The sequence below is a fragment of the Bradyrhizobium sp. URHD0069 genome (assembly GCF_000701345.1).
Classification (GTDB): Bacteria; Pseudomonadota; Alphaproteobacteria; order Rhizobiales; family Xanthobacteraceae; genus Bradyrhizobium.
Genome location: NZ_JNIJ01000011.1, coordinates 170284 through 216775 on the forward strand (window position 1 = coordinate 170284; position 46492 = coordinate 216775).

Below are 46492 nucleotides of genomic sequence, written 5' to 3' on the forward strand. Positions count from 1 at the left end.
GCAACGGCCAAGCTCGCCATGACGCAGGCGGAAGCAGATCTTTCCTGCCAGCGCCGGGTTTAGGGAACAAAAAATCGCGGCCGGAACGAGCGCTCATAGTCGTTGGCCGCCGCTCGCTTCGATGGTCTCGCCGGTGATCCAGCCGCCCTCGCGCGACGCCAGAAACGCGACGACCGGTGCGATGTCGTCAGGCTCGGCAATCCGGCCGAGCGCCACGGTGTCGCGGATCGCGCCGCTGCGCTGCGGATCGGCCGCGGCCGGGTTGAGATCCGTCGAGGTTGCACCCGGCAGCACCGCGTTCACGGTGATGCCGCGCGGCCCGAGATGCGCGGCGAGCACGCGGCTGAGCGTCGACAGCGCCGCCTTGGTCGGCGCATAGACCGGCATAGTCGGGAACGACAGCCGCGCCGCCATCGATGAGATGTTGATGATGCGGCCGCCGTCCGCCACAACCGGGAGCAACTTCTGAATCAGGAAGAACGGCGATCTGAAGTTGATCTGCAGCATGCGATCGAAGTCGGCTTCGGTCACCTGCTCGATGGTCTTGCGGTCGTCGATGCCCGCATTGTTGACGAGAATGTCCAGCGTCGGCGGATCGCGCCGCGTGCGGAGCTCGCCGATCACCGCGTCTGCAAGCTGGGTGGCGCCGGCCGGATCGGCGAGATCCGCCGCGACGAGGAAGCCGTCACCGCCTCGCACGCGGATCAGGTCGAGCATCTCCTTCGCTTTGTCGCCTTCAGCCCGGTAATGAACGCCGACGAGCGCGCCGTCTTGCGCCAGCCGGACAGCGATCGCTCGGCCAATGCCGCGGCTTGCGCCGGTGACGAGAGCGATCCTGTCGGCGAGTGGCTTCATCGCGGCACTACGCTTGCGGACGTTCTAGATCGCATAGGTTGCCCGCCCGATCGCGATCAGAGCGCCCTTCTCGTCATGGACGTCAATGTCGGCGACGCCGACTGTGCGGCCGAGCCGGCGCACCCGACCGGTGCTGATCAGCCCGGTGTCGATCGCTGCCCGGAAGAAATCGACGCGGAAGTTGATGGTCGGCAGGCCGCGGCCGACGAACATTACCAGCGCGTAGTCGCCCACGGTGTCGATGATCGACGCGATCGGACCGCCGTGCCACTGCTTGGTGCCGGGCTCGCGCTCGAACTCCGGCCGCATCGGCGATCGCATGACGACTTCCTGCTTGTCGGCGTCGAGCGCGATCACCGTCAGTCCGAGAAACGAGATGAACGGCGACTGCTTCAGCATCGCCTCGATATGGCCCTGATCAAGCGGCGTATTCATGGCGTCACCACTACCTTGCCGAACACGGTGCGGTCTTCCAGCATCCGCAGCGCTTCCGCCGCCTGCTCCAGCGGGAAGGACTTGTCGACCAGCGCGCTCAGCTTGCGGGCGGAGACCAGCGCGAACAGCTTCTCGAGGTCCTCTCGCTCCCAGCCGTTGGAGCCGCGGATCTGCAGTTCGAACGTCCAGATCACCCGGAGGTCTTCGGCAGGATCGTATCCCGCGGTCGCGCCGCAGGTGAGGATGCGGCCGCCGAGCTTCAGCGTGCGCAGCGACTTCACCCAAGTATCGCCGCCGGTGAAGTTGACGACAACATCGACGCCCCCGCTGGCCGACGAGCCGCCGCCGACGCGCTGCGGCCGCCCGTGACGCTGCCGCACCACCTGCATGAAGTCTTCCTGGGTGTAGAGGATGACTTCGTCGGCGCCGAGCTCCTTGAGCCGCCGCCCCTTCTCTTCCGAGCCCGCACAGGCGACGACATAAGCCCCGGCGATCTTGGCGAGCTGCACGCAGCACACGCCGACGCCGCCGCTGGCGCCGAGGATCAGTACCTTCTCGCCCGCCGTGACCTGACCGTTGGTGGTCATCATACGGTGCGCGGTTCCGTAAGCGACTGGCAGCGCCGCCGCCTGCTCGAAGCTCACATTGTCGGGAATCCGCATGAGCTGATGCGCGCGTGCCTTGCACAGCTCCGCAAGACCGCCGTTCATGGTCTCGCCCATCAGCCCGCCTTCGATGCGGTTAAGCGGATCGACCAGCACGCGGTCGCCGGCCTTCCAGCCTTCGACATCGGGACCGACCTTGACGATCTCGCCAGCGACGTCCAGGCCCATGATCACCGGCAGCGGGATCTTGATCCCCGGCATGCCGCGGCTGGTGAAGATGTCGTGATAGTTTAGGGACGTGGCCCGCACGCGCAGCAGAACGTCGGCGGGTCCGACGTCGGGATCAGGAAAGTTCGAATCGAAAGTGAGCTTGTCGAGCCCCCCGTGTTCCCGCAGTACCATCGCGCGCATTTAAACGTTCTCCCTTAGGCTGCGTCGGCGCGGCCGAGCGGCCCGTCGCCCAGTGCGAAATCGACCGCCGCATCGGCATGCAGCAGCGTCGAGTCGAACGCCGGTAAATCAATCTTTTCCGGCTGGATCAAGAGGCCGATTTCGGTGCAGCCGAGGATCACGCTGTCCGCGCCGGCGGACCGCCCGCGTCCAATGACGTCCGTGTAACGTTGCCGTGAGGACTCACGAGTGATGCCGCAGCACAATTCGGAGAAGATGATATCGTGCACCGCAGCGCGATCGTCGGCTTCCGGTACAATGGTCTCAAGCCCGTGCCGGCCGCTCATGCGCTTGCGATAGAAATCGTGCTCCATGGTGTAGCGGGTCGCGAGCAGCAGCGGCCGGCGGACGCCGGCCGCCTTCATCTCATGCGCGCAGATGTCGATGATATTCAGCAGCGGGATCCGGATCGCCGCCTGCACCGCGTCGGCGAGCTTGTGCATGGTGTTGGTGCAGATCAGCACGCAATCGGCGCCGGCGGCTTCGAGCTCGCGCGCGATCTTCTGCAGCACGCCGGCGGCGCCGTCCCAATCGTCCGAAGTCTGCATCGCGACGATTGACTCGAAGTCGACCGAGCGCATGACGATCTCGGCGGAATGCAGGCCGCCGCAGAGCTTCCGCACCTGCTCGTTGAGCCGGCGATAATACACCGCGGTGCTCTCCCAGCTCATTCCGCCAATCAAACCGATCGTCTTCATCATCAGTCCTCGCACTCCGGTTGCCGGTGCAACTCCATCATTGGTCGCAAGGGCGCAGACCGCTATGCCCGCTGCCCACTCGATCACCGATTGATAAGACGCTAACACTGGCAAGCGATCAGCGGCTTGCGTTGTTACAGCGCTCGGACGGCCTTTTTGGAAACTACTTCCAAGATGAAGCCAGCGATAGGTATTTGATTCCAATTCCGTTGGCATCTCCGCAGATTCCATCCAGAAATTGCCGTCAGACTGGCTCTGATTGCCTTGGCAACTGCTCTTCGCGCTCGCTTCAGCGACATCCGTGTCGGATTGCGGCCCCGCCGCGACTTGGCATAGCTTGCGCGGGCGTGAAGATTGGAGAGGCGCATGTCACTGCAATACCTTGTCGGCGTCGATCATGTCGTGGTCATGGTCGAGGACCTCGACGCGGCTGCGGACAATTGGAGGCGACTCGGCTTTACCGTCTCGCCGCGCGGGACGCACAGCGCCAAGCTGGGATCGGGCAACTACACGATCATGTTCGGCGATGATTACGTCGAGCTGCTCGGGATTCTGACGGCCACCGAACACAACGCGCCGAGCCGCGCTTTTCTCGCCGAGCGCGGCGGCGGCATCGAGCGGATCGCCTTCACCACGACCGATGCTGCCGCCGGCGCTGGAGAGTTGCGCGAGCTCGGCATGGAAGCGATCGGCCCGATTGATTTTGGACGTCCCATCCAATTGCCCGGCGGCGGCGAAGGCGAGGCTCGCTTCAGCATTTTCGAGTGGCCGCGCGAGGAAGCGCCTGCGAGCGTCCGCATCTTCGCGTGTCAGCATCACACGCGGGACAAGGTGTGGATCCCGGAATTGCAGCGCCACGCCAACACTGCGGGAGGGCTGCAGCGGGTGATCGTCACCTCACCGCGGCCAAAAAGTGACGCACGCCACATGCTGCGGCTGATCGACAGCCAGCAGTATTCCGAATCCGACGGCAGCATCGTGGTCCCGTCGGGATCGATGCGCGCCGAAATCATGTTTGTCGCCCGCGGCGCGCTGGCGCAGCAATATCCGGGCGTATCAGTGGACGGCTTGCCGGAGCGTGGTGGCGCAGGGCTCATCATCGCGGTCGACGATCTCGCCGCTGCGGCCCAGGCAATTGGCGCGGCCGGTGTGAAGGTTGGCGACCGTCTGGTCGTGCCGCCGAGCGCGGCCGGCGGCGTGCTAGTAGTCTTCGTCGAACGATGATTGCATAGTCACGCGCCGCGCGGCGCCGCGTTGCCCTGCCGGAGGAACTCCATCGGTTTGCTTCATCGGTTGCTTGGTGACCGGCAGTCAGTCCGCCCACCGGTCCATTCATGGAAGCCTGTCGAGGTCGCGGACGCTTGGCCGAGTATTTGGCCTTCCAGTTGTAAAGCGTCGCTCCCGTAGATGGTTTACGACAGGCAGAAATGGATCAGGCCTCGCCACCAGCAAAGATGTCCTTTTTGATGACGGCGTGGACGCCCCAGTTGCCGTCAACCACCTGGGTGATGCCGAAGTCGACGCCGACTGTGATCAGAGAGATTGCCTCATCCTCCGTCAGCTTCTTAGTCGTCATCAGGAACTTGCGCATCTTGCGGAACGCATCGCGCAAGGCGAGATCGACCGACGATTTCGAGTAGATATCGGATTGCGCCTTGGCTCCGAGCTCGTTGAGGTAATTGGCAAAGCTGAAGCCGTGCACCAGCCATTCGTTTTGAGTCTCTAGCATTGGATAATCAAGAGCTTCGAGCGCGGTGCCGGCCAGATCGGCCTTCTTGTGAAGGATGATCTGGAAGGTGCCATTCAGCGAGCATTCGATCGCGGTACCGCACAATTCGGAATCGCCTTGCGAGGCATGCGAGTCGCCAACGGACAGCAGGCCGCCTTCAACCGCGACTGGATAATACATGGTCGCGCCTTTGCCGATCCGCCAATTATCGATGTTGCCGCCGGTGTAGCTCGGCGGAATCGAATCGACCATGTCAGCCTCTTTGGGCGCCAGCCCGATCACGCCAAAATGCGGCCGTATCGGGATACGAACGTTCTTCAGGATGCCATGGTTTTCCTGAATAGTGCCGTGGTCGATCGGGACGCCCGGATAGTCGATGGTTTTATGCACCACACCGGATGGATCCGTCTGCGGCGTCCATCTGAAATTGTATACCGCTTTCGCCCAATTACGTTCTCCGGTGGCATCGACCTCGTAGATGGTAATGACTTCGCGGGGCTTGGGTTCGGTAAGCAGATCCTTGTAGTGGAAGCCCCACCATGCCGCCGCGTTGCTGCCGAACGCCTTGCCGGGATATTTTGGATTGGCGCAGGGCCGAGGTGCGACATCGATGATCCGCAGCTCAATCACATCACCCTCCTCGGCGCCGCGGACGTAGACCGGTCCAGTGAGGATATGGACGCCCAGGCCTTCGCCGGCACCGCGACCGAACAGCGAAGCATCCATCGGTCCTGCGCCACGCCGGTCCACACCCTTCTTCTCCTTGGTCCACAGGAATACGCTCTCGGCACCGACATCGCCCTTGACCATGCGCTCGGCGTCGTCATTGGCATGGTGGGTCAGCGCCTCGATGGTGATGAAGTCACCTGAATCGATCTCGACCTGCGGCTTCAGTTTTTTGCTGAAATAGCCCCAATGCACCGTGTCGGCGTTTGCGGGCAAATGATGATAGGCGCGCTTGGCCGGCTGATGCCTCTCGGCGGCGGCCGCCATCTCCGGCGTCACCAGCGAAATACCGCCGGCGCTGAGCGCCGCTGCGCCGCCGGCTGCGGCGAAGCTCGACTTCAGGAACGACCGTCGCTCACGATCAAGCGTTTCCTTGAATTTTCGGTGGTGCAGTTCAAATTCCGGACACGTCTTGTCGTCACCTGCGCACATCGCATCGCTCCTCGCGGTTTTGATCAACATGCCCCTGCCTCAGCGACGCTATCATCTGTTCGAGCTGTTCAGCAATGATCAACGGCGCGCAGTAAGCGTCTTGAATGTGCCGAAAACCTGAACCCGGAATGCCAAAACAATTGAGGTAGAAAGCGAAATCGACTGCCCGATGCGGCGCGCAGTACCGATCGAACCCGGTCTCCGGCCGCGGTCTCCCAAAAACGGGAATATTTCAAACATCCGCCGGAGACTATCAGCGATTTCGCTCTGAGATTGTGCGAATGGGGAGCGTGGAGACGAAGCTAAAACCTACAAAAGCCCGCAATTGGCGGGCATTTATAGGATTCTAGAGGCAACAATCTCCAGTTGCCGCACTGCCTGGCTGACCTGGGAGGATTCGAACTTGCATATTCCCATTTCAAAAAACGCCTTTGAAATGTCGAAAGAATTTCCGCGGTTTTGGCCGAAAATTCGACTTGGAGACTTTTGCAGCTGCAAGTTGTGGAAGTGAACAAACTCGGCAGCTGGTCAAACATCAGACTGAGTCCCTTGAACATCGGCTGGTCAACTTCCGCTTTGGGACGCGCATCCCAGACTCAGGTACAGTCCTCGCCCTAAGTCCGAAAAGTGGCCAAAAGCCCACACCGGGCCGCATCATTCTTAGCCCATCATTCGGCCGCAGCGGACATGACTTCCATCTGCTCGTGAAGAATAACGCCCGAAAGCGGATCGAACTCGCCGGTCCAGGGAGAATGATCGAGAACCGCCCTCGTATGGGCATAACCGGCTTCCCAACGCTGCCTGATGCCGGACGGACTGAAATCGATGTCCTTTGTGTGGTTCTCGCGATCGAGTTGCGGCGCCAGTAACCGCACCACATGCATCCGCGTCGGACAGCCGTAGCAGGCCAATTCACGAACGGTGTCGCTGTTGCGCTCGGCCTCCGGTATCCGGGCGGCGAGTTGGCTGATCACATGTCGCAGCCGATGCGCCTGCTGCTGTCGCGCGATCTGGCTCGCGATCCGGCTTGAATACTGGACATCCTTGTGCCGGTTGAGCACTTCCGCCATCGTGGTCGGCTCTGCGCCTGATGGATTCCACATATGAACGGCGAAGATCAGCGAATTTCTGCGCGGATTATCGTCGAACACCGCTTCGGTCGGCGTATTCGATAGAATCCCACCGTCCCAATATAGCTCGCCATCGATACGAATAGCAGGAAATGCCGGCGGTAGCGCCCCCGACGCCATGATGTGCTTCACACCCAGTTTGGAATCGCGGCTGTCAAAATACCGCATTTGGCTGGTTCGGACATGTGCGGCACCGACCGTGAGCCGTGGGTTACAGTTATTCACCAGATCGAAATCGACCAGTTCGGTAAGGGTCTGCTCAAGCGGCTCGGTGGAATAGTATCCAGCTCGGTCAGCACCAAGCGGATAGTCGTCGCCGGCATGGGCAAGCGGATTGGGTCTGAAGAACCCGGGAATTCCGTTTGTCAGCGTCGACCAGTAGGACAGTTTTTCGCTGAAGCCGGGAAACATGTTACTCCAGATCGGCTTCTGCTCCATCCGCTTCCAGAATTTCCGCAAGCGCGACAAACGGTTTTGAGGCGCATTGCCGGCAATGAGACTGGCATTGATGGCGCCGATGGACGTGCCGATAATCCAGTCTGGCTCGATTCCAGCTTCGTGCAGCGCTTGATAGACACCTGCTTGATAGGATCCAAGCGCGCCGCCCCCTTGGAGCACAAGGACGACCTGACCCGGAATAGACCTGCCCAGGGACCTGATATTCTGCGAAGATCTGTTATCCCGAACTTTATTCATGTCACGCTCCCGTTGGATGCCTGTCGCATTCTCTGATGTTCGCGAGCCATTCGATTTTGTTACGTCTACCCGTGCCGGATCGGTGAAAGATCGCCCCCTCACTGTTCAGTGCGCGGTCCAGCCGCCATCGACCGGTAAGGCGGTGCCAGTGATCGAAACAGCCGCATCGCTGGCGAGAAATACCGTGAGCGCACCCAGCTCTTCGACGGTTGCAAAGCGCTTGTTGGGTTGCTGCGCCAGCAGCGCATCACGGATGACCTGCTCGCGGGAAATTCCGTGAGCCTTGGCCTGACCGCCGATCTGCGCCTCGACCAGCGGGGTATAAACGTATCCCGGACAGATCGCATTGCAGGTGATGCCCTCTTCGGCCGTTTCCAGCGCCGCAACCTTGGTCAGGCCGACGATGCCGTGCTTCGCGGCGACATAAGCGGCCTTGAATGGTGATGCGACCAACCCATGCGCCGACGCGATGTTGATAATGCGGCCAAACTTGTTTTTGCGCATCGCGGGCAGCGCCAGCCGGGTTGTGTGAAGAAACGCCGATGACAGGTTGATCGACAGGATCGCATCCCATTTCTCGATCGGAAACTGATCGAGCGGCGCGACATACTGAATGCCCGCATTGTTGACGAGCACGTCGAGCCGGCCATGCCCGGTCAGCGTCGCTGCGATCATCTCGGCGATCGTCTCCGCTTTCGTCATGTCGGCCGGCGAATAGCTTACCCTGACGCCATAGTCCGCTGATATCCGGTCCTTCGTCCTGGCAATCTCGGAGACAACGCCGAAGCCGTTCAGCACCACGGCCGAGCCGGCTTCAGCCAGCGCGCGGGCAATGCCGAGCCCGATGCCGCTGGTCGAGCCGGTAACGAGCGAGACCTTGCCAGCGAGAGGCCGCGAGGCCGACGGTGCGCCCTGCGTTTTCAGCTGAATATTCATGACAAATCCCTTCCGCCCTTCTTGTGGTTTCGGCACCTTGCGGAGCCATTCATTCCGACGGAAATCTGCACGGCGGGCGGGACCAATGGAAATGCCCTTTCGCTTCCGAAACCATAGGCGGGCGCTATCGCAGTTCTGGTGTCCTTGGCGCCCGAAATCGGTTAACTTTGGCGGTGCGATCCGGTCGGGGTGCGATCATGGAGATGCATCAGGTTCGCTATTTCCTTGCCGTCGCGCGTGTGCTCAACTTCACCCGCGCCGCCGACGAGTGCAATGTGACCCAGCCGTCGCTGACGCGGGCGATCAAGCAGCTTGAGGCAGAGCTCGGTGGCGATCTGTTTCGCCGCGAGCGGCCCGCCGCGCAGCTGACCGAACTCGGTCTGCGCATGCATCCGCTGCTCAAGCAGTGCTACGAAGCCGCGACCGGCGCGCGCCAACTCGCGTCGTCCTTCAAGAGCGGTGAAGTCGGGGCGCTCCGGATCGCGCTCACGCATTCCGTCGACTTGGAGCTGTTGATTCCGCATCTCGACCAGATCAAGCGGCTATTCAACCGTTTGGAGTTCTGCTTCCTGCGCGGCAATAGCCGGGAAGTCGCGGAATTCCTCAAAAAGGGCGAGGCCGAACTCGGCATCGCCGCTGAAATCAGCGAAGAATGGGACCGGTTCGATACCTGGCCCCTGTTCACCGAAGGCTTTCAGCTTGTCGTCAATAAGTGCCATCCGTTGGCGGACCGCAAAGACATCACCTTTGAGGATCTCCAGAAGCAGCAATGGCTCTCGCGAAATTTTTGCGAGCACGCCGAACGGTTGAGCACGTTGTTTCGGAGCCATGGCATCGACGTGGAACGCAGCCATAGGATTTCATCGGAACGCGATCTGATCGAATTGCTCGAAGCCGATGTCGGGGTTGCCGTTATTCCGCGCAGCGTCTCGACGCCGGAGACTCTGAAGCGGACAAATGTTGACGGGCTCGACATGCGCCGTACGGTCCATCTCTATGGCGTCGCCGGGCGCGAGCGCACCGCCGTTGCCTCCGCGGTAATGCGAATGCTGCGCGGCGCCGATTGGTCGCAGTATCTCAATCAGGACGCCGGTTCGTAGGGGCAACACTTCGATGCGCCCGCTTCCTTTGATTGCGCCTTAGTGCTCCTGACGTGCACTCTTTAACGCGGCAATGAGGTCGTCGATAGCCATGCGCTTGCGGAAGTCGGGATCGACAAACCGCGCCTTCACCAAGCCGTCGCGGCCGATCACGAAGGTCGCGGGAATCGGCAGCATCCAGCCGTCATTGCCGTGAAAATTCGACAAGTCCTCATAGGACAACAGGTGCTGTATTTCGGTGCCGAGCCAGATCGCGAGGTTTAGTGATAGTGCATAGCCGTTATCGAGGTCGGTCAATACCGGGAACGGTGCACCGGAGTCGGATTTGAATTTCTCAGTAAATTCCTGAATTTCGGGCATGATCGCGACGACCTGGCCGCCCGACGCCCTGATTTGATCGTAGGCCTGGATCACCGCGCTGACGTTCAACCTGCAATAAGGGCACCAGTGGCCGCGATAAAACATCACCGCAATCGGTCCTTTTTGCAGAAACGAGTCCAGGCTGATCAGCCGGCCGGTCTCATCCGGCAAAATGAAGGGCGGCATCGGATCGCCAGGCCGTGGCGCGTTTTCTCCGCCGCTATTTTTGTGGATCCGCGCGACCAGGCGGTCAACCGCCTCGCCATAGGCCGGAAAGATCTCGCGCCCCGCAGCGCCATAAGCTTCCAACTGCTCTCTCAATGTCCCTTCCATGTTGCGACACTTGCGGAAAGCGAGCTTAAGGCGCTCGGCGTTGGCAGGCGATAGCGACATCATCTCTTGCTCCGGCGGATTGGGTTTTCCAAATTCACTGATTGATACTTGTGGCATCAGGCGGCATCGAAGTCGGATTTCTCGGAGCTAATTTTATTACCCCGTGCAGGCCGCCCGCAAGGGGCGGCCTCCTTGCTTGCAAAAAAAATGTCGATGCCCTTGGCTCCGATTCAGGGCCGATAGAAGTTGCCGGTCGACCCAGCGTTCCGGAGACCATGTACATCTGGCCGCCGTCCATGAAGAAGATGTTGTTGTTCGGCACCTTCTTGGCATCCTTCATCATCGCCTCGTGATTTTTGGCGCCTGATGCCATGGCCATCGTTGTCATTGTTCCCGGGCCGCTATACATGTAGGCCAAGCCCGGATTGAATTCCCAAGAGACCAGCGAGAACGCCGCGGTTGCCATCGCCGCGCGCGCAGCTGCCGCAATTAAGGTCTTGGACAAAGGGGACATTGGAAGCTCCTCCGAATTGACGTGGACGCCCGCCAATCGGGCGCTGACACATCAAAGCCTGAATGGTTCACCGTTAGAAATGCCGTTGCACAATCGGTTTGATAGCCGTGGTGCATCGCTCGGGCTGCAATAGCGCGCGGCTATCGACTTGAGAGCGAGCTTGTATTTCATATTGCCGGATGGCGCGTTCATTCTGTTCCCGAAGCCATGCTGCCGGCATGCGTCAAAGGAACAGGAGACGTCACATGAAGAATCGTATTGTAGATCTCTGCACATCGCTACTGTTGATACTGATTCTGGTGTCGGCCGTTTCCGTCGCAAGGGCCGATAGCGATGATGGGATCGTCCGGGTAAAGAGCGCAGTTTCGATGGGTGAGGCGATCACCCGCATAAAGACCGACATCGCCAGCAAAGGCATCAAGTTCTTCATCGAGATAGATCAATCGAAGCTGGCGGCCGACGCCGGAATCAAACTTCGCCCTTCAAGCCTCCTGATATTCGGAAATCCGCCGCTTGGGACCCAGTTTATCACGTCGAACCCGAACGCCGGGCTCGACTGGCCGGTCCGCTTGCTGCTGACGGAGGACGACAAGGGCGGGGTATGGGCGGTCTGGACCGATTTCGAGTGGATTGCCAAGCGTCACAACATCAGGGACCGCGTCGCGCAATTCAAGATGGCGACCATGGTCGTCGAGTCGATCACGTCGACAATCACGACCAAGTAACAGCGCAGAACGGCGCGCGGAAAAACCCTTCAGGCCGCGGCAATGAACGCGGCCTTTCCGGGCTCGCCTGTAATCACCAATGGACGAGGCAAATCGATGAGATCCGAAAAATTCGACGTGGTGATCCTTGGAGGCGGCAACGCCGATATTGCCGTTACCGGTCCTGTCAGACGCGCTGGAATGTCGGTCGCGATGATCAAATGGCACGATCTCGGCGGGACCTGCCCGAACCGCGGCTGCACGCCGAAGAAAGTTCTGGTTTCCTCCGATATCAAGCACATGCTGTGACACTGTTGAGAACAGATCTTTCGCATAGCGCTACGCTATCGATTCAAAAGCCAACCGGCATTTCCTCAAGCTGGTGATTTCAACGATGGTTGCTCTCATCGTCGGCCAGATCATTCGAGGCACGGCAGAACAGAGGAGACCACGACATGTTCAAGCACACGATAAATTCACGCGCGCTCTGGCACGGCCTCGCGCTTGCCTGCGTCATCGCCGGATCGACCGCCGCGACGTCGACGACATTCGCCGGCGAATGTCCCGGCGACAAGATGAAAGCCAACGCCCGCGAGAAGGTTGACTTCAAGCCGGTCGGCGTCACCGACATGACCCTGGGTTCGATCAATCTCGAGAAGCAACCGGCCCATCTCAAGGACCGCGAGCTGCGTTTCCGCAAGTTGACGATCGAGCCCGGCGGCATCGTGCCGTGGCACAGCCACGATGACCGGCCAGCCCTGATCTATGTGCAACAGGGCGAAATCGTCGAATATGCCAGCAACTGCGCCGAGCCTATTCTGCACAAGGCCGGCGATATCAGGCCCGAGGTATTCGGCACCTCGCACTGGTGGAAGAATCTCGGAACCCAAACTGTCATTCTGTATGTCGGCGATGTACGCAAGGATCCGCACGACCACAATATGTAACGAGCACGCCTCGTTGCCGGATGTGACGTTTTGGGGTCCCCCGTGTTGCCCCACACGCCCAGACGTCACATCCCCTTTAGTCCGGGCCTTGCGAGGAGCGGCGCGCCATGACCGACATATCAGCCGACATGAAATCCGATACCGTGGAAACACACGGTCATTCGCCGGGCGTGGTGCTGCGATCGTTCGTCATCGGCCTGACTGCGTTCTTGACTGTGGTCGATCTGTTTGCCACGCAGGCCATCCTGCCGTCACTGGCCAGGCATTATAACGTGACCCCGGCGGCAATGGGATTCGCGGTCAATGCCAGCACGATGGGAATGGCGGTTGCCGGACTTGTCGTCGGATTTTTGAGCCAACACATCGATCGCCGGCTCGGCATTCTCTTGAGTCTTGCCTTTCTCGCCGTTCCGACAACCCTGCTGGCGGTCGCGCCTAACCTCACGGTATTCACGATTCTCCGTATCACCCAGGGCCTGTGCATGGCATCGGCGTTCGCGCTGACGCTTGCCTATCTCGGCGAACAATGCAGTTCGATGGATGCCGGGGGCGCATTCGCGGCCTATATCACCGGCAACGTCGCGAGCAACCTGGTCGGCCGGCTGGTTTCCGCAGCGGTCGTAGACATGCTCGGGCTGGCATCGAATTTCTATTTTTTCCTGTTGAATCTCGCCGGCGCGGTTCTGGTGTATTTCACCATCCATCGCGTGCGCCCGATGCATTCGATGCCAATGTCGCAATCGCCGTTCGCGGCCATGATCGCTCACTGGCGCAATCCGGCGTTGCGCGCCGCGTTCGGCATCGGCTTCTGCATCCTGTTCGCCTTCATCGGTACATTCACTTTCGTGAACTTTGTACTGGTAAGTCCGCCGCTTTCCCTGGGACGAATGGAGTTGGGTTTTGTCTATTTTGTCTTCCTGCCCTCCATCGTGACGACGCTCTTTGCCGGAACAGCGGTGGCGCGCTTTGGAACGCGGCCGGCGATCTGGGGCGCGCTCGCGGTTGCGGCAATCGGCCTGCCGCTGATGCTGTCCTCGCATCTTCTCGAAGTGCTCACCGGCATGGTTCTGGTCGGGGTCGGAACGTTCTTCGCGCAGGCCGCTGCAACCGGTTTTGTCGGACGGGTAGCCACTGAAAACCGCGGCGTCGCAAGCGGGACCTATCTCGCCTGCTACTTCCTTGGTGGCCTTGTCGGCAGCGCGGTTCTCGGGCAGCTTTTCGACCGCTTGGGATGGACCGCCTGCGTCGCCGGTGTCGGCGCGTCCCTTGCCGTAGCCGCACGGCTTACGGCGCGTCTTAGGGCCTGACTCAGCTTTGTGTTATTCGCCGACATGGCGGTCCGTTCGCGACATGTCTGCTTTGTTTGCCGAAGATAGATCCCGCTTCCGGAGAAAAAAGTTGAGCTAAAAACTGCGTCCCACACCACGCAGTGCTGATAGCGCCCGGTCTCTGGCTCGCGTCTCCGAAAAACGGGAATATTTCAAATGTAGGCCGGAGACTATCGGCGATTTCGCTCCCAAGTTGTTCAAATTTGGAGTATAGAGACGGACATCAAATTCACAGAAAGCCACAATTGGCGGGCACTTATCGGATTTTAAGGCCCACAATCTCTAGCTGAGTGACTGGCTGGCTGGGGCGGGAGGATTCGAACCTCCGCATGGTGGAATCAAAATCAGCCAATCCTCTCAATGATATCAGCGGCCATTCTGAAAAAAGCGTGGAATTCAGCTTTAAAGATATCAATGGGTTAGCCGGCGGTTCAGAATGAGCATGGCTCGAAGATTCGTGACCCCGCGAGGCGATTCAGGTCCTTGCGTTAGAATGCTGCTGACCGTGTTTGGCGAAAATATGCACGACCAGCCCCCCTCCCGAACCGGCTGCCGCTTGTATCCCTTTGACCGAGACCGCCTCCCCTCCCGCCAACGGCGAGAACCCCACTTACTGAGAAGATTTCAACCGATTGCTTGGCGCGGGGGCACGAAACAAACCGGATCAGCCGGAGCGGGAGTAGCCGCCGTCCAGAAGCAATTGCCGCCATGAGGCCAACTTATCTTCTTGAGGCGAAGCGCGGCCGTGCATAGCGTCGTAGAAAAATAGATAATCCTCCCTTGTAAGATTGGATTTGAAATATCCCCTATGCTGCCAAAATTCATCCTTTAGGCGCTTCTCGGTGATGGTTGAATGATGGCCGAAAAATTGGTTGATGCGCTTTCCATGTATTGAACATTCGCCAAGAAAATTGCGCGCGCTAGCGATCATCCGCCCATCTTTCACGCCAACTAGGTTCTCTTCGTATTGAAACCCATGCTGCAACAGCGGCTGTCCGCACCAACAATGAGTCTGTTTCACTTTGATCATGGACTGTTACAGCTTGTAGCGGATGTCGATAAGTCTAATCATATTAGGCCGCTTTCGGCGGCCCCTTCTTTTTCGAAAGTCGGCGGGGCAGCTACGATCCCCTTAAGTACCGCTAGAGTGTCGATAAGTTCATCTGCAGCCTTTGAAAATTCATCAGGCGGTGAATCCGCCATTGCCACCCAAACGGATTTGTAGTGATCGGCATCGACCCAAATATGAAGTGCCCATGTGAATTGCGCGCCGAGATAAATATCTTCCTTAAGCCTACACCTTAAGAACGGGATAAACCCCATTGCGGCGTCGGTGCCAGCAAATTGGTCTTCTGGTGATTTCGCCGACTTAAGTTGCTCTATCATGAAGTCCAGCGAATCTAGCAGCCAAGGTCGCAGATCGCACAACATCAGACTGTCAATTCTTTATCTTTGTAAATCAGTGTAAAGCTGGTTTCGAGAAGCTGAAGCCATCTCAGCTATTTCTGCGCCATTTGAGAAGTATGAGGTAGGTCCGGGAATTGATTGCCCCCGAAAACTGAACCGGCATAAGCGCACGTCGCGACGACGACGACCCTAACGATGATGGACATTTTGCTGCCTCTTGCTTGTTGGAGACAGCCTAACAAGGATTCGTTTCAGGCCACTTAGGAAAAGTGGTTTTCAGGCCGTTCAAAGGCTTGGTAAACAGTTTGTTTGCGTCAATCACGCGATTGAACGGCATAAGTATCGGAATGCTGCGAATGATTGCCACCGATGATATACCATGTTGGTCCACAACATGAGGTCACGCCATGACACCAGAGGAAGCTCTACGAAATATTCTAAGTCTCGTAGATGGATCGGACGAAATGGAAGACGTTCACGCTCTGCAGATACTTTTGCAGACCGTCAAGACGTTAGCTGAGAAGGGCTTGGGGCGCTCGGAGTAGCTCCCAGAACGAAGAAGGTGCCGCACTGCTATTCCTCGCTGCCGGACCACATTTGAAGATCGTGTCGAGCGGGTTGATCTCGCAGATTTCGATGTCTCCGTGCCCAACCACTAAGCCAACTTAGTCGGCTTAGGCGGATGCGCCGTCCGTGGATGACGGTCATGAAGGAATACCGCTAACCTGTTTCGAATTGTAGGATCGGCAGGAACCGCTGTCTCGAACAGTAGTTCTTGAACATCTCGGGGCAGGTCGGGCCAAAGCTTAAGGGCTGCATGACCTAACAAGCGTTCAAACTCACTGGCAGTGTCGTTCATATCACGCCCTTCAGCGCGCGGTGCGGTGCCAAGATTCAATTCGTCTTCGATGGCGCGACTTGGGCATCCGAAGATTATCAGTCAAACCGACAGCCCTGCATCAATGCCCCGCGTCGATTGTTGAAATTAAGGCACTCATCGCGGTTAATGCGGCTACATCGGAACATACTTGCCTTCGGAGTGTTGGTTTCAGGAGGAACCGGTGACCACCTGATTCCAATCTCATGGAGAAGATCATGAAAAAGACAATTCTGTTTGTCGCCGCTGGTGTCATGTTTGCGACGGGCGCATCGGCAGCGCCGCTTCTCAATCAGGGAAGCGCAATCTCACAACCGACTACCTTGGAAAACGTCCGACTGGTGTGCAGAGAAGATGGCCGTTGTTATCGGAGTGGTGGGCGACGCTACGTTGAACGACGGTACTCCGGCGACTCTTCGTATGCTGGCCAACGCCGTACATATGTGGAACCCGGCTATGGCTACAGCGATCCGGGCTACTACAGCAGCGGTCCCGGTTATTACGATGGCGGCCCCAGCATCGGATTTAGCTTCGTGTCAGGCCGCTGGTAAACAAAAAGGAATACGACTTCCGAAAGGCCCGGCGCAAGTCGGGCCTTTTTGGGGTCGGTCTTAGCGGCAGCATTTCGGAGCGAATTAGAAGCGGTGGGCAAGGACCGTTCGCTATTACGTATGCCAATCCAGCCCAATTTTGCTTCCCAAATACAAACCCCTGCCGGTTTGAGCCGACAGGGGTAGCCGTCGAACTTGATTTCGCGAAGCCACTGCTCACCCTTGGGAGCTTTAGACCGAAGAGTAGCAAGTTGAGGCTTGATGAATCCCGGCATCTCCGAAGGCTTTGCACCTTCGATCGCAGCTCAACCGCGATGGCTGTCGTTCCTTGAGCGCTTAGGCTCAAGCCCCACAGACCAAGTTCGAGTTTATCCACGGCACAGCTCTCCTTAAAGAAAGGTTCAGAGCTGTTTTTCCGGGGGACTTAGATTCATCGCCGGTTTTGAGAGCGGCGTAAAGAGCAAAGTCTCTCCACGTAACCGCGTGACATCATTGGCCTATTCATACACTATTCAAGCCTGCCGCATCGGTGCGGCGAGTTTACGGAGAATAGCACAGACCTACCCGGAAAGCCTTCAGAATCCACTTCAGCCATGCCGCCCGCTTGGGGACTCATCCGTACCTCAGAATATCGGCTTGCTTATCGGACGGCATATTCCCGTACGGCGATACTTCATCCCACCCGTTTTCTTGCCTGAGGCGTTCCTGCCGGTGAAGGATGTTGTTTGCATGAAGAAGTTGTACTCGCCTGTCTCCCTGGAAATATAAGCCTTCACGTCCCGATGTTCGCTACCAGCATCGATGGTGCTCGGATAGATCGCCGTGCCGGTACAGGCGATAGTGCCACTCTTTAGTTCGCAGCCGTTGGTGGTCAAAAATATCGAGTCGATGTCCGAAAGTTCTCCGTCCTTAAGCCGGAGTGTGATTGCGAATTTGTTCTGCAGGACATCCGGCTTTGCGCCCTCCATGACGACTGTAAGCTGCCTTCGCATTTCAGGAGGAGATTTTTCGGTAGTTCATCAGCCGCGCAGGCCGTCCACAGGCTGACATAAGCAATCGCTACCTGCCAACTTCTCATCATTAGCCCCCCAAGACGCTGCAGAACGCGATTTAGCCATGCTGCCCGCTTAGGTGCCATACCCACTTCCATAAAGTCATCTGGCTCGAAGCCGATCGACTTCCAGAAAAGCTTTAAAAGTATTTCCTGGGTCGGTAAGTGCGCTGACTTGACTTGGAAACAGAGGCTCGCCCATCTCAATGATGGCTTGCCGCAGCTCCAGACGCAACTCACGAGCCGCGGCGTTTCCTTGGGGTAATGAACAGATCAATTTCATCTGCGATCTTTGCAGCGCACTTGGCCGGGTCATTTGAAATTTCGGCGCCGGTGAACCGCAAAAGCCGGTAACGGCCAGCGGTCAATGCTTTCTCAAACTGCTTTTCTTTAATGGCCTGTTCGGCAGACATCTCATGGAAGTCGTGCCCGTCACATTCAATTGCCAACTTGAGTATTCTATTTGCGGCCCTCTGACGCGGATTGCGAGGGCAATCGCGTACGGTCCCACTTTCCTCTTGGGCTGTATTTGCACAATCGGGCTATCAGCGGTCTCCTTCCAGGCAAAGACGACATCCTGATTGCCATCGAATTCCCAACCGTAACCGCAATTGATGGCACGAAGGGCGACCGCCATCGCATACTCAATTTCGCTGTGAAAACATTTTGCAGAATCGAACCACGAAAGGTCGAGCGCGGTCTCCGCACTACGTTGGCCGAAATCCTCGGCTGTTTCTTCCAAGAGGCGGTCGAGTTTTTTTGACATCCCAGCTCCCTAATCTACCGTCCATCCCTGTTATTCGGCAGGGCGGCTTCGGCTTGCCAGCAGCTATGGAGGGAGCTTTACGCCGCCATGGACTTCCGGGTGGCGTCGTTCTGCCGGGTTTACATATGCCTCGCATTTTCAACCGGTACATAACTGCGGATGATCATCGCGCCCCGTTCTTTTTCAGCCGCTGTCGTGTGACCGTCACCTCAATACTCTCCCGCGTCTTACGCTCGGGATCGTACATGGATTCGCTGCCGGCAAACATCGTGAGACCGTATCGGGCGCCAGACATGGCGTGGTTGGCGCACTTGGGATCCACTTCAAACGTATAAAGATGATGGTGGGGATCGCTGGGACGGTGGTGACGATGCCAAGATACGCGCAGGCTTCGCCGCCTTTTTCCCGGCGCCGCGCTTCCCTTCGATTGGCAGCAGCATCTCCTTCTGACCGGCAGAGACCGTGCGTGCTTCGGCATTTATAGACACGCCAATCCTTCAATTTACTCCCTCAAAGTCAAAATATGGCTCAACACAGCCACGGAATGACTTATGGGCCGCAGAACTTCTATTGTGCGACATATGGTGGCGCGGACATAGCCGACCTTAAACCCCTAGCTCAGCCAGAACGCTGATAGCACCGGTGCTCGCCGGGTCTTTTCGAACTCAGTTGACTGAGGAGCGTGGTAATAGCGCGGCATGAACACCCGCAGATAGCTCTGGCGCAGTTCGACACCCTCGCGTTTGGCCAGTTCGGCCAGCTTCTCGATTGCGCGGTGGGTGAGCCGGGCGTCGGTCGGATGCGCGATCGCTTTCTCCTGCACGGTGGTGTCCACCACGACCCGCTCGAGATCTTTGGTCTGGATCGCCCCGCTCCGGTGCGCCACCGCGAGGCTCTCTTGCAACAGCGCAGCGATCTGCTCCTCACCCAGCCGCTGGCGCCAGCGGGTCAGCGACGAGCGGTCAAACGGCAGCTCATGCCGGAACACCACTTCGCCGCAGAAATACTGGAAATACGGGTTCTCCACCCAGCGGTCGCACAGCGCCTCGTCAGAGAGATTGTGCATGTGTTTGAGGATGAACAGCCCGGCCACCAGCCGCGTTGGCAGCGGCGGCTGCCCCGGCCCTACGCGACAGACCGAACCGAAGCGCTTCGCCAGAAAATCCCAATTAATCTCCGCCGCGAGCCGCACCAGCGGATGGCGAAGGTTGATGATCGCCTCCAGCGACGAGCGAAACAAGTCGTCCTGGCGGTCGTCGCGCGGGTGGCTCATGGTTCCCCCACAGCGAATCTTGCCGCCATAAGGAATCACAAACCGCCCAAATCGGGAATCCCAAAACGCAAGGAAAGCGCAATGAACATGGGGCTTTCTTGCAAAATAGAATGCTTGTTCCGATCAAATCACAGCGATCAATAAATGCCTTCCGAATACTTCACGGGCGACGCCTTAAGAGTTACTGGCATTACGACCAATGCCGGTATGGCAAGGGCAAGGGCTCCTGCTCCGAGCCGGAGCATATCGGCGCCTGTCCCGTGCCCACCCACCGGCTCCGCAACGGCCGGTTGAACCAAACGGCCTATAGCTTTTATCTGTTCACCCGCGATATCGCCGAGAACGATCTCGTGGGCTGGATCGACCACCAGCTGTCCCGTGTCGCCACCAAAGCATCCGACCTGTCACGCGAGGTAGAGCTGCAGGAAGCTTTGATCGGACCGTTGCGCCACGTCTATGGCGTCTCCGACAAGACCCTGATCTTCTCCCATTCGGTAGGCGCTCTTTCAAATAATATCCTATGCAAACAGAAGCCCAATTAGCGTCGCGCAAACGCCAATCACCGTGCGCGAACTCGCAAGATGTGCTTTGATAGGGTACGTTGATCGCTTTGACTGTCGCTCCGCTTCGACATCATCTACATATCAGGCGATGCAATGATGTGCCGTTATCTGCGATGCCCGAGACTGATACCGAGGTTGCGTGCCTTCTGACGCAACGAACCTTCTGTTCTCTTGGTCAGCTTCATAATGTTGGCTAGTGGCGTTCTAGCTTTTGAATGTGCTCGTAGTTCCTTCACGTCAGCTTTGGTGTATTCTCGTCGAACAATTTTCTTTGCTTTCTTGGCCACTTCGATCTCCATTCGATTCACTACGGCCTTCTAGCACGATTGCTTCTATAGGCAACTTACGGTTCGCAGATCGGTTATTCCGGATGCAGAATCAATCATCCATTCGAATCGTTACCAGCTTGTAGGTCGCAGTAACTAATTAAAGCATCTCAAACGCCGATCAGGTTTCTGACGTCCTGACTCATCGCACCGCGAAAAGCAGTGAAAGAACCGTCTTACCTCAACGTCATCCGTTGGCTTGGTCGACTTGACCACGAACCCCGAAATGTTGGGGGATCTTAAGCCGGACGGTCCACTTGGGATTCCGGTGGTCGGCCCTCTTGTAGAGCACGGCTCGCCGTCGCCCCAGAGGTCCCAGGAAATCTTTATAGTGGGCATGGGACCTGGACAAACGGCCCGATCGGATCTGGGTTCAAGTAAATCCGGAGTAAATTGAGAGGGGTAGAAAGGACAGGGCTGGCTTGGAATATTTTACGCGGAATGAACTCGCAGCCACCAACGATGCTGTGAGCGACCGATCAGGAGCAGTTAATGAAGTCTCGAAATACCCAACCGGTCGGCTCATCGTCTGTGCCTCTCTTAAGAAATACCCAAGACCGTTGGTTTTGATCAAAAGCTTGATCAACTACAGTAACGAGCATCCGGTTCGGAAGAGTGTCTATAATCTTGCCGTTCGGACTGGTTCGGACGTTGAGGGGACTACCGGTAGGATCCATTACGCGGCACCGGCTTTCAGCCAAAGCCGTTGAAGCATCGCACAATAAGACTATAAACATAACAATGCTCGCGGTTCTCAACTTTATCTCCATCTCTCAATGTCTCCATGCCGAGGACAGCATCGGCTTCGGCTTGACTAGCGTATCGCGCCACCAATGATGCCGCCTATCATCTGTAGCATCATCTGCTGCGCGCGTTGTTGATTGAGCTGTTGGTTTTGAAACTGCTCCGTTTTAGCAGCTTCCAGTTCGAGAGCCTTTGCTGCTCCCGCATGACCCAATTCAGCAGCCTTTCGCCACAACGCGAGCTTCATGTCATAAGAATTCGGTGGATTAAAGTATTGGCGGTCGATCATCTCGGCGAGACTGACCATGGAATTCCCATCGCCTAGCTGAGAACCGATCTTGAAGTACTGGACAGCGCTAGCAGGATCCTTCTTGTCGTAGAGGTACATCCATCCGAGGTTATCGAAGGCTGCTGGATATCGCTGGTGAACCAGAGAAGTTTCGATCTCAAATGCTTTTTTTCGATCGCGGAGCTGCAATGCGCGACCCAGCTGATACTGGTATCGGAGTTCTGAGGGGAATTGCTGAACGGCGCGTGTGCAGGCATCGATCGCTTCGTCGGCCTGAGTCCTCAGGATATCAAACGAAACACCGTCGCCTACTTTCCGGGCATCGGTCGGGTTGCCAGCCAGACGATCGCAGTCATTTCCCGACCGAACTTGTTGTTGATTTGCTTTTTCAGCGGCTTGTTTTGCCTCAACGTCCGCTTGCGCCTTTTGACGGGCTTGTCGGTCACGTTCGTCAGCCTCAGCTTTTGCCTTGGCCTCGAGATCTTTCTTCAGTTGCTGAGCGTCAGATAACTCTCGTTGCCAACGATTGAACACGTCGCGATTGACGATCTGAAGCTGATCACCATTACGGGGGTGAAAGCCCTTGTTGTCGTAGAATTCCCACTCTCCTTGATCGCTGCGCCAATACCAGACTTTCGGCTGCCCTGTGATCGGATCGAAGAACACAGCAGTTTCGGGATTTTGAATGCGCTTCGGTGGAATTCTGTGCGCCTCTTGTAAGCGGAACTGTTCATCTGAAGTCCACTCGTCGGCGACCTGCCGGGTTACCGGTACCAATTCTTCGCCGGTTCTTGGATTAAACCCCATCAGATCAAAGAGTTCGATGCTATGTGGAGAATTACCCTTCGTGAACCAAACGATCGGTTCTCCCGTAAGTGTGCTGAAGAATACTACCGGGAGGCCAGTGATCTGCGCTGGTCTCTTGCCCCTCTGATACTCTCTGACCTTTTCCGCCATTTCGGGCGTCAGCAACCGGCAGTTGAGACCGGTCTGTGGATCGATGCCTACGCGGTTCAGAACCTTGATCTCATTGCGACTCACCACATAGCATTTGGTCATCAAGTTATCAGATCTGGACAGGACGAGAGAATGACCGACCAGCAGCGCCAGGAAACCCAGCGCTCCGATCACTCGTCTCCGTTTGTTGAAAGAAAAAGCATAGCCAGCGAAGAAGATGATGGCTGCAAAGCTTAGCCATACCAAAGCGTCAGCTAAATGCTGGTCGAGATCGAAGGAGTTCGCAATCTGCTCAACGTATGACCGGGCAAGGAAATAATAAATCGCCTGATTAAATAACCAAAAAAGCACGGCTCCAAGGAGCAGCACGCTGAAGATAGTAAACAGGGTTCGTACTGTGGGGCTAAATTTCCCAAGCGCGTCGGTAACTCGCTGGCGCACGCTCTGAATATCCAAAATCATCTTACCGCCTATTGTGAAAAAAATGATGCCCAACCAACTTGCAACCGGTCTCGTTTTCGGCCCAAATTGGCAGAGTTCGGGGTAGACGGGAAGATCGGAATTTTGACATCTTTAACGCGAGCAAGGCAGAACGGGCCCGAGGCCGGCGAGTCTGAGAGGAAGAAAAAGCAGAGGCGGAAAGGACACAGCGGCATTGGGCCGGAAAACTAGGTGTTTGGATCGGCTTTGTTTTGACAATTGGACCCGGCGGATACTTAATCGCGACGCTAGGGGGCATTGGCCCCGCTTCGCGAAAGAAGCCGCGAGGGTCCGATCCCGCCAATGCCCGTCCTCGCCTACGGGAGTCGCGCTCATGACCCTGCAACAGGCAAGGATCTGCATCGGGTGCTGGCAGCAGATGCACCTGCCGGTACCACTACGCGGGGTGCTTTCGGTCCCATTTCGCGCCGTCGGCATTCGTCCGAGCAAGATGAACCCCAACACCTGCACGGTCTGCGAGCTGATGTTCACCAGGGTGATGAGGGCCCGCAAGATCACCATCGACGCGACCATCCTGTTCGCGGACCTCCGAGGCTACACCACTCTCTCGCAGTCGCTTTCGGCTGATGCCATCTCAGGACTGCTCGACGCATTCTACGACGAATGTGCCGGCGCCATTTGGCAATATGACGGGCTTCTCAACAAGACCATTGGGGACGCGGTGATGGCTGTCTTCAATTTTCCGATTCAAAGCGAGGATCATGCGAAACACGCGGTGCGCGCGGCGCGAGAGATCCTGAAGCGTTGGCGTATCGAGCGCGAGACGCTCGTCGAACGATTCGGCCTCGCGGGCTCCGATCTGGGCGTAGGCATTGGCGTCAGCTCGGGAGAACTCAGCTTCGGGGAGTTCGGCCGGTCGCATCGCGACCTGACGGCGATCGGAACCGTGGTCAACACCGCTTCCCGGGCCCAATCCGCCGCCGGCTCCGACCAGATTCTGGTCACCCAGGACGTCTACCAGCGCGCCCAATCGGACCTCGCGGGCAGCCAGGCAAAGACCTACCAGCTGAAGGGATTCCAGGAACCGATCGAGCTCTATGCGGCTTGAATACAAGGGCTATCGTCCGGCTGTTAGGTGGGGATCAGTGGGGAAGTCGGTTGTTGATGCTGTGGACGGCTCCTCCACCGGCACGTGAGTGCCACGGATGTGGGGGCTGTTGAGGCTCCCACGATTCAGAGGAGCTAACCATGCAGACGATCACAACAATCGGTCTCGACATAGCCAAATCAGTTTTCCAGGTTCACGGCGTTGACGCTGGTGGCCAGGTGGTCATCCGCCGCCAATTAAAGCGCCGCCACGTCCTGGCATTGTTCGAGAAGCTACCGCCGTGCCTAGTTGGCATCGAGGCTTGTGCCTCCTCACATCATTGGTCGCGCGAACTTCAGACGCTTGGCCATACCGTGCGATTGATGCCACCAGCCTACGTAAGACCTTACGTCAAGCGTCAGAAGAATGATGCAGCTGACGCAGAGGCAATTTGCGAAGCGGTCACCAGAGCCAACATGCGGTTTGTGCCAACCAAGACGCCTGAGCAGCAGAGCTGCCTGATGCTTCACCGCACACGCCATCTGTTCATCCGCCAGCAGACCGCGGTGATCAATTCGATCCGCGCGCACCTCGCCGAGTTCGGCATTATCGCGCCAGTCGGGCGCAAAGGGGTTACGGAACTGCTGCATGTTGTGGCGGACCCGAACGACAAGCGGGTGCCAGAGGTTGCTCGCGCGTGCCTTACCGCGCTCGGTGCTCAACTGCTCAGCCTCAAGGAGCAGATTTTGGAGTTCGACCGGTTGATCATGGCCTGGCACCGATCTAACCAAACGAGCAAGCGCCTTCATTACATTCCCGGGGTCGGTCCGATGCTGGCGACCGCTCTGGTCGCAAGTGTTGTTGACCCCAGGACCTTCCGATCAGGGCGTAACTTCTCGGCCTGGATTGGGCTCGTACCGAAGCAACACTCGAGTGGTGGTAAGGACAGGCTCGGCAGCATCAGCAAACAGGGTGATCGTTATCTGCGCAGCCTGTTCGTCGCCGGGGCACTCGCCGTCATTCGCTACGCCAAGATCCACGGAACGGGGCATAGGCCCTGGCTCACGACGTTGTTGGCACGGCGTCCGACCAAGGTCGCCGCTATCGCACTTGCCAACAAGATTGCGCGAATGGCCTGGGCCATGATGGCCAAGGGCGAGCGCTACAAGCAACCCGTCGCGCTGGCGGCGTAAACGAGATCGCGCCGGTCAATCGGCGTGAGGTGAAGGTTGGGAGGGCGAACAGCACGTAATGCAGAGCCGGTCGATCCGGCGATCAGGACAACCCACTTGTGCCAGCGCATTGTCGAATGCGGGGTTTTGACCGGGACCTGATCCGCGGAGGGCATTATGGCCAGCGGTCATGTGAACCGCACCTACAGGCCGAACACATGGCTGCACCGACCAAGCCTGCGACGTGAAGATTTCTCTTGCCAATCCGGAGCCGTCCACACATGGCATAATGCGCTGATGCTGGATCGGGCGAATGCGAGTTCTGGATCCCACACAGGGATTGCACGGAGCTGACCCGATTTGAGCTCCGTAATCATGGCCAATGCGGGCATAAAGGCGATGAACTGACCAGTCGCCGCCAGGGTGTTGGTCAATTCCAGCGAGTTTGTCGTCACAAGCACCTGTGGACTGAGTCCGCGTTTCGCAATGGTCCGCTCGAAGAACTGTCGAAGGCCGAAGCTGTGGTCGGGAAGGGCGAGAGGCTGTTTGCAGATGTCAGTAAGGCTGAGATGATCGCGATCTGCGTATTCGTGTGTGGGCGCCACTAGGCAAGAGATAGGTTCACGGAATTCCGCAATTACCTCGATCTCCGGTCGCGAAGAGGCATTGAACGTGATGCCGATATCAGCCTCGTCCTCCAACAAAGCTTCAACGATACGGTCCGTTGAAGCCGTCTGAACCTTGAACGATACAGTGGGATGATGAGGGTGAAAGTCCGCCAAGATGTCCGGAAGCAAGCCCGTGACAAATCCTTCGATGACCCAGATGCTGACTTCGCCGCGTCGGAGGCCGCGAAGGTCGTCGATCCCGGAGCGAGCGCGGTCAAGATCGCGGAAAATGCGGTGGCTCTGCCGGGCCAAGACTTCGCCAGCCGCAGTGAGTTGAACGCCGCCTTTGGACCGTTCGAAAAGCACCGCGTCGAGTTCGTTCTCGAGTTGGGCGATCTGCCTGCTCACCGCCGATGGCGCCACGTGCAGCCGATCGGCAGCCTTCCGAATGGAACCCAACTTTGCGACTGCGTTGAAATATCTGAGCGTTAAAAAGCGCACGGCCCCTCGGATGATGTGCTAACTTAGCTTTGCACAGCTAGTTTGCCAACCTCCAAAGTATCCCTCGTGCATCAGAGGCGCTGGAGCCAGCCGTCTCCGCAAGGCTGGACACGACGTTGTCATTACCAAATCGCCGACGGAGTTGTTCGGATGTCTGGACTGGCACCAAACCGTGCTGGAGCACGAGCTGTCGCGTATTCACGGCGCTCTAGAGACCACTCATTCCGAGCAGGTCTCAGCGGCGTGGCTGGCCGCCATCATCCGCGGGAAAAAAAATCGAGGATTCTGATTATTTTAGCGCCCGATACCAGCTTCTGCAGGCTCAGGCAGAGTTTTGGGACGCGTGGACGAACGTCGATTTCCTCATTGCCCCTGCCGCGCCGGACACCGCACTGGAAGGGCAGCAGACTGGCGATCCGCGTTACATCATTCCGTTTACGGCTTTGGGCGGGCCCATCGCCACCTTGCCCGTCGGCTTGGCGCCATCAGGCTTACCCCTTGGTCTTATGCTCTGCGGCAAACCGGGCAGCGATGTGGCACGGCTCGCCGACGCGCTGCAATTGGCCAAAGCCATCGAGATGCCACGCCTTCAGAACGCTAGTGGCTTGTCCTCAAGGCCGTCGAAGCAAAAGCTTCGATAACGGTCATACGAGGGAAAAACTCTCGCCGATGGAATGGTCGAGGCCGCTGGCATGATGAGCTGATGGCGCAACCAGGCCGCTACTCAGAACTCTTCGAATTGCAAGCTGCTGGCTATCGATAGTTCCCTCTCTACGCTGCCGATGCCAATCGGATGACTCGAGCTAAAGGCCAGGCGTTGTTGCGGAAATCGAAGGTTATTGAATTTCCAGGGGCGTTGCCACTCGAACTTCGAGCTACCGCCTCCAGGTCATGTGGCGTCGTTGATGTTAGGTGGAGCCGTGCGAGGGCACACTTCAGCAAGGAAATGCGCAAGCGTGCCGGCGAGCGCGCCCCTCCTTCAGTCCATAATGAGCTTTGTCCTCGCTTTTCCCGCCACACAGGCCCGCGTTCCAAGGACAGACAAATGTTTCGAAATCGCCGGCTGCAACTTCATCTCTGCGAAACGCTCAACCATCTCGCCTGCGGTCATATCTCGAGCGTTTTCCACGCACGCTAAACGGACCAAGGAATCGAATACGTTTTCAGGTTCGTGAAGCTCTTCATTGCTTCTTGCACGCCTTCTTTATATCCAAGGCCCGAATCTTTGATACCGCCAAATGGCGACATTTCGATGCGAAATCCGGGAACTTCCCAAACGTTCACTGTGCCGACCTCGAGCTCATTCACAAAACGTGTGATGTAGTCGAGGCGGTTAGTGCAGACACCTGACGAAAGTCCGAAGGCCGTAGAGTTTGAGATCTTGATAACACTCTCAATGTCATTAGGGGTCCTGACGATCGGGATCACGGGGCCAAAGGTTTCCTGCAAGATCAATTCGCATGTATGCGGAACATGGTCGACGACCGTCGGAGGATAGAGCGCCCCTTCGCGGTTATTCCCGTGAAGCAGGCGAGCACCGTCTTGTACGGCAGCCTCGACACGACGCTCGAACTCTTTTGCAGCGTCTTCATGAATGACGGTTCCAATATCCACCGAGGGATCCATCGGATCACCGCATTTGAGCTTTTTGGCTCGTTTGAGCACCTGCTCCACAAATCGGTCCGCGACCGCTTCCACGCAAAGGATGCGCTTGACCGCCGTACAGCGCTGGCCAGAATTCTTGGTGGCGCCAAGCACCGCCAGCTCCGCCGCCTTTTCGAGGTCGGCATCTTCCATGACGATCAGCGGGTCGTTTCCGCCGAGTTCGAGAACCAGACGCTTGTAACCGGCTTTTGCGGCAATATGTTTTCCCACGCGCACTGAGCCGGTGAAGGTAATCAGGTCGGCATCGGGATCCGTGATCATCGCATCTCCCATGGAATGAGGATTTCCGGTCACGATCGACAACATTTCCGGGGGCAAACCCGCCTCATAGAGCACATCGGCGAGTGCCAATGCGGTCAATGGCGCGAGCTCGGTCGGCTTCAAGACGATCCGGTTGTTGGTAGCGATAGCCGGTGCGATTTTGTGGCTCACCATATTCAGAGGATGATTGAAGGGCGTGATCGCCGAAATCGTCCCCAGCAGCGGTGTGCGCATCGTAAAGATCTTGCGCGCCCTGCCCTGAGGACTGATATCGCACGAAAAGATTTCGCCATCGTCCTTGATCGTCAGCTGGCCCGCGAAGGAATAAACATCGCATGCACGCCCGACCTCGTAGGTTGAGTCTTTCCAGCAGAGGCCCGTTTCCGACGAAATCAGGCCAGCAAACTCTTCCTTACGAAGCGCGAGAATCTCCGAGGTCTTGAGCAAAATCTGTTGGCGCTCATAGCGGGTGAGTTTGGATTTAAACGCCTTGGCCTTCGCGAACGCAGCGCGCACGTGTTCGGGACGTGCGGTGGAAACTGTTCCGACCAGTTTGTTGGTATAGGGGTTGTAGACGTCAATACGTTCTTCGGTCTCAACGCGGGCGCCCGCGATTCGCATCGCCTCGTGACGAATTACCTGAGACTGTACATTCATTGAATACGCCTGCTCACGCGCGCCGATTGCCAGATTCGATCGAAGTCAAAGAAGTGGAAGTTCTGCGGAATATGATCGAAGGAAGAGGAGAGCTGCCATGTTTTCTCGGGTGCGGCCATCAGCAATGGCACACATTAGCACAAAGCATGTCAACAGTCGCTCCTACCGTCTGATGAGAAGTGCAGAAAACGCACTGCCGGCACAAAGCACGGCGACGATGGGAAAAATAACCGAGGTATCTCCCGTATGATCCATGAAGCGTCCTATAAGAGGCTCCCCAAGCCCCGCACATGCATATGATATGAAGTTGAGGAGACCAGTGGCGGTCCCTGAGAGACGCCGGCCAAAAATGTCCGGGCAAAGTGCCCAGAATGACGATGCGGGGCCAAATACGAAGAAGCCGCAAAGGAAGAGTCCGGCGATCCCGAGCAGGCTGCCATGCGGCACCAATTCCATCGCCATCGCGGTGATCGCGGCAAGGACCATGTAGGTGATGATTGCAGGATATCGTCGCGAATTAAACACGATGTCGGAAATCCAACTATTCGTTGAGGCGCCCAGCGCCATTCCGATCGGCAATGCCACCGTGATCCACGTCGGGTCGATCACGGTCGATGCTGACTTCCAGTTCGGACCGAGAAAATGCACGGGGATCCAAACAAGCAAGGCGTATCTCGCCGCGTTCTGAAATCCGATCGACAGACCTGTGGCATAGAGACGCCAGTTCGACAGAACAGCGCGATAGCGCGATGCACTGGCCTCCGTATCGACGGGGCCGGTCTCAGCTTCATCCGGGGACTTTTCGTCAGCGGGGCCAACCAATCCGAGATCCTCGGGCCGTTCCCGAACTGTGAGAAACATCACGATCGCGCCGAACAGCATGAGAAAGACCGACAGGCGAAAAATCCAGCGCCAATCGAGACCCAGGCTGCCCAGGATGATAATGGGAAGGAAGTATGCCAGAACCGACGAAAAGCCGGACATGCCGACGTAAAACGAATAAACAAAGCCGCGGTTTTTATGCCCCCACCAATTTGAAAGTAGCCTGCTTCCTGGCGCAAACCCCATCGCCTGGAAGTAGCCGTTCAAACCCCACGCCAGCAGAAGGCCAATGAAGCCCGTTGTGAAGCTGGTCGTCCAGTTCGCAGCGAACGACAGCACGGCGCCCGCGAGCATCATGACGCGCCCGCCCCACTTGTCGCCGAGATTGCCGTTGATGGACTGGCCGAGTGCATAGGCCCAAAGCATCGAAGCGCTTACCCATCCAAGCATTTCCTTGGATAGTCCGAGTTCTTTCTGAATGCCGGGGATCGCAAATCCGAATGTCTGGCGCCCGGTGTAATAGAAAAGGTAGCAGAACGAGACGCCCAACAAGGCCGCCCATTTGTAACGCTCATACGTGGCGTCAACATCCAACGTGCCGGCAACCGGCCGTGCAATGGCCTGCCCTGTTTCGAGCATAACGTACCCCCCTTGATGATAATTTTATGGTTAGCTTCTTTCTTGCGGGTTTACTGAACACCGTTCAGAGCGAAATCGAAGATGTCGAAATTGCGCAGCCGTCTGGCTTCAGCGAGGTCCCGGTATGTTTCGTTCATCGGATGCGAGAGAATGAAAGGTACAATCTGCTCGCTCAGTCCTCCATGGGATCGAAGACGATGACCATTGAGGCCTGTAAGGTCATGCTCGGCCCGGCTCGAGCCAACTACCGTGTGGGTGTCACCGATCGCAACAAAATCTCCCTCGCGATCGAGCGGCATCTGATAACGGCCAGCGGCGCTTTTCCCATCAAGAACGAGCGCAATTCCCGGGATTGCAGCAGCGACTTCCATGACGTCCGCCAGTTCCAATTTTGCGCGCAGGTAAATCCGCACGAACGATCCGAGGGCACCATGGTGCTTCACGAACGGATCGGTGATCGGACAGATAACGCGCACCGCATTCGGCCCGAAACGCCGGTTGAGTTCCTCCTCGAGGAAAACGACGCGCGGCGTCCCATCCTCATTCGTCTTTTCGTTCATACCATGATCGGCAATTAATCCGACAACTGCGCCGAGTCCGGCAAGCCGGCCGACTTTCGCATCAACCGCGCTGTGGAAGGCGTCCGCTTCGCTGTCGCCTGGGCCATGGGCGTGCTGAACCAGATCGGACAATGAAAGATAGAGAAGGTCCGCGCGGTCTTGCTCAAGCAGCTTGATGCCTGCATCAAGCACGAACAGCGACAAGTCGGGGCTGTACATGTCAGGCGTCGGCCGCCCGACGAGCGCCTCGACGTTTTCAATTCCATTTTCCGCAAGAGTCGCGCTGCCGGCCCTCTCCGACGAAAAACAAATCCCGCCCTTCATTTGATGGCCAAGCATCTTGCGAAGCTTGTCCTTGGCTGTGATCGCGGCGACACGCACGCCCGCGCGCGACATCTCGGCAAGGATCGTCGTGGCGCGCATCGGGCTTGCATCGACAATCATGATTTCTTTGCCGGTCGCCCGGTCGAGATAATAGTTTCCGGAAATGCCATGAACCGCGGGCGGCGCGCCTGTCACAATCGAAACATTGTTCGGATTGGTGAAGGTCGGCATCGCCGCATCGGCGAGTGTGGAAAAGCCGTCGCGCATCATCCGAGAGATATTTGTGAATACATTTGCCGCATTCTCGAAATTCAGATAGCGGGGATCGCAGCCATCGAGACAGACCACCACCGTGGGGCGCTTAGGTTTCGCGTAGGCTCGTCCGTTTACCTCGATCATCATCGCCCTTCGTTTGCTCGGATTTTGGCAGCTGGCCGACGAAGACCTTAAGCTGACGCGGTGCGAATAAAAATTGACTTATTCTCTCGCAATTGTAACTTTAATTCCATGAGGCTACGCGATCTCCCGCTCGGATCATTGCGAACATTCGCGGTTGTCGCCGACTGCGGCAGCATCACCTCTGCTGCCGAGACGCTAGGTGTCACGCACAGCGCGGTCAGTAAGCAAGTTAAACTGCTTGAACGGTGGCTGGGTCAAACTCTCTTCGTTCTCGAGGGACGAAGACTGATCCTGACGCCATTCGGAGATATCCTGTCGCGCAAGCTCGGCAGTGCACTCGAAGATATCGCGGGCGCCTGCGCATATGTGCAGCGTCAGCGTGAACGGCGGACCATCACGGTGGAAGCGCCAGCGACATTCGCCATGTATTGGCTGTTGCCGCGCGTCAGTGCTTTTCGCGCATTGGAACCGCAGACGGACGTCTGGGTTTCGACGCGAATGACCGGACAATCGCCAAATTTCGCAGGACACGATCTCGTAGTCTTGCGCGGTGAAACGGCTCCGACATCCAAGCGACTGAGCGAACGCGTCTTCCTGTTTCGCGAGGATATGGCGGTGCTGAGCTCGCCGAAGCTGCTGACCCGCAAGCCTCTGTCGAAGCCGACCGACATCACAAGCCACGCGCTGATCGAGTCCATGACCCGTCCGCAGGACTGGCAGGCTTGGCTGAAACGGGCAAAGGTCAATGATGCCATCGTGGCCGGCGGGCATCGGTTCGATCATCTATTTGTTGCTATACAGGCTGTTAAGGACGGACTCGGGTCCTTAGTGGCGCCTCAGAATCTGCTTCAGATGGCGATCACCAGCCACGAACTCGCATGTCCATTTCCTCACTTAAACTTTCCAGGCGAGTCATATTTTGCATATTTCGCTGGCGGCAGCATTGATCCCGCTATGAAACGGTTCAAGGACTGGCTCGTTCGGAAGGCCAAAGCGTAAAGCACCGGCACATCCGACTTGTTTTCGAGATCATGTGAGGGAAAGTTGCGCCATGTGGCAATCGTCGATTCCGCTCGGGGCTTTGCGGACGTTCGAAGTTGTGGTGCGACATGGGAGCATCGGGGCGGCCGCCATCGAACTTCACGTCACACATGGCGCAGTCAGCAAGCAGATCCGGCAGTTGGAGCAGTGGCTCGGACAGGAGCTCTTTGCACGATCGGGACGCCAAATGACGCCCACCGTTCATGGGATTGCCTTCGCCCGGGAACTCGGCAGCGCATTTGGGTTAATCGACCAAGCCTGCAAGAGTTATGGACGGCTGACGGCAAAGCAAACACTCCATGTGCGCGCACCCGCGACCTTTGCCATGCGCTGGCTCATACCGCGACTACCCCAATTCTACGAACGCCACTCCAATACCGAGGTCCACGTCACGACGACCATGACCACATGGTCATCCGAACGGAGTGTTTGCGATATTGTCATTCAGAGGGGCGAGACCTCGCATCTCCGGTTTCAAGGCCTCACTCTGTTCCACGAAGACAATTCCGCCATCATTTCTCCTGATGTCGCCAAGCTGCTCAAGATCAAGGAACCCCACGACATTCTTAAGGCCAATCATCTTGCCACCGAAACGCGGCCTTTCGACTGGAGAAATTGGCTTGAGGCCGCAGGGGTTCACGATACTTATCCTAATATCCTGCATCGCTTCGACCATCAGTTCATCGCACTGCAAGCAACAATCGATGGCCTAGGAGCCATGATTGGCCCGGTCCGCGTGGTTGCCGACGATATTCGAAAAGGCCGGCTTTGCGTTCCTTTTCCCGATGTCGTCGCGAAAGGAGCTACTTACACCGCAATCGCCGTCAACAATCAAGAAAGCCAGATTTGCCGTAGATTCATGCGGTGGATCGAGGAGGTTGCATTTGAAGATAAGAGCTTGGCGTCAAACGCTTCTTCGGATTTTTGATCGAACGGCATATGCCGCATCTACGAGCTGAGCAGCAACTTGCCCGAGACTAGTCGGACAATGTCCAGGCAGGACTTCGAACGGTTCTGGGAGATTTCGTCACACCTCATGTGAGGATTGATCGCTTGATGTGTTTGACCGACCTCCATACAGCAAAGTCAGTTGGGCCGTTGATTGCGTCGCGGGTCCGATCATGACGCTCTCGGGTTCCGGAACGAGGGTTGTGCGCCGCGCTCCCCAGATTCGCTGGCCCACACAACAAGGGAAATGGCAATGTCTGAGCTCTGGAGAATGACTGCGCGCAATGTCGTGAACCTTCTGAAGCGCCGTGAGCTGACTCCCCTCGATTTAATTGATGCATCGCTCCAGCGAATCGAGAAAACTAATCCCGCGCTGAATTCTCTTCCGACCGTCTGCGCTGACAGGGCACGCCGACACGCCCGTCGTATCGAACTTTCGGACGAAAATTCCGTCCTTTCAGGTCTTCCTGTCGCAGTGAAAGACCTCAACGACGTTCAGGGGGTTCGGACAACCTACGGATCGCCTCTGTTCGCCGAACACATCCCAGATGGCTCAGATGCGATGGTGGAGATTCTGGAAGAAAACGGCGGAATCGTCATAGCCAAGTCTAACGCACCAGAGTTTGGCCACGGCGCCAATACTTTCAATGATGTTTTCGGCAAAACACGCAACCCTTGGAATACCGGGTTGACGTGCGGAGGGTCATCCGGCGGGTCGGCAGTTGCGGTTGCATCTGGACAAACCTGGGCCGCGACTGGATCGGACTTCGGATGCAGCTTGCGAACGCCAGCCGCGTTTTGCTCCGTTGTAGGTTTACGTCCCTCCCCGGGACGAATCGCCAGAAGCCGAGTGCGCCTGCCGTTCGACAATCTTTGGGTGCAAGGGCCGATGGCTCGAAACGTCGGCGACGTCGCCCTGCTGCTCGACGCGATGGTCGGCGTTCATCCTCTCGATCCGATCTCCATCGAAAGGCCGGGAATTGCGTTTGTCAACGCGGTCGATAAACCGCGCGTCCCTCGCCGGATCGCCTTCAGCCCTGACCTCGGCGGCACCGTCAGAATTTCTAAGCAGATGCGCGAGCTGTTCAGCGATGCCGTGCGGAAGCTGTCCGCCTTGAACGTTCCGATCGATGAAGCCTGCCCCGACTTAAGCGATGCGGGATCTATCTACGAAATTCTGCGAGCCAACCAGTTTGTGGGGGACCTCGGCCCCATCATTGAAGACCATCGCGACCGCGTCAAAGTGGAATTGGTGGACAATTACGCGCGTGGAAAATCCATGAGTGTGGAGAAACTCGCGAAGGCAGAGATCGAGCGCGGCAAGCTCTACGAGAGGGTCGCGCGATTTTTCAAGACGTATGACCTCCTGATCGCACCTTCGACGGCCGTGCTGCCATTTGATATCGACATGAAGTATCTTAAGGATATCGATGGCCAACCCCTGAACTACTACTACGAATGGTACGCTATTTGTTACAGTTTGACGCTTACGGCGCTTCCGATCTTGTCGTTGCCTTGCGGTTTCACCTCCGATGGTCTTCCGGTCGCGCTACAACTTGTCGGCCCGCCGCGAGGTGAGCATCGCCTGCTATCTTACGCCGCACTTCTGGAAGATATCTTTGGGGTCAACCGCGCAACGCCAATCGATGCTCGATCAGCCGAAGAGGCCAGAACAGCGACCGCACCTGTCGCCTGAACTCCCGCATCGTTCCACGGCCGCAAACACTGCCTGTACCGAAAACCTTAGCGTGCGACGAGAAACCCGCGCAGCGCGTCGGGCTTCGTTTTTCGATGACATGCAAACCGTAAACGCGAAAACCTCATCGATGAGACCACTCTTCAGCCTTTTGAAGCAGCTCACTTAGCGCCGTTTTTTGCACGTCAATGTCTGCCAGTTTAACATTCAATCGGATTGAGCCCTTTCCTCTACCTAACGCCTCTATTCCCGCCTCTTCCAATCTGTCCACAATCGCCTGTCGGGCAGCAGCACCGACTTTGATAATCACAGCGCAATGTGACGCAACCTTTCGCGGGTAAAACCAGCCAAAAGTATAGCCGTTGATCGGAGAACACGGCACGCCGGCGGAGCGGAATTTGGCCAGCAACCCTTCGCAGGCCTCGTCCGCGAACACCTCCTCGAGAATCTTAAGGAGGTCCTCCTGGTACTGCGCGCGGAGCGAGGTGGAGGCGAACCGCAAATCTTCAGACAGATCAGGACGGGCGATCGCGTTGCAGTCTGCCAATTCAAACGGAGATGGGGAATCGAACCCGAGCGCAATCTTCCGCTGCTCTGTCTTCCTCCGTCTGGCTGGTTTGCCGAAAACGACCGTCGGCGGCTCGTCCAGGTTTCGCCGGTCCCGAGCTGGCGCAGATGAGCGAGAAGATACGTACACAGATGCACCGTTTTCTGGGATGCCGGAATCCGTGGACCGGATTTCGTTTGGGCTGCAACAGGGCCGGCGCGCGAAGCATACAGCCGTCATCCGGTAGTGTTTCGGGAAGCATCGACCTCCGGTCAACGTGAGATGATGCCGGTGGCGGGACTTTTTGCGCGAAGTGCGGCGCCTCGTCGTGGATTTTGCAGTAGGTCGTGTCCTGAAAGCGGAGGCAGGCGACGACGAACAGCGCGTAGGCTCAGCCGCCGATGAGGTTGAGCATTTGATCCTTATTGGCCTGGTCTCCGTAAGATTCGGAGAATGAAATTCAGCCAAGATGCAGGTGATCGATGGCCGGGTGACCGTTCGATGCAAGGCGAAGAGCACCCAAACAATGAGGGCGTCTTTTGTCCGCCACAGCTCTGCATTATATTATGGGCCCACCGCGCGTGGAAAAGCGGAGCAAGGATATGGCGAAGAACGTTGTGATACTTTCCGACGGAACTGGCCAAGGTGCTAGCATGCCGAAGGCGGAGCGCACCAACGTCTGGAAGCTATGGGATGCAACGAAAGAGGCTGCTTCTGCTCAACAGGTAACGTTCTATGATGAGGGCCAGGGTGCGGAGCACAAGCGCGAGTGGTGGCGTTGGGCGTACGATCTCGCCAGCCGGGCGACGGGCCTCGGAATCTCGCAAAATATCAAGGACTGCTATACGGCGCTCATCGAATACTATGAACCGGGTGACCGGGTCTTTCTGTTCGGATTCAGTCGTGGCGCCTTTACCGTACGTAGTGTCGGCGGCGTGCTGTCGCTGTGTGGCATTCCGCAACGCGACGCCGCGGGAAACAGTCCTCGCGACCGTCAGAATAAGAAGGGTCGATTGGCGCTTGTCGAGGAGGCGATTGAGACGGTCTACAAGCACTACGGAGGCAATGAGAAGCAGGAAGAGCGCATTGCCCTTGGCGTGAAGTATCGCGCCCGCTACCACAGCCTTTCCATCGACTCCGGCAACCCTCCCTTTCCCTATTTCATTGGAGTTTGGGACACCTTGCGCGCGCTCGGTATTCCAGGTTCAAGCGGATTGGTCTTGTGCCGTCACCTTCCACAACGCCTCGCTAAATCCCTGCGTCCCCTACGGACGCCAAGCGCTCTCGATCGACGAAAACCGCGAAATCTTCGCGCCGGAGATTTGGGACGAGTCGGAAGAATTGCCGGAAGCCAAAGCGCGTGGCCGTATCAAGCAGGTTTGGTTCCCCGGCGTGCATTCCGACGTCGGCGGCGGCTATCCCGAGACGGGCCTATCCGATTTGGCGTTGGAGTGGATGATCAAGGAGGCGATGGCAGTCGAGCATCCGCTCATCGTGGATAGGACCAAGCTGAAATGGAAGCCGTCACACGAAGGCATTCAGCACGACGAGCGGACCGGATGGGGTCGCGCCTGGGCCGAGGGTACCAGGGAAGGCGTACGAGACGGCAAGGGCCCGGACATCCTACATGAAGGTTCTGTTCGCAAGCGGTTTGGCTTAGCCAAGGCACGTTGCGTGACCGGCGATCGACCCTACCGTCCGAAGGCGCTGGCAAAACACCGGGATTGTTTGACCTTCTATTGAGGTCCAATCGGCTTCCCCGGTCGCGATACGCCGGTGTGAATCGGCGTGAAACTATTAATCGACCCGGTCTATCCACGCAACGTCCATCAGCTATCATTACGCGAGCTGCAGGAACAGTTGCGCTGCTGGAGCGTTCTAAGAGGAAATCCCCCAAAGGAGCATTCTCATGCGTCAACAACGCACGCACCCAACGCGTATGGCTGCGCCCGCGTCAACTTACCGGGCGCCGACCGATCCTCCAACAAGTGGCTACGCCCTCATCGTGGACGGCCATGTCAAGCTCGAGTTCAAGATCCAGGATTCCGCCATCCAAGCAGCCAAAGATTTGAAGCAGCGTTTTCCAAACCTTCAGATCAAGGTTTACGATGCGGAAACAAAGCGCAGTGAGAAGATCGAGCTAGCTCCAGCCTGATGGCGGCTGAGTTCGGCGTCTGGGAAATCGGAAACGGTTCGCAAACCACTCAACCTACCGGCGCATCCCGCTAACGAATCTAAAATCGTTCTGGCGGACGTTAGTGGCAACCAAAGGGGTGAAGATGGAGTTCGGACCATGAACGGGGAAGCCGCCTTAGAGAACGTGCGCCGATATCGCGCGATCGCTTCGTTATACCGACAAACCGCGGCCTTCCGGCCTGCCCAAAGCTGGTCTTTACTGGGGCAGGCTAAGGAATGGGAGCGTCGGGCCTTGGCGGAGTTGGAAGCCTACTTTGAACGGACTGGTGGCGAACAGGCGCGATATTGGAAATCGGTGGCGTCACCTGAGTGCCGCCCAGCGTGAATCGGATCCAAGTGTAAGGACGCCGCCAAAGTGTTCTCGAGCCCTTGCTGTGCTGCGTGAGGCTAATCGGTTAGCTCGTTCACACTTGAACAGCAAATTTCATCAAGCTGCCGCGCCAGCGCCAGCGCGCTTACCCTTAGTGCCTCGATCTTCGATGCTTCGGATGCTGCTTTTCGAGCTCTTGGATACGCTCGTTGAATGAGGCTAGCTCAAGATAAAGGCGCTCGATTTCCGCGTTCTTCCTGACCGGCCCAAATGGCTTCCAAACCGTGCGTGATCGCATGACGCGCTCCCCTGCTTGGGCACGCCTGCGTGAACCCGATTCGTGGCCAGAATTGGAAGCCCTCTTGGCGAGGATATGACCGGGCCGCGAGGTTGATAGTTTCGGAAAATCAGAATTTTACTCGACTCCCAACCCAAATCAGTGGTCTAAAGTCGCCGGCAGCAACCACGTTCGAGCAAACGAGAGGTCGACGGTGCCAGATCGGGATGTGGCGCACTCGGATTTCCAGCCGCAACTATTCCGGAAGTTACCCACCAGATACCGGCACCTACCGAGAGAGATCCGGCACTCGGCGTATCCCCCGCGGCTACATCGATGGTCGAGAGACCGACGCCGATTCCGACCATGTTGAGAATTATCTGCATGACGAGGGCAATCGTGGCCCCCGCGAACACGGCACCCCAGGAGACCTGATTCAACATTATCGTGCGGACGTCGTCAGCGGGACCGACCGCACTCACTTGGGCAGGATTTCGGTGCTCGTTGGGACGAACCACTTCGGGTGAATAAGCCATTTTGTAAACGCTTTCTACAAATTGGAAACTTTGCCTGTAACCTCCTCTTTCCAACGATGTTCCTTTGCTTGCTGAATTAATCTGCGTGCAGCTTACACAGGACCGACGCCAAATTCCACGGTCGCCGGCTGCTGCCCTGCGTCCAACATCGGAATGAATTAGCCAGACCTCGATCCGGCGCGCGACCTCCTGGGCGAGGCCTCCTTCGATCAGGCACCATCATCTTGCGGCTGTGGGAGTTAGCGCGCGCTGCTTCGCCAGCAACGCTGGTCGCCGTAGGACCGTTGCTGGGTTGCTGATCTTTTCAGCGATCCTCGATGGTACCGAGGAACGAAGGCTCCAAGTTCCGGTTATTGCGCATACTGGCTCCTTCAACGTGCGGCAATCCGGTTCGTGAGTTTGATTGAGCCCGCGTCATGAGGCTAGCGAATGTCCACTGCTGCAACCGTCTCCGTCATTATTGTGGTCGCTCTCATTCTTCTGGCGATCGGGAACATTGTGTTCTCAGTCCTGGCGGAACGGAATAACCCACCTATTGGTACCTTTACCGAGTGCGACGGCGTGCGACTCCACTATCTCGACCGTGGTGATCCCGCGGCTCCCTGCGTGGTGCTGTTTCATGGCAACGGCTCTATGATCCAAGATTTCACGATCAGCGGGCTTGTTGACCTTCTTGCCCGCCGCAATCGTGTTCTCTGCTTTGACCGGCCCGGCTTCGGATATAGCCAACGGCCCCGCTCGCGGATCTGGACCGCAACAGCCCAAGCGGATCTGTTTGTGAAGGCTCTTAATCAACTCGGCGCACGCAATCCTGTCGTGCTGGGCCACTCATGGGGTGCGCTGGTCGCTATTGCCATCGGATTGCGAAATGACTATCCGATCCGTGGTCTTGTGCTTGCCTCCGGTTACTACTTTCCGACCTGGCGCTGGGACGTGTGGATGATGTCAGGTCCAGCGATACCGGTATTGGGCGATCTGGTTCGTTACACGGTCGCTCCAATCATTTCATGGGCCATTCTGCCGAGATTGATTCGCAAGCTTTTCGCACCCCGCTCTGTCCCGCGCGACTTCAAGACCCGGTTCCCAGCTTCGCTAACGCTCAGGCCCAAACAGTTGAGGGCGGCTGCCGAGGAAAGTGCCTTGCTCGTTCCGGCGGCGGCACACTTCCAGTCTCGTTATCCAAGCATTCGGTGTCCTGTCCGCATCTTCCACGGAACAGGGGACCAAGTCAGCGAACCCGAACAGGCGCGACGTCTACACCAGATGCTGAGCCGCTCCGACCTCCACCTCCTTCAGGATGCTGGGCACATGGTAATTTATGCCGATGGTGCCGCTATTGCGCTGGCCGCAGATACGGCAGGTGTGCCATTGCCTCATGACATGAGACGGCGTGGCCCAGATGTCAGATGACCGAGCGATCAGTTGATAGTTCGGGTGTTACGTTCTGAACACGACTTTTGCGGCGAAATGGTTGAAGTGCTGTAGGAACATTGTGGAACACTGCGGATTGGAGAAACAAACGAAAAATCTTTAGGAGGTCATCATGGCTATCGAAGATCAGGAGACCGAAAATCTGATTGGCAGCGACAAGGTCGAGGGTACTGCCGTGTACGGCGCAGACAATCAGAAGATCGGCTCCATCGAACGGGTAATGATCGACAAGATTAGCGGACAAGTTCACTACGCTGTTGTGAGCTTTGGCGGCTTTCTCGGGATTGGCGATGACCACTATCCCCTGCCGTGGCAATCGCTGAAATACGACACCGACCTCGGCGGCTATATCACTGGCATCACCGAAGACCAGCTGCCGAGTGCGCCAAAGTACAGCAACGATAGCAAGTGGGATTGGTCAGACCCTGCGGCTGGCCGCTTGATCCGTGAGTACTATGGCGTTTCGGTTGTGTAACCCCCAGCATTCAGTTTGGTAGTGCAACCAAGGTACATCTCCGCCAATCTTTGGAGCGTTCTAGTTCAAGCGTTACCTGGCTACATCCGAAATGCGTTTTGCAGACCGCCGGAGGTCCGCCGTTTGTTATGGCGCTGGCGTACCGAAGTCAGACAAACTTCGATTTTCGGTCAGGACTAATCGACTTTGAGCCTCCATGCTGCGCTCTGGTTTCACTACGGGCCCACTACTCTCCCGACTCGGATTTTGGATCGGGCATTAGTGCGAGAGTCCGTTGACGGACAAACCTTTCCACTCACAAGCGATAACGTCAGTAACGCCCGAAATCCCAGATCCCGCGTTTCCTCCAGTTGAACCCCGTTCGTAACCCCTGCTGCGGACGGGGTTTTCATTCCCGGTCCTATGGGTCCGCTTTTCCACTGCGCTCGTGTAAGACTTTGCTAGTCAACAACCTAAGGGCTCAGCGTGGTCTTACTGCCATCAATGTGGTCAGCAAGCGTTTTGGCCAAGACTGCTAAATCAACCGGCTTGATACAACGAGGAATATCGGCATAAGCATCCGGCTCCGATTCACCACCGTAGCCTGACGCAAAGACAAACGGGACACGCTTTAGCCGAAGCACGTCAGCGACGGGATAGACCCGTTCACCCCTGAGATTAATGTCCAGAACCGCGCCCTGAACATCAGCGGACTCCAGCAGCTCTAGTGCTTCCGCAACGGAGCCTACGGGACCCAGCACTTCCGCCCCGAGAATCTGGAAGTAATCCGCTAGATCTTGAGCCAGAAGATATTCATCCTCCACAATCAGTACGTGATGTCCACGCCAACGATCCGCAGCAAGATTCATTTGATCCGTTCCAAGGGAAGTTCGACCGTGCAGCGCACGCCGTCGCTAGTAAATTCGAGATTGGTGATTGCGTTCAGTTGATATGGAAGCGCACGCTCGATGAGCTCGCGCCCATATCCTTTGCGCCGTCCCTCTCCCGCGGGATCTGGCATCGTAACGCCAGTCTCGCGCCAATTTAGTATGACGTGCGCGTCGCCGTCCTCCTGCCGCAGGCGCCACTTGACTGCGAGCTTGCCCGGCTGGCTTAGCGCGCCATATTTGACCGCATTGGTCGCAAGCTCATGCAGCGCGAGAGCCAACGCCTGAGCGGCGTTTGGAGCCAGCTCGACAGAAGGGCCTCCGATATCCGCCGCGTCACCGGGTCCATGCGCCTCCAATTCCGCCCGTACAATCTGTTGCAGATCGACTGGCCCGTGATCAGTGCGCGCCAGCAAGCCTTGCACGCGAGACAACGCGTGCAGCCGGCTTTCAAATTGGTGAGAGAAATCTGCCAGCGAAGTGCTGGATTTCACCGTTTGTCGTGCGATCGCCTGCACGAGCGCAAGGAGATTCCTGGTGCGGTGCTGCAGTTCGGAAAGTAGGATTTGTTGGCGGTCCTGCAAACACCGCATGTCATGCACGTCAGCCGATGTGCCGACCCACTCTGTTCGTGACTGGCCCGCGGGCTTTGCCCTTGTTTGATGCCAGCGATACTCACCGTCCGCAGCCCGGCGAATCCTGTGCTCGATGTAATATTCACCCGAATCTTGCGCATCTTGCCAGCGGCTTCGGGTCACTTCCCGGTCGTCAGGATGAACTGCCGCCAACCAGCCGAAGCCCCGGCTCTCAGCGTCCGACAATCCGGCATAAATCTCCCACTGAGGGCTTCCCCAACTTCGCGCGCCGTCTTCGAGAGATCGAAAGACGAGTTGGGGGATGGACGTCGCCAGCATGCGGAACCGCGCCTCGCTTTCCTTCAACTCAAGTTCGCTGGTATGCTGCGCCGTCCGGTCGCGCATTATCTTGACAAAGCCATCGCCAGTTTGAAGACGCATGAGCAGGCCGGAGCCCCAGAACCGCGATCCGTCTTTGCGTTGGTGCCATCTTTCATCTTCGCTGCGGCCGTTCAGCGAAGCTGTTGATCGCTCTCGCTGAGGGGCGCCCCCAGCGCGGTCCTCCGACGTAAAAATCACATCGCCATCCCCACCAAGGATTTCTTTCTCCGAATAACCGGTCAGGCGCTCGGCCCCGATATTCCAGCTGATTACCTTCCCTGCATTATCCTGCGCGAATACAGCGAAATCTGTGGCGCTTTCAAAAATCAGACGCAAGAGGTCCGCATCTCGAGGAGGTCGCGTTTCCGAAATCCCGTCCGACACCTTCGAACCCTCAACGTCCATTTTTCGAGGATAAAACAACAAGCCACGCAAAAGGTTCAAAAAGCCTCGTACTTGGTGTGGGCTTCGCCGGACAGAAGGGCGTGCCGTGGCCTCCGGCTGCATTAAAGATCCTTGTTCGGCAGGAACGCTGGCGAAAGGAAATCGTAGGAACTGCTTTGAGAGCCGCCGATGCCTAGCTCCGAAAGGCGGATCATGAAGTGATGCTTGTGGATGGACCACGCACTCGCCTCGACTCGATCAGTTAGATCCCAGGGCGATGAAAGGCGGCGCCGACCTAAGGGCGAACCGCTGCCGAAGGCATCCTTCCTAAGCGCATGCCTTGTGCGCCCAAAGGGCCGGCCAATTCGAAGCGTGGTCGGCGCAATTGAGACCCGCTGCGCCCGCTTCGAGCCACGGCTACTTACTTCAAGCGACCCCGGATGGCGCATGGCCCGGCTGGATGATCGGCGGACGTGACAAGCAGATAGTCGATTGTCAGCAGCTGCCTGATTAGGCTCCGCCGATTGCTTTGACAATCTTGCCGCTACCGCCACAGTTCTGGCAGGGCGAACCGTCAATGCGGCCGCTGCCATGACACTGCGGGCAGATATCCTCGCCGGTCCCGGGAGTTCCGCGTGCGGCTTCATCGCCAGGATTGAGCGTCTGCGTAGGCGTCCCCAGCCGTGAACGGGCATCGTCCTTTTCAGAGTTCTGAGGGTTGTTCATTCGTGCCTCCTTACTGTTCACCAACGCACCGACCACGGGATGGTTGCCGTGACGTGCCGAGATCGACGGACGCAAAGCGGACACTCATGGCCTGGCTGCGAAGTTCGCCTGTCAATTCCACAAATACTTGCCGCATTATGGGCGCGAAGATACGCGCCCAAGGCGCGCGCGAAGCCGCGCAGAAAGCGATCCGCGTTACTGACCGCGCTGAAGCCGAAGCATGGTCGCTCCATATAGAGGGTTATGGCGGATCTGCGCAGCCGTCGGCCCGTCGGGCAATGCCTCAACAGCGGATGTGGTGACTTGGGGTCGAATTGCCGCCGCTGTAAGACCCCGCCAGTATCCCGCTAGATGCGATCCGGCGACCCCGCGATACGGCGATCTGGTCAATGCGCCGGTGGATGCGGTGGATGTGAAATACCGCGGCGCGGTCGATCTTAGCCGTTTACCCGCACGGATACGCCGCGCAGCAGCTTCATTCAGCGAGTCTGCTACGATAAGGCGCGGAAATAATGCTGGTCAATTTGCGGGGCACTTACTACCACTATTGCGAACTTCCCCCGATCACCTTCGACGCATTCATTTCATCGCCTTCGATGGGGCAGTTCTACAATCGGAGGATCATAGGCTCAGCCTTCTTGACCGACTTGGGTACGCGCTTGGTGCGTGCCGGTCGGGCAGGTGTCCGACCAGTTCGCCCGACAATTCATAAATTATTGATCCCTTTTAGATCGTAAACTTTTGGCCGTAGCCAGGCAGGAGTCAGTACAAGCCACCGGTTACTTGTGGTAGCTGCATTTTTTCCTCGACATCTATTCTATCGGGAGGCGCGGCTACTTCCGCTCCGCCATCTGCTTCTTCAGGTCGTCGATAAAATGTTGTGCGCCTTCTTGGGTGAGGAGCTCGCCCGATTTGTCCGGCACATTCGCTTTTTGACAGAGGCTTTTGATTTCGTCCCGCTGCTCCTCGGTCATCATCGGTTCTTCCATGGCACGCTCCCTACGCAACGTTGGCCTTCTCACGCAGTTCGTCGATCAACTTCGAGGCTTCCGCCTTCGTCAGGCCGTCGTCGAATAGGTCGGGAGCGCCCGCTTGCTCGCACAGGGTTTTCAGATACGACGCCTGCGCTCCGGTCATCGGGTCAGCACCCGATACCCACTCGTCGGGATTTTTTGCGTGTTATCGGGTCGTTCCGTTTTCGGATTCATGGTGAGCTCCCTGTTGGGAGCAGGTAACGCAGCCGTTCGCGGAATGTTCCACGGGCCTACGGTCCCTCACGCGAGACGCCGTCAGCGTGGGTAATTGCCTGAAGGAGAACGTCACGGTGGGAAAAACCTCGCGGAGTATCTGGCTCCCGGCGAACTTTTCTCGACCGACGACCTGAAGCCCGGCCATGGCGCCATCGTGCGGCGAGGCCTCACAAAAGTCGCCGCCTATCGCGATGACGCAGGGCAGCTGTACAACCGATCCGCCGCCTGTACCCACATCGGCTGTCATCTGCATTGGAATTCTTTCGAGACCTGCTGGGACTATCCGTGTCATGGCCTCGTAGTTTGCGGTTGATGGCACCGCCCCAACGCTCCGGCGATAAGCGCGCTGGCCAAAGCGGCTGAATGATGCAGAGGAGCCCATTCTTCGGATGGAGCACAACTAATGGCGGGTAATCGCAGGCGCGGATGACTGTCCGGAACTTTTATGAACCGCGAGGATTGGACCGCGACGGGCGCGCGGACATATCCGGGGACCAGATGTCTCATTCCGAAATTGCTGAATTGGCATTGTTATACTTTGTCCTCCCACTCTGGCTAGCGGCCGGCTTTGCCGATTATCTTTGTCACCGAGCCTCAAGCATTGAGCTGACGAGCGGCTACAAGGAATCGCTTATTCATCTGTTGATGTTTGCAGAAGTCGCGGTGCCCTTGCTGGCGGCTATCTTTCTGGAGATTAACGCGCTTGTCATCGCGACAATGATCGCTGGCTTCATTGCGCACCAATTGACCGCGCTGTGGGACGTAACCTTTGCGAATGATAAGCGGCGCGTTACGCCCATCGAACAACAGGTGCATAGCTTTCTCGAACTGATGCCCCTGACCGGCATAGTGATCGTCATCATTTTCAACTGGCCGCAATTTCTCAGCCTGTTCGGGCTGGGTCCTGAGGCTGCCCGTTTTCGCATCGCGTTAAA

The 46492-nt window shown here is 57.4% G+C and carries 47 protein-coding genes and 3 pseudogenes; 23 read left to right on the top strand and 27 right to left on the bottom strand.

The annotated features are described in order from the left end of the window. Positions 1-93: 93 nt before the first annotated feature. The 4 genes from N554_RS0106305 to N554_RS0106320 are packed head-to-tail and all read right to left on the bottom strand — an operon-like array spanning position 94 to position 3043. Positions 94-855 carry an SDR family NAD(P)-dependent oxidoreductase gene (locus tag N554_RS0106305; RefSeq protein WP_029582706.1) on the bottom strand — a complete coding sequence of 254 codons (762 nt, stop codon included), beginning with the start codon at positions 853-855 and terminating at the stop codon, positions 94-96. A gap of 24 nt (positions 856-879) precedes the next feature. Then, positions 880-1290 (bottom strand): PaaI family thioesterase, encoded by a 411-nt coding sequence (locus N554_RS0106310; RefSeq protein WP_029582707.1) that lies wholly within the window; start codon positions 1288-1290, stop codon positions 880-882. Further along, on the bottom strand, positions 1287-2306 hold the full coding sequence (locus N554_RS0106315) for a zinc-binding dehydrogenase (RefSeq protein ID WP_029582708.1): 1020 nt from the start codon (positions 2304-2306) through the stop codon (positions 1287-1289). The genes N554_RS0106310 and N554_RS0106315 overlap by 4 nt, the downstream gene beginning before the upstream one ends. A 14-nt stretch (positions 2307-2320) precedes the next feature. Further along, the gene (locus tag N554_RS0106320) at positions 2321-3043 is read right to left on the bottom strand and encodes an aspartate/glutamate racemase family protein (protein ID WP_029582709.1); all 723 of its coding nucleotides are present in this window, start codon (positions 3041-3043) and stop codon (positions 2321-2323) included. A gap of 366 nt (positions 3044-3409) precedes the next feature. On the opposite strand from N554_RS0106320, the gene N554_RS0106325 reads away from it, so the two are divergent. Then, positions 3410-4267 (top strand): VOC family protein, encoded by an 858-nt coding sequence (locus tag N554_RS0106325; protein ID WP_029582710.1) that lies wholly within the window; start codon positions 3410-3412, stop codon positions 4265-4267. Positions 4268-4475: 208 nt separating this feature from the next. On the opposite strand, the gene N554_RS0106330 is transcribed toward N554_RS0106325, so the two are convergent. From N554_RS0106330 to N554_RS0106345, 3 genes are all read right to left on the bottom strand, one after another. Further along, the gene (locus N554_RS0106330) at positions 4476-5930 is read right to left on the bottom strand and encodes an acetamidase/formamidase family protein (RefSeq protein WP_029582711.1); all 1455 of its coding nucleotides are present in this window, start codon (positions 5928-5930) and stop codon (positions 4476-4478) included. A 668-nt stretch (positions 5931-6598) separates the two neighbouring features. Beyond that, entirely contained in the window at positions 6599-7756 is a 1158-nt protein-coding gene (locus N554_RS0106340) for a patatin-like phospholipase family protein (RefSeq protein ID WP_029582712.1), read from the bottom strand. Positions 7757-7861: 105 nt separating this feature from the next. Continuing rightward, positions 7862-8692, bottom strand: a complete 831-nt coding sequence (locus N554_RS0106345) for a 3-hydroxybutyrate dehydrogenase (RefSeq protein ID WP_029582713.1) — start codon at positions 8690-8692, stop codon at positions 7862-7864. Between the two features lie 197 nt (positions 8693-8889). On the opposite strand from N554_RS0106345, the gene N554_RS0106350 reads away from it, so the two are divergent. Continuing rightward, positions 8890-9792, top strand: a complete 903-nt coding sequence (locus tag N554_RS0106350) for a LysR family transcriptional regulator (protein WP_029582714.1) — start codon at positions 8890-8892, stop codon at positions 9790-9792. Positions 9793-9831: 39 nt separating this feature from the next. Here the strand turns inward: N554_RS0106350 and N554_RS0106355 are convergent, their stop codons facing one another. Together N554_RS0106355 and N554_RS35490 are read right to left on the bottom strand one after the other, a co-directional pair. Further along, the gene (locus N554_RS0106355; protein WP_029582715.1) at positions 9832-10548 is read right to left on the bottom strand and encodes a peroxiredoxin-like family protein; all 717 of its coding nucleotides are present in this window, start codon (positions 10546-10548) and stop codon (positions 9832-9834) included. 31 nt (positions 10549-10579) lie between these two features. Next, complete coding sequence (locus tag N554_RS35490) at positions 10580-10999, bottom strand: hypothetical protein (protein WP_245283534.1); 420 nt, start codon at positions 10997-10999, stop codon at positions 10580-10582. Positions 11000-11244: 245 nt separating this feature from the next. Between N554_RS35490 and N554_RS0106365 the strand changes: the two genes are divergently transcribed. The 4 genes from N554_RS0106365 to N554_RS0106380 all read left to right on the top strand — a co-directional run bounded on the left by N554_RS0106365 (position 11245) and on the right by N554_RS0106380 (position 13957). After that, the gene (locus N554_RS0106365) at positions 11245-11724 is read left to right on the top strand and encodes a DUF302 domain-containing protein (RefSeq protein WP_029582716.1); all 480 of its coding nucleotides are present in this window, start codon (positions 11245-11247) and stop codon (positions 11722-11724) included. A 96-nt stretch (positions 11725-11820) separates the two neighbouring features. Further along, the gene (locus N554_RS0106370) at positions 11821-12012 is read left to right on the top strand and encodes an FAD-dependent oxidoreductase (protein ID WP_156041811.1); all 192 of its coding nucleotides are present in this window, start codon (positions 11821-11823) and stop codon (positions 12010-12012) included. A gap of 146 nt (positions 12013-12158) precedes the next feature. Continuing rightward, the gene (locus N554_RS0106375; RefSeq protein ID WP_029582718.1) at positions 12159-12650 is read left to right on the top strand and encodes a cupin domain-containing protein; all 492 of its coding nucleotides are present in this window, start codon (positions 12159-12161) and stop codon (positions 12648-12650) included. A 107-nt stretch (positions 12651-12757) separates the two neighbouring features. Then, entirely contained in the window at positions 12758-13957 is a 1200-nt protein-coding gene (locus N554_RS0106380) for an MFS transporter (RefSeq protein WP_029582719.1), read from the top strand. A gap of 685 nt (positions 13958-14642) precedes the next feature. Here the strand turns inward: N554_RS0106380 and N554_RS0106390 are convergent. Together N554_RS0106390 and N554_RS0106395 are read right to left on the bottom strand one after the other, a co-directional pair. Then, the gene (locus N554_RS0106390; protein ID WP_029582720.1) at positions 14643-15008 is read right to left on the bottom strand and encodes a hypothetical protein; all 366 of its coding nucleotides are present in this window, start codon (positions 15006-15008) and stop codon (positions 14643-14645) included. Positions 15009-15046: 38 nt separating this feature from the next. Next, positions 15047-15409 (bottom strand): hypothetical protein, encoded by a 363-nt coding sequence (locus N554_RS0106395; protein WP_029582721.1) that lies wholly within the window; start codon positions 15407-15409, stop codon positions 15047-15049. A gap of 1071 nt (positions 15410-16480) precedes the next feature. Between N554_RS0106395 and N554_RS35500 the strand changes: the two genes are divergently transcribed. Beyond that, on the top strand, positions 16481-16813 hold the full coding sequence (locus N554_RS35500; protein WP_029582722.1) for a hypothetical protein: 333 nt from the start codon (positions 16481-16483) through the stop codon (positions 16811-16813). Between the two features lie 623 nt (positions 16814-17436). Here the strand turns inward: N554_RS35500 and N554_RS0106410 are convergent. The 4 genes and pseudogenes from N554_RS0106410 to N554_RS0106425 form a co-directional block, all read right to left on the bottom strand. Continuing rightward, on the bottom strand, positions 17437-17781 hold the full coding sequence (locus tag N554_RS0106410; protein ID WP_156041812.1) for a hypothetical protein: 345 nt from the start codon (positions 17779-17781) through the stop codon (positions 17437-17439). Positions 17782-17967: 186 nt separating this feature from the next. Then, positions 17968-18180: a hypothetical protein gene (locus tag N554_RS40820; RefSeq protein ID WP_197033437.1), complete on the bottom strand. Its 213-nt coding sequence runs from the start codon at positions 18178-18180 to the stop codon at positions 17968-17970. Positions 18181-18228: 48 nt separating this feature from the next. Next, a complete protein-coding gene (locus N554_RS39640; protein WP_156041814.1) occupies positions 18229-18630 on the bottom strand; it encodes a hypothetical protein in 402 nt (133 codons plus the stop codon). Positions 18631-19273: 643 nt separating this feature from the next. Further along, positions 19274-19903 (bottom strand): annotated as a pseudogene (locus N554_RS0106425) (IS5/IS1182 family transposase); the annotation flags it as partial. Between the two features lie 110 nt (positions 19904-20013). Between N554_RS0106425 and N554_RS0106430 the strand changes: the two are divergent. Beyond that, positions 20014-20445 (top strand): hypothetical protein, encoded by a 432-nt coding sequence (locus N554_RS0106430; RefSeq protein WP_029582726.1) that lies wholly within the window; start codon positions 20014-20016, stop codon positions 20443-20445. Positions 20446-20570: 125 nt separating this feature from the next. On the opposite strand, the gene N554_RS37950 is transcribed toward N554_RS0106430, so the two are convergent. Both N554_RS37950 and N554_RS0106435 read right to left on the bottom strand, forming a co-directional pair. Further along, positions 20571-20753 (bottom strand): hypothetical protein, encoded by a 183-nt coding sequence (locus N554_RS37950; RefSeq protein ID WP_371259460.1) that lies wholly within the window; start codon positions 20751-20753, stop codon positions 20571-20573. A gap of 853 nt (positions 20754-21606) precedes the next feature. Continuing rightward, on the bottom strand, positions 21607-23244 hold the full coding sequence (locus tag N554_RS0106435) for a tetratricopeptide repeat protein (protein ID WP_156041815.1): 1638 nt from the start codon (positions 23242-23244) through the stop codon (positions 21607-21609). A 358-nt stretch (positions 23245-23602) separates the two neighbouring features. On the opposite strand from N554_RS0106435, the gene N554_RS0106440 reads away from it, so the two are divergent. Further along, on the top strand, positions 23603-24331 hold the full coding sequence (locus tag N554_RS0106440; RefSeq protein WP_029582728.1) for an adenylate/guanylate cyclase domain-containing protein: 729 nt from the start codon (positions 23603-23605) through the stop codon (positions 24329-24331). A gap of 140 nt (positions 24332-24471) precedes the next feature. Beyond that, complete coding sequence (locus tag N554_RS0106445) at positions 24472-25503, top strand: IS110 family RNA-guided transposase (protein ID WP_029582729.1); 1032 nt, start codon at positions 24472-24474, stop codon at positions 25501-25503. Positions 25504-25685: 182 nt separating this feature from the next. Here the strand turns inward: N554_RS0106445 and N554_RS0106450 are convergent, their stop codons facing one another. Further along, complete coding sequence (locus N554_RS0106450) at positions 25686-26591, bottom strand: LysR family transcriptional regulator (RefSeq protein ID WP_081851133.1); 906 nt, start codon at positions 26589-26591, stop codon at positions 25686-25688. A 314-nt stretch (positions 26592-26905) separates the two neighbouring features. Here N554_RS0106450 and N554_RS41770 point away from each other — a divergent pair, with 314 nt between their 5' ends. Further along, entirely contained in the window at positions 26906-27232 is a 327-nt protein-coding gene (locus tag N554_RS41770) for an amidase family protein (protein WP_245283540.1), read from the top strand. A gap of 493 nt (positions 27233-27725) precedes the next feature. Here N554_RS41770 and phnY read toward each other — a convergent pair whose 3' ends face one another. From phnY to phnA, 3 genes are all read right to left on the bottom strand, one after another. Further along, entirely contained in the window at positions 27726-29174 is a 1449-nt protein-coding gene (gene phnY, locus N554_RS0106465; RefSeq protein WP_029582731.1) for a phosphonoacetaldehyde dehydrogenase, read from the bottom strand. Between the two features lie 162 nt (positions 29175-29336). Further along, positions 29337-30635, bottom strand: a complete 1299-nt coding sequence (locus N554_RS0106475) for an MFS transporter (RefSeq protein ID WP_081851134.1) — start codon at positions 30633-30635, stop codon at positions 29337-29339. Between the two features lie 50 nt (positions 30636-30685). Further along, positions 30686-31918 (bottom strand): phosphonoacetate hydrolase, encoded by a 1233-nt coding sequence (gene phnA / locus N554_RS0106480; RefSeq protein WP_245283535.1) that lies wholly within the window; start codon positions 31916-31918, stop codon positions 30686-30688. Between the two features lie 108 nt (positions 31919-32026). Here phnA and N554_RS42635 point away from each other — a divergent pair, with 108 nt between their 5' ends. The 3 genes from N554_RS42635 to N554_RS37960 all read left to right on the top strand — a co-directional run bounded on the left by N554_RS42635 (position 32027) and on the right by N554_RS37960 (position 35603). Beyond that, entirely contained in the window at positions 32027-32917 is an 891-nt protein-coding gene (locus tag N554_RS42635; protein ID WP_029582734.1) for a LysR substrate-binding domain-containing protein, read from the top strand. Between the two features lie 52 nt (positions 32918-32969). Continuing rightward, a complete protein-coding gene (locus N554_RS0106490) occupies positions 32970-33887 on the top strand; it encodes a LysR substrate-binding domain-containing protein (RefSeq protein ID WP_036052517.1) in 918 nt (305 codons plus the stop codon). A 273-nt stretch (positions 33888-34160) separates the two neighbouring features. Continuing rightward, positions 34161-35603: an amidase gene (locus tag N554_RS37960; RefSeq protein WP_081851135.1), complete on the top strand. Its 1443-nt coding sequence runs from the start codon at positions 34161-34163 to the stop codon at positions 35601-35603. A 124-nt stretch (positions 35604-35727) separates the two neighbouring features. On the opposite strand, the gene N554_RS42640 is transcribed toward N554_RS37960, so the two are convergent. Beyond that, complete coding sequence (locus N554_RS42640) at positions 35728-36390, bottom strand: CoA transferase (protein ID WP_156041816.1); 663 nt, start codon at positions 36388-36390, stop codon at positions 35728-35730. 362 nt (positions 36391-36752) lie between these two features. On the opposite strand from N554_RS42640, the pseudogene N554_RS37965 reads away from it, so the two are divergent. The 6 genes and pseudogenes from N554_RS37965 to N554_RS0106525 all read left to right on the top strand — a co-directional run. After that, positions 36753-37355, top strand: a pseudogene (locus N554_RS37965) (phospholipase effector Tle1 domain-containing protein); the annotation flags it as partial. Then, on the top strand, positions 37315-37893 hold the full coding sequence (locus N554_RS42885) for a phospholipase effector Tle1 domain-containing protein (RefSeq protein ID WP_029582739.1): 579 nt from the start codon (positions 37315-37317) through the stop codon (positions 37891-37893). The pseudogene N554_RS37965 and the gene N554_RS42885, both read left to right, overlap by 41 nt. Before the next feature lie 166 nt (positions 37894-38059). Beyond that, positions 38060-38305: a hypothetical protein gene (locus N554_RS0106515; protein ID WP_029582740.1), complete on the top strand. Its 246-nt coding sequence runs from the start codon at positions 38060-38062 to the stop codon at positions 38303-38305. 138 nt (positions 38306-38443) lie between these two features. After that, positions 38444-38671 carry a hypothetical protein gene (locus N554_RS41780; RefSeq protein ID WP_081851137.1) on the top strand — a complete coding sequence of 76 codons (228 nt, stop codon included), beginning with the start codon at positions 38444-38446 and terminating at the stop codon, positions 38669-38671. A gap of 1227 nt (positions 38672-39898) precedes the next feature. Next, positions 39899-40879: an alpha/beta fold hydrolase gene (locus tag N554_RS0106520; protein ID WP_051677350.1), complete on the top strand. Its 981-nt coding sequence runs from the start codon at positions 39899-39901 to the stop codon at positions 40877-40879. Between the two features lie 133 nt (positions 40880-41012). Beyond that, complete coding sequence (locus tag N554_RS0106525) at positions 41013-41375, top strand: PRC-barrel domain-containing protein (RefSeq protein WP_029582742.1); 363 nt, start codon at positions 41013-41015, stop codon at positions 41373-41375. Positions 41376-41827: 452 nt separating this feature from the next. Here the strand turns inward: N554_RS0106525 and N554_RS0106530 are convergent, their stop codons facing one another. The 3 genes from N554_RS0106530 to N554_RS40825 all read right to left on the bottom strand — a co-directional run bounded on the left by N554_RS0106530 (position 41828) and on the right by N554_RS40825 (position 44307). Then, positions 41828-42223, bottom strand: coding sequence for a response regulator (locus N554_RS0106530; RefSeq protein ID WP_029582743.1), 396 nt, complete (start codon positions 42221-42223; stop codon positions 41828-41830). After that, a complete protein-coding gene (locus tag N554_RS0106535; protein WP_197033443.1) occupies positions 42220-43641 on the bottom strand; it encodes a PAS domain S-box protein in 1422 nt (473 codons plus the stop codon). The genes N554_RS0106530 and N554_RS0106535 overlap by 4 nt, the downstream gene beginning before the upstream one ends. Before the next feature lie 450 nt (positions 43642-44091). Next, positions 44092-44307, bottom strand: a complete 216-nt coding sequence (locus tag N554_RS40825; RefSeq protein WP_081851147.1) for a hypothetical protein — start codon at positions 44305-44307, stop codon at positions 44092-44094. A 512-nt stretch (positions 44308-44819) separates the two neighbouring features. Between N554_RS40825 and N554_RS42890 the strand changes: the two genes are divergently transcribed. Then, a complete protein-coding gene (locus N554_RS42890; RefSeq protein WP_081851139.1) occupies positions 44820-45044 on the top strand; it encodes a KTSC domain-containing protein in 225 nt (74 codons plus the stop codon). Positions 45045-45140: 96 nt separating this feature from the next. Here the strand turns inward: N554_RS42890 and N554_RS39655 are convergent, their stop codons facing one another. Both N554_RS39655 and N554_RS37985 read right to left on the bottom strand, forming a co-directional pair. Then, a complete protein-coding gene (locus tag N554_RS39655; RefSeq protein WP_156041818.1) occupies positions 45141-45296 on the bottom strand; it encodes a hypothetical protein in 156 nt (51 codons plus the stop codon). A gap of 10 nt (positions 45297-45306) precedes the next feature. Continuing rightward, positions 45307-45444: a DUF3072 domain-containing protein gene (locus tag N554_RS37985; RefSeq protein ID WP_081851140.1), complete on the bottom strand. Its 138-nt coding sequence runs from the start codon at positions 45442-45444 to the stop codon at positions 45307-45309. A 128-nt stretch (positions 45445-45572) separates the two neighbouring features. On the opposite strand from N554_RS37985, the pseudogene N554_RS37990 reads away from it, so the two are divergent. Further along, positions 45573-45924 (top strand): annotated as a pseudogene (locus tag N554_RS37990) (Rieske 2Fe-2S domain-containing protein); the annotation flags it as partial. Positions 45925-46055: 131 nt separating this feature from the next. Continuing rightward, positions 46056-46492, top strand: a 437-nt coding sequence (locus N554_RS0106565; protein WP_029582746.1) for a hypothetical protein, incomplete at its 3' end; no start/stop codon positions are given.

Coding starts and splice junctions, on each gene's coding strand:
- N554_RS0106305 (WP_029582706.1), bottom strand. CDS start 855: ATGAAGCCACTCGCCGACAGGATCGCTCTCGTCACCGGCGCAAGCCGC.
- N554_RS0106310 (WP_029582707.1), bottom strand. CDS start 1,290: ATGAATACGCCGCTTGATCAGGGCCATATCGAGGCGATGCTGAAGCAG.
- N554_RS0106315 (WP_029582708.1), bottom strand. CDS start 2,306: ATGCGCGCGATGGTACTGCGGGAACACGGGGGGCTCGACAAGCTCACT.
- N554_RS0106320 (WP_029582709.1), bottom strand. CDS start 3,043: ATGAAGACGATCGGTTTGATTGGCGGAATGAGCTGGGAGAGCACCGCG.
- N554_RS0106325 (WP_029582710.1), top strand. CDS start 3,410: ATGTCACTGCAATACCTTGTCGGCGTCGATCATGTCGTGGTCATGGTC.
- N554_RS0106330 (WP_029582711.1), bottom strand. CDS start 5,930: ATGTGCGCAGGTGACGACAAGACGTGTCCGGAATTTGAACTGCACCAC.
- N554_RS0106340 (WP_029582712.1), bottom strand. CDS start 7,756: ATGAATAAAGTTCGGGATAACAGATCTTCGCAGAATATCAGGTCCCTG.
- N554_RS0106345 (WP_029582713.1), bottom strand. CDS start 8,692: ATGAATATTCAGCTGAAAACGCAGGGCGCACCGTCGGCCTCGCGGCCT.
- N554_RS0106350 (WP_029582714.1), top strand. CDS start 8,890: ATGGAGATGCATCAGGTTCGCTATTTCCTTGCCGTCGCGCGTGTGCTC.
- N554_RS0106355 (WP_029582715.1), bottom strand. CDS start 10,548: ATGATGTCGCTATCGCCTGCCAACGCCGAGCGCCTTAAGCTCGCTTTC.
- N554_RS35490 (WP_245283534.1), bottom strand. CDS start 10,999: ATGTCCCCTTTGTCCAAGACCTTAATTGCGGCAGCTGCGCGCGCGGCG.
- N554_RS0106365 (WP_029582716.1), top strand. CDS start 11,245: ATGAAGAATCGTATTGTAGATCTCTGCACATCGCTACTGTTGATACTG.
- N554_RS0106370 (WP_156041811.1), top strand. CDS start 11,821: ATGAGATCCGAAAAATTCGACGTGGTGATCCTTGGAGGCGGCAACGCC.
- N554_RS0106375 (WP_029582718.1), top strand. CDS start 12,159: ATGTTCAAGCACACGATAAATTCACGCGCGCTCTGGCACGGCCTCGCG.
- N554_RS0106380 (WP_029582719.1), top strand. CDS start 12,758: ATGACCGACATATCAGCCGACATGAAATCCGATACCGTGGAAACACAC.
- N554_RS0106390 (WP_029582720.1), bottom strand. CDS start 15,008: ATGATCAAAGTGAAACAGACTCATTGTTGGTGCGGACAGCCGCTGTTG.
- N554_RS0106395 (WP_029582721.1), bottom strand. CDS start 15,409: ATGTTGTGCGATCTGCGACCTTGGCTGCTAGATTCGCTGGACTTCATG.
- N554_RS35500 (WP_029582722.1), top strand. CDS start 16,481: ATGAAAAAGACAATTCTGTTTGTCGCCGCTGGTGTCATGTTTGCGACG.
- N554_RS0106410 (WP_156041812.1), bottom strand. CDS start 17,781: ATGGAGGGCGCAAAGCCGGATGTCCTGCAGAACAAATTCGCAATCACA.
- N554_RS40820 (WP_197033437.1), bottom strand. CDS start 18,180: ATGACCCGGCCAAGTGCGCTGCAAAGATCGCAGATGAAATTGATCTGT.
- N554_RS39640 (WP_156041814.1), bottom strand. CDS start 18,630: ATGTCAAAAAAACTCGACCGCCTCTTGGAAGAAACAGCCGAGGATTTC.
- N554_RS0106430 (WP_029582726.1), top strand. CDS start 20,014: ATGCTTGTTCCGATCAAATCACAGCGATCAATAAATGCCTTCCGAATA.
- N554_RS0106435 (WP_156041815.1), bottom strand. CDS start 23,244: ATGATTTTGGATATTCAGAGCGTGCGCCAGCGAGTTACCGACGCGCTT.
- N554_RS0106445 (WP_029582729.1), top strand. CDS start 24,472: ATGCAGACGATCACAACAATCGGTCTCGACATAGCCAAATCAGTTTTC.
- phnY (WP_029582731.1), bottom strand. CDS start 29,174: ATGAATGTACAGTCTCAGGTAATTCGTCACGAGGCGATGCGAATCGCG.
- N554_RS0106475 (WP_081851134.1), bottom strand. CDS start 30,635: ATGCTCGAAACAGGGCAGGCCATTGCACGGCCGGTTGCCGGCACGTTG.
- phnA (WP_245283535.1), bottom strand. CDS start 31,918: ATGATCGAGGTAAACGGACGAGCCTACGCGAAACCTAAGCGCCCCACG.
- N554_RS42635 (WP_029582734.1), top strand. CDS start 32,027: ATGAGGCTACGCGATCTCCCGCTCGGATCATTGCGAACATTCGCGGTT.
- N554_RS0106490 (WP_036052517.1), top strand. CDS start 32,970: ATGTGGCAATCGTCGATTCCGCTCGGGGCTTTGCGGACGTTCGAAGTT.
- N554_RS37960 (WP_081851135.1), top strand. CDS start 34,161: ATGTCTGAGCTCTGGAGAATGACTGCGCGCAATGTCGTGAACCTTCTG.
- N554_RS42640 (WP_156041816.1), bottom strand. CDS start 36,390: ATGACGGCTGTATGCTTCGCGCGCCGGCCCTGTTGCAGCCCAAACGAA.
- N554_RS0106515 (WP_029582740.1), top strand. CDS start 38,060: ATGCGTCAACAACGCACGCACCCAACGCGTATGGCTGCGCCCGCGTCA.
- N554_RS41780 (WP_081851137.1), top strand. CDS start 38,444: ATGAACGGGGAAGCCGCCTTAGAGAACGTGCGCCGATATCGCGCGATC.
- N554_RS0106520 (WP_051677350.1), top strand. CDS start 39,899: ATGTCCACTGCTGCAACCGTCTCCGTCATTATTGTGGTCGCTCTCATT.
- N554_RS0106525 (WP_029582742.1), top strand. CDS start 41,013: ATGGCTATCGAAGATCAGGAGACCGAAAATCTGATTGGCAGCGACAAG.
- N554_RS0106530 (WP_029582743.1), bottom strand. CDS start 42,223: ATGAATCTTGCTGCGGATCGTTGGCGTGGACATCACGTACTGATTGTG.
- N554_RS40825 (WP_081851147.1), bottom strand. CDS start 44,307: ATGAACAACCCTCAGAACTCTGAAAAGGACGATGCCCGTTCACGGCTG.
- N554_RS42890 (WP_081851139.1), top strand. CDS start 44,820: ATGCTGGTCAATTTGCGGGGCACTTACTACCACTATTGCGAACTTCCC.
- N554_RS39655 (WP_156041818.1), bottom strand. CDS start 45,296: ATGGAAGAACCGATGATGACCGAGGAGCAGCGGGACGAAATCAAAAGC.
- N554_RS37985 (WP_081851140.1), bottom strand. CDS start 45,444: ATGACCGGAGCGCAGGCGTCGTATCTGAAAACCCTGTGCGAGCAAGCG.